Genomic DNA, 46142 nt, shown 5'->3' with positions numbered 1-46142 from the left:
GTGGCTATTACCTGTCTTCCGCTTGCATCGGTCTTCAACGCCCTGTTGTCGGTGCCGTCATTACCATAGACTACTATATTGTCCTGGGTGTTTGATAAATTCCTTATATCCAGATCTGTTGCTGTCACTTCAATCGAGGTTCCCACATCGGTGGTGATAATCTGTCTGCCGCTGGTATCAAGCTTTAAGGTTCGTACTGTTGTCCCGTCAAAACCGTATTGCAACGATTTCAGGTTATCTGGAGTGTCCTGGAATACTGGTATTCCCGCCAAAAAAATCAACTCCTTTACAGTTTTATGTTAACATAATATGCCAAAGTCAATACCAGGGTGACAAAATCTGCAAGGAGTCGGCCTGTCTGAAATCAGGTGATCCGTTTCTTATAAAACTCCATATTCCGGCCTGCCAGCTTCTCCTCCCATATCATTTGCAGCAGGGCCAGTTCCTCGGAATAGTCGCTTTTTTCTTCGTCTTTTTCATCATATTGCAGTTGTTCCAATATTTCAATTTCGAAGCTGCCTGCACCGTATTCATTCCATTCCTTTTGCAGCTCCTTATTGGGATGCCTGCCTCCGTCCAGCCTCACATATGCACCGTTCATTACGCCTCTGAGATCCGGTGTGGATTGTATATAACACTTGTTGTTCACCTTTGACCGTATGATAAATACGCCCATCGGATGCTTTGCCTGCATGTATTGCTGCTGGAGCTCTTTTTTTCTGGCCTTATCCATATTAATAACCCATCTCCTTTAAAATTCTTGAAAGGGAACACAGCCGTTCGCCAATCATCTCATCATCATCACTCAAAGCCTGACTGAACAGCTTGATATCCTCGTCGATCCTTTCATTTTCAGTACAAACAGACACCGTCATGGCATCTCCCTGCATGCCCACCCTGTCAACTACCGGCTTTTCCGGATCATAGAGCTTTGGATATCTATAGGAGTCCTCCCTGAAGTAAAGTTTGGTCCTTGCTACCAGAATGGCCAGGTCCAGAACGCGGTGCAAAGGGAGTTCCTCCGACTGCCTGGACCATTTTTCCCCGGTATATCTCCATACCTTTGCTGAAATATCAACCTTTCCCCGGTCATTCCATTGAGCCAGACCAAGCGAAAGACCTTTTGCATCGGTTTTATAGGCATATCTTCCATCCACATTTTCATAGTTTTCAGACACTATTACAGGCTTATGTTTTAAAGTTGTAGGTATTTTCATAACATCTCCCATTCCAAGGGTGAATCAGTTCATTCAAACTTAACCCCTTATCATAATATTTTTATTTCCCTGCTCAATCCTCTTACTAGTTTAGTAATTTAGTAAATTACTATCTATATAATAAATCATTTGTTCTTTATAGTCAACAGATTGAAAATATAACCAAAAACTATTCTGCTTGAACCATATCATTTATGATGTTATAATAAAAACAATTTGATACTGTTGGTTTTCGGTTGGGCAAAATGTTTTTGCTTTCAAGATGACTAAAGGCTTCTGGGGTGGGAAGTCCGTTTTATAACGGGCTTTCCACCCTTTTTTGCTGGAAAAATCTGAATTTGGGAGGTGTAGTTATGGACAATATGAAAAGGTACTTATTTTTTATTTTAGGATACCTGGCAATTGCATTAATAATAATTTTCATAGTTGCAAATGTTATGAAATAGAAGTTCTTGTTATGCAATAATCATATACACAAATGAACTGTTTGGAAATACTTTTCGGAGGTCGGTTAATTGATTACAGGATTAATTATAGTATTGGTACTTATTTTGGTACTGCCCTTTGCTTTTCGGAAGATTGAGCATAACCTTGAATATTTTCTTCTGGTTATGGGGCTGTCGGCAGCAATTATATCAGGATCACTATCACTGGAACTGGCAGAACATATATTTATGAATTATCTTTTATATTTCATAACTGTCGCCGTACTCATAGCAGGCTTGATATTCAGGATCTCAGTAAAAAAAATAAATGAATTTGTAATTTTTGCCACAACCAGAATACCTTTACCACTATTCATTTTTTTATTGATACTTGTTTTAGGTTTATTATCAAGCTTTATTACCGCTATCATTGCCGCATTGATTCTGGTGGAAATTGTTCATGCCCTGCCTGTGAAACATGGCCGTAAGGTACTTCTGACCATTGTAGCCTGTTTTTCAATAGGCCTGGGGGCTGCCTTAACCCCCATAGGCGAACCTCTGTCAACAATTGTGGTCTCGGCATTAAAGGCCGATTTCTTCTACCTTACCCGGAATATAGGAATATATGTGATACCCGGAGTAATAGCCCTGGCACTTTTGGGAGCTTTTATTGCCGGACGGAAAGAAGCGGCTTCCGCAGTCAATGAAGAAGATGTAACCATTGGTATTGAAGAGGAGAATTTAGTTCAGGCTGAGAGTCTTAAAGATGTTTTTGTCCGGGCCCTTAAAATATTTCTGTTCGTAATTGCACTGGAGCTGCTGGGTTCAGGCTTTAAGCCCCTTATAAACACATATATCATACAGCTTGACAGCCGTATTCTATACTGGATCAATATGTCTTCGGCCGTCCTGGATAACGCCACCATGGCTGCGGCAGAAATAAGTCCGGCCATGAGCCTCAAGCAGATACAGGCAATCCTGATGGGACTTCTTTTAAGCGGCGGCATGCTGATACCCGGAAACATTCCAAACATCATTTCAGCAGGCAAGCTTGGCATAAAGAGCAGGGAATGGGCTAAAACAGGACTTCCCATTGGATTATCCCTGCTTATCATCTATTTCGGGATAATCTTTCTGATATAAACCCCGAGGATCAACAGCAGTCCGATATCATACTCCTGTTTTCCTCTCAATTATACAGATCGGCGGCAAGCCTCCTTATCTCAGCAGGATCGGTTATTTCATACCCACTGGCCAGCTTTCTGATAACCCCTTTGCCGCAAAGGCTGTTAAGAGCCCTGTGCAAATGCCTGTAGCTGGTCCCAAGGAGCTCGGACAGCTCGGACAGGTTTTCATTAAAGGTTAACAGCCTTGAACCGTTTTTGCCTGAAACCTCGCTTGCCGCCAGGATGTAGCTTGCCAATCTGTTTTCAAGGGAATAAAGTAAATTTATGGCACTGTTTTTTGCACACCTGTTAAGCTTTTGCCCCAGAGAGCTGCAAATAAACCTCAGAAATTTGGAATCGTTCAAAAGGTGGATTGTCACATTTTCCCTGGATATGCCAATGCAGTAGCTGTCTTCAATTGCCTGGACATTGGTGGTGGCGGTTATGCCTTCAAAAATTTCAATATCCCCAAGCACCCTTGATTCGGGATAAAAACACAGCAGCAGGGACTTTCCGTTGCTGACCGTAGTAAAAACCTTGGCTTTGCCCTCTACTATAAAAAGCAGATATTCAATGGGCTCCCCCTCCTTGAACATATATTCATTTTTTCTATAGAAAAGGAGCTCCATGTGAGATTTCATATCTTTGGTAAAAACCTCATCAATATGATATTTGTTTATATACCTGTCAATCAAAAGCTTATCGGATATCTTTCTCATAACCCTTCATCCTTTTAAAAACAAAAATATTAAAATCTACATATTTACTATGACATATGTCATACCAATATTCAACCTGGGCATGTTAAATTTAGTGTGTATTTAAATAAAATGCGGTGATGGATTTGTCACATTTGTAATCCGTCATCAAATAGAATAAGCCCTGGGAGGTTCAGAAGTTAAAATGTATAATTCGGTTTCTTTATTTATCGGTGTACTGATTTCAGTGATGATAATGATTAACGGAACCCTGTCGGCTGCTTCGGGCAACTATACTGCGGTGGTTATCATTCATCTGGTGGGGCTGCTTGGAATAATTATTGCAATGCTGCCTGGTAAGGCTTTCCGCTTTAAACTGAAAGGGATACCGTTATATTTATATAGCGCGGGAACCATTGGAATATTTACGGTTTTATTCAACAATATGGGTTACGCGGCCCTCGGGGTCTCTTTGCCGCTGGCCCTGGGTTTGTTCGGTCAGCTGTTGGCCTCTCTTGTAATAGACCATTTCGGATTGTTCCAGATGAAAAAAATAAGGTTTGAAAAAAAGAAATTCATGGGTTTGGCAATAATTTTTGCAGGCATCCTTGTTATGGCATTTTTATAAATGGAGGTACATCAATGTTTTATATGGTCATTTCGGTCCTGGCAGGCGTGTCCATTGTGGTGGCAAGAATTATCAATGCTGCCCTGGCTTCAAGGATCGGCACTTTACAAAGTACTTTTTTCAATTACATTACGGGCCTGACCTTTTCATTTGTGTTCCTGCTCATCAGCAGGGAGGCTGTAAACTTACAGCCGGCCAAATTCGGTACAATACCCGTATGGGCCTGTACCGGAGGACTATTAGGGGTTATAGTGATTATTTTGTCAAATTTCACCACTCCGAGAGTCCCCGCCTTTTATTTAACCCTTCTGATCTTTATCGGCCAGCTTTTTGCCGGTATATTAATAGATTATTTTATAAGCGGCGATATTTCGGCCGGCAAGATCATTGGAGGAATTTTAGTGCTGGCCGGCTTAACCTATAATCTGCTGTTGGATAGAAAGCGGGGAGACTGAGATGGTCACTTAGTATCTTCCGAAGCTTCCGCTTCCAACAGTTCCAATATTTTCACGGTGCAGCGCTTTCCGCCGCAGGGGCCGCTTCCCGCTCCTGTGGCCGCCTGTACCTCCCTCAGGGTTTTTGCTCCTGCTTTTATCGTTTTTTTGATGGCAGCTCTCGGGATTGCTTTACAAATACAAACCTTGGTAATCTTATCAAGAATTTCGGTATTTAAATTTTGATCCATCTTTCCCCTCCGTATGGTTGACCGAAACGCCAACAAATGAAATAATGCCAATATCAGTTACTGATAGTTTTGTTTATATTACACATATTATTCAATATGGGAATTGAATACAATACCTGTTTAAATTTACCCGTTGCAGTAAAAATATTAATCCTGGGAGGAACTCATGCTGCTATATGCTGTAATTGCCATCAATCTTGCGCTGGTTTTTTATTCAATTGGCGTGTGGAGTGAAAAGCTCCAGGGAACCCTGAAAAAATGGCACCTTGTAATATTCTGGACAGGACTGGCCTTTGACACCCTGGGGACAAGCCTTATGAGTGAATTGGCCCAGGGCGGCTTCAAATTTAATTTTCACGGAATAACCGGACTTCTGGCTATAATTTTGATGCTGGTGCACGCCCTGTGGGCAACCTATGTTCTGATCAGAAATGACGAACGGGCAAAGTCAAGCTTTCACAAATTCAGTATTTTCGTCTGGGTCATATGGCTGATACCTTTCATATCAGGTGCCATACTTGGAATGGCAGGCTGATCCGGCAGTATCGGCTGACAGGAAACAGAAAAATAAAAAACCGGATCCAGCTATTAAATGTCCGGTCCGGTTCCCTATTTTTGAAAAAATTATTTGTTGTTATTGCTTTGCAGCGGCATTTAATTCCTTCATCAATTCTTCCACATTAATACCGTGTGCAAGAGCTCCCTGTTCTATATTTTCAAATCGTGCAGCCATGCATCCAAAGCAGTGCATGCCGTGATTTAATAATACGTCGGCAGTTTCGGGGTATTTTTCTACTATGTCGGTTATTGACCAGTCCTTTGTTATCATTTCTTCACCTCCTTCACAGGTTTGCTATAATAAATATTAGTTTTAACAATATAAAGGATATTATATCTCTAAACATTTTTTCTAAAATTAGATACCCACAGAAAGCATTGCCCAATCACAAATTTATTATTTAATTTTTAAAATTTATAATTGATGGTCACCGGTGAATTTAAGACCCATTTCAAATGCCTTTTTGCAGTCCTCGGGGAAAACCTCCTGTCTTCTCTTTGCCTTTGCCGCCTGGTCCATCCCGGAGGTTTCATATTTTGAGTAATCCTCAAACTGGTAAGTGTCAGTAACATAAAGTGTTTCACATTGGCCCAAAATCCTGTTTAATGCATTTTCTGCCACTTTCAGATGTGATTCGTAAAGTAATTTCAAACGTTCTTCGTCAACATTCATTGTATATATCAGCCCTGCAGGAACTTTTTTCCTGCGCAGACTTGTATACCCTTTATCATACTGCATGTACTGGAACATCAATCTTTCAAGGAAAGACCTGAACATGCCGGTAGTTGAACCGTAATAAATAGGGGAACCAAGAAAGACGGCATCCGCTTCCTCGATTTTAGACAGGATGGGCTTTAAATCATCCTCCAGCGCACAGCTGCCAAAGCTTTTTCCTCCCTTCAACTTACAGGCAAAACAGCTGATGCACCCCTTGTAATTGTAATCATAAAGATTTATGAGCTCAGTCTCCGCTCCTCCGGCTTTTGCGCCATCAAGGGCATTTTTAAGTATAGTAGCCGTATTCCAGCTTTTTCTGGGGCTTCCGTTGATAGCTATTACTTTCATAAAAAACTCCTTTACTCTTTATTTATATATAACTTATATATAATTTACGACATCCGGATTTCTTTCGGGAGCCGGCTGAACCCGTTTATGGGCCTTATAGCCAAAAGACACGCCGTAATACGGTTCATAGCCCTGGGGTATGCCAAGTTTCGCCACCTCATCCCCATTGGCAAAATAAAACCTCATCAGACCAAGCCAAACCGAACCGATATCCATACTCTCAGCTGCAATCAGCATATTTTCAATGGCTGCGGCACAATCTACCCTCCATGCCATTGCATCCTGTCTTGCAGATACTATGATAAGAGTGGGAGCATCGTAAGTTACTTTAAAATCAGGCTTTGATCCCATCTTTTTAATCCAGTCGGAGTCGGATTTACACATCTCTTCCCTGACATAGCTGTTTATCCTGTCAAGAAGTTCGGTATTCTGAATAACTGTAAAATGCCAGGGCTGCTGGTTATGTGCCGTTGGGGCATATATTCCAGCCTCGATTATTTTCTCCAAACTTTCCTGACTGATTTGCTCAGGTTTATATTTTCTTACACTTCTCCTGCTCTTTATAATTTCCAGGACATCCCTCATAAAAGCTTCTCCTAGCTTTGCATTTTGCATAATTTGTATAAACATGGTTTACAATCTGCCGGTAAATAACTATACTTTATAAAAGTACATAATTTTGACCGGCATGTTAAAAATATATGATATACATTGTTCGATAGTTCAACAATCATTGAACTATTCCAATATATCATATTGTATGTTATAATTCAATAGAATTATGTATAAAATCGACAAATCGGCTGCCCGAGACAGCGTTCGAAGGGAGGTAGAATATTGAGAGAATTATTTCACCCAAATATAGATCAGATATGCTTATCAACTGTTTTAAATGCTTTAGGAGATCCAATTCGCCTTCAGATAATTAAAAACCTTGCACACAAAAATGAAACCACCTGCGGCTACTGCAATATTGATCTTCCCAAATCCGCCCTGTCACACCATTTTAAAGTTCTCAGGGAATCAGGGCTTATTAATGTGCGGATAGAAGGTAAACAGAGGTTTCTGTCAATAAGATATACCGAACTGGAACAAAAGTTTCCGGGGCTGCTGGACTCGGTAATAAAAAGCATGTAGTACAATATTCTGCATATTGTGCTAGTACCGGGCAACCGCCGCATTCCCCCAAGACGTATGCTTTGGTCCGCAACAGCGTACAGCAAAACAGTTATGGTATTCATTCACTTCCCTACCCGCCATAAGGCCGGTAAAGGAGGTTAATTGTCCATCATTATTACTATGGTCCGGATAATTTCCTGTTTCATAATCCCGTAGTTCATAAACTCATGTTTATGGTAAACAATTTCATGACAAAAATTTTCTATCAGCCCCATTGCTATGTGAACTTTTTCCTGGGCATTGGTGGGCGTAATGCCGCGCTGTGACATGAGCTCCACGATAGTGCCGGTCGTTGTCATCTCAAATTCATAGAAGTATGCCCTGACATCCTCATCGGTATGGGACATGGCCAGCATTTCCTCATGGGCTTCCTTTGACAGGGTATGGGAATTCACAAAAATATCAATTAACTGATCAAGTGTAGCCGTCAGGTCAAGAGGCTCCTTTAATTCCTGAAGGTTCTTATAAAGCTGGCCGGTCATTCCCTCGGCATAAAATCTCACTGCCGCAATAAAAATATCTTTTTTGTCCTGGAAATAATTGTATACGATTCCAGTCGAAACCCCTGCCTCCTTTGCAATCTCAGCGGTATTTGTATTATAATAACCCTTCTCGCAAAAAAGCTTAAAGCCGGCTTCTACGATCTTTTTCTTTTTTTCAATGGAACGCTTTTGTTTTGGTTCCCTGATATCGGAACTGCCCATGCTTGTCTTTCATCTCCGTTTCATCAAATCATACACTTAATTATATTTTATAAAAATCTGTTATGCAACTTCTAAACCTGAAATTAGTTTCACATTTCATTATTTATATATTCCAGTCCATATACAAAACCTGAAATAAATTTCATATTTTATTGACTTGTAAATCCTAAAATAATATACTAAATATGAAATATATTTCAGGTTTATTTAAATATTAATTAAAATACATACTTTATTACATTTGTTGATTAGCTTTTAGGGGGTATTATGAATTCACTTGTTCAATTTAAAAATGTTGTTAAAGAATATGACATGGGCTCAAAGAAACTGCTTGCCGCAGATAATGTGACCTTTTCCATCAATGAAGGGGAGTTTGTTGTAATACTTGGACCCAGCGGGGCGGGTAAATCGACTGTGTTGAATCTTTTGGGAGGAATGGATTTTGCCACCTCGGGAGAAATAATTATCAACGGCCGGAATATTGCCGGATTTGACGAAAGGCAGCTAACAAACTACCGTGCCGAAAACGTGGGCTTCGTATTTCAGTTTTACAACCTCATACCTACTTTGACAGCACTTGAAAATGTATCACTTATAAGACATGTGGTAAAATCGCCGCTGGACGCCTCAGAGGTTTTAACCTCCGTCGGGCTGGAGGAACACCTGAGAAAATTTCCTACACAGCTTTCGGGCGGCGAGCAGCAGAGAGTGTCCATAGCCAGAGCCGTCTGCAAAAACCCTACCATGCTGCTGTGCGACGAACCCACCGGTGCCCTGGACAGCGAAACAGGCATCGTCATATTGTCCCTGCTCCAGAAGATGAGCCGGGAGCGGAACAAAACCGTTATCATAGTGACGCATAATGCGGCTCTGGCCCAGGCAGCCGACAGGGTGATCCGGCTGAAAAACGGCAAAGTGAGGGATATTACGGTAAATGAAGCTCCCCTTGCTGTAAGTGAGGTGAACTGGTGATGCTGATCAAAAAAATGCTGAGAGACATGAAGCACAACAAGACCCAGTTTATCTCCATATTCCTGATGGCCTTTCTCGGAGTTTTCATTTACGCCGGTGTAGGCGGAGAATGGTACGGTTTGCAGCAAACCTCCAACAAATATTATCAGGACACCAATCTTGCAGATGTATGGATTTACGGTAATAATTTTTCAGAGGAGGAGGTTGAAGCCGTCTCAAAGGTGGACGGAGTATCACAGGTACAGAGGCGGCTGTCTCTGGAAGCCGTGGCCGTTCTTGACAACAGTCCCTCCGTAACGCTGCACTTTATTGAAAAAAATAACATATCAAAAACCTATAGAGTCACCGGCGAGGATTTCTCGGCCCAAAAGGACGGAATATGGCTGGACGACCAGTTTGCAGGAGCCAGACACCTGAAGACAGGTGATACTGTTACTGTTACGGCTTTTGGCGTAAAGCTTGAGAAAAAAATACTGGGGACGGTACTCAGCCCGGAATATGTATATTCCACAGGAGGCAATGACATTGTCCCCAACCACGCAAACTACGGTTTTGCATATCTGCCGGTCTCAGCCTTTCCGAAACAAATGAAAATGGTCTATACCGAACTTCTGATCACCACCGGTAAAACTCCCGATGCTTTACTGGAGGACAGAATAAACTCCGCTCTCAACGGACATTACAGTGTATACCTGGACAGGGACAACTTCGGGAGCTGTTCCATGTTCTATAATGAAATACAGCAGCACAAGGCAATGGGTTCGGTATTTCCGGTAGTGTTCCTTGCAATAGCCCTCCTCACCATCCTGACAACCATGACCAGAATGGTAAATAACCAGAGGACACAGATAGGTACCCTGAAAGCTCTTGGTTTCCAGAAGAGGACTATTCTCTTGCACTATATTTCCTACGGCTTCTGGCTTTCCCTTGCAGGGGCGGTAACAGGTGCCATAATGGGGCCTCTGACCCTTCCCAGGCTTTTTTACGGTACGATGCAGATCACTTATACCCTTCCCGAATGGAAGCCCTCCATGTCTCCCCTGTTTTTTACAATGGCCCTGGTCACAGTACTGCTCTGCACTCTGACAACGTATTGGGCCTGCCGCAGTAATTTAAGGGATACCCCTTCCCAGACGCTCAGGCCCAAAGCACCGAAGGCCATGAAACAGGGAGCTTATGAAAATACTGCCTTCTGGGCCGGACTGGGCTTTAATGCCCAGTGGAATCTCAGAGATATCCTCAGAAGCAAGCTCCGCTCAATCATGGCTGTGGTTGGCGTCCTGGGCTGCACCGCCCTCATGGTATGCGCCTTCGGCCTGCAGGACACCCTGTCTGACGTCGTTCACTGGCAGTACAGTGACCTGTACCGCTTTTCCACCAAGCTCTCCCTCTCAGAGGGCATATCCGAAGGCACTGCGGCCTCCGTCCTGAAGGAAACCGGCGGTCAGGCGCTTATGGAAGGATCAGTTGAAGTAAAGGCAAACGGTATAAAGAAGTCCGGGGAAATTATGGTGACAGACCGGGTTTCCCTTATCAAATACACCGACGCCGGACGGAAATTTATGGAATTGCCTTCAGACAGGATATCAATAAGTTATAAAATGTCGGAGCTGCTGGGAGTAAAAGCAGGAGACAGGGTATCCTGGCACATTTACGGTCAGGAAAAATGGGTCACCGGTGAAATAGGAGCGGTTTACCGTTCTCCAGTATCCCAGGGAATCACTCTGACCAGAGAGCTGTTGGAGAAATCGGGGTTTGCTTTTACCCCCACTGCCGTAATAACAGGCCGGAATGTGGGCACCCTTCCGGAGGGTGTCGAAAGCAAATGGTCAAAGAGCGATCTGACCAAAAGCTATGAAACTATGGCAAAAGCCATGAATATCATGGTGTATATTCTCATCACCGGAGCAGTTTTATTGGCCGTGGTAGTGCTTTACAACCTGGGGGTCCTGTCTTTTACAGAGAGGTTGAGAGAGCTTGCCACACTGAAAGTTATCGGCTTTCAGTCCAAAAAGATCCGTCACCTGCTTTTGACCCAGAATATCTGGCTTACGGTAACAGGTATTGTTCCGGGGTTTTTCCTGGGAAAATGGCTTATACTCCTAATGCTTTCATTTATGGGCGACAGCTTCGACATGATGTGCATAATAACCGGATTTAATATTATTACAAGTACAATAATTACATTTGTACTCTCTGTATTGGTCAGCTTTGTGTTTTCCGGAAAAATAAAGCGGATTGATATGGTCAGCTCACTTAAGGGTGTTGAATAACCTTACTTTTTACATTTATTAAACACTGATACGCTGTGCCAGATGGTTATACCCGCAAATATGACAACTGTAATAATCATCGTTGCCCAGAACCAGTTGTGTATTACCTGTGAAACCGGCATCTTCATCATATCCGCAATTTTACTGAAGAAATCCCGGTTAAACAGCTGCCTGTCATTAAACATCACAATTACCAGGAAGCTGCCTGCAATACCTTGAACCGTCTCAGCCACAGCCAGCGGAACAGTCCATCTTCTCTGAACGAACTTCCAGACGGCCACACACAACTGTACCAGAGCCAGCAGTAAAACCGCGGGGATATATACATGGAGCCTGTCTGTGTTGAACAGCGGGATAGCTTCCGTTTTAGCCGGGTCATTGATGTATACCGCAATGAGCTGGGGCTTTAAATACAGCAAGGCGGTAAAAAGTATGGTAAAGAACATTGCTACAATAATTTCACCCCTGGATATTACAGCTTTTTTTGAGACCGGAGCGGTTGGCAGCTCATCAAGCGACCACTTCTTTTTGGCAAAGGGCAGTTCGTTTTGGCTGACTCCGCTTCTCTCCATTATTGCAAACACGACAGTAACCCATAAAGCGGCCTGCAAACCTCCTGAGAGAGCTGCCTCAATCGAATCGGTAAATAATTTCTTCCATAACTCCACCTGGTCAAAGTCAACCGTTCCCTTAAACACCCAGTCCAGTACCGTAATCCACAGAACTACAGCCACCACAATACTCACAACGGTCTTGAGCACTGAAAAATAGCTGTCGTAAAGTGCAGGGCCAATCAGGTATCTCTTGGTGGGATTGTATTCCTGTGCCAGCCTTGCAGGATTCCCTAACCTTTCCAGAACCTCTCTTATCTCACTCTCCGCTGCATTTTCGGGCAGCATATCTTCGATATTGGACCTGAGTTCCTCTGCAACATCGTAGCGTATATCTTCCGGCAGCTTTTCGGTAACAGCCAATATATACCTTTCTATAAGACTCATAACTCATCCTCCTTTAACAAAACCTCAAGCTGTTGAGACAAAGTTCTCCACTCTTTTTTTAATTTTTCATAAACTTCTTTTCCCATATCACTTATCACATAAAATTTTCTGGGACGGCTTTCGCTTGTATCCCATTGGCTTGACAAAAGATTTTGTTTCTCCAGCCTCCTCAGCAGGGGGTAAAGAGTACCTGCTTCAACAGGAGTATTCTTTTCCTCCAGCTTCTGGGCCAGAGAATAACCGTATTCGGGGTTATTGAGCTGGCTTAAGACCGACAGCACCAGCGTACCTCTTTTCAGTTCTATGATAAGCGAGTTTATCAATTCATCCATACTTTCCATGTGATCACCTCACTATCAGTATACTGTACGTCATACACTATTGTCAATATCATAATATTATTTTTTTTGATATGATGTGTTATATATTCTATTAAAATATTTTAACTCAAATACTCATATACACTGGTAAAAAATAAGGGGGGCAGCTGATTTCCCAGCTGCCCCCCTTATTTTTTATATATGATATCCCACAATATCCCATAACAACTGCCTATCTGGCTGCCTGTTTTCTTTTTTGGAGCAATATTGCTGTTCCGCCCAGAACTACTGCCACTGCCGCAGAACCAAGTGTTACGATAAGTGCAGTGTTTGTTTCGGCCGGTTCATTTACTGCACCGGCTGTTGTATACAGTTCCGCTTCATTCGGTGCAGCGGCATTCTTATATGCCACAGCGTCACCGGCTGCGTCCCGGGCCGCCTCATTTTTTACCTCGCTGCCAACATTCCCTGCCGCATAAGGCTCGGTGCTCATTCCGGAGGCGCCTGCCGAATTTCCCTGTACTGCCTGGTCGGGTGCAGCCTGGGGCATTTCCATTGCAGCTATCATCTGTCCCTCTACAACCTTTACCCCGTCCCTGCCGAATATGCCATAGAGGTATTGAGCATTGTCATTGTTCATAGGCATTATGCCTATTTCCACATAACTCTCGAAAGGAGCGGTGTAGGTTACGGTTATCCCTTTTTTCTCTATTTCTTTTATGTGCTCTTTAAATAAGTAGGTATCTATTTCTTTCTGCTTTTTCAATATGTCCTCACTTATGATTACAGGACTGGATACCGGCTGATCCGGATCGACCGAAATCATGGTCGTTCCCACGCTGCCTCCTCCATCCGCAGCTCCTGGCTGACCTCCAGCCTTTACTGCCGCATTTGCGGCTGCCGCTGAAAATAAGGATAAACACATACTTAATACAAATACCTTTGCAAATTTTGATCTTATCATAACTATCCCTCCGTAATTTCTACAATTTTGAATTTAACATTATGCATTAGTCCAAGTGTCCGACTATTTCCAACCCTCGCTATCTCATAGACTTTGCCAGGTTTACTGCCACTTCTTCACTGATTTGTCCCTTTACCGAATAATGGCATTCATTCCTGAACCAATGAAGCTCTGTGCGCTGCTGTTCCGTTGGCCCTTCGGTTTTAATTTTCTCAGTTTTTACATATCCCGGAATACCATTTATATCAACAGTTTTAAAACCCGGGTAATCATTCCTTGTCTTTATTTTTTCCTCTGTGACCAGGAACGAAGCATTATCTGATGAGTATTTGAATACTACCCTATCCGCTTTTTGCCGTTCTGTTTCCACCCCGGCTATGGAATTAAGCACAAAACCCTCCGGGGTATAGCCGGGTATCAGCAGGTTGTCTCCAAAGGCTTTCCTGGCCTCTTCGGCCGATTCATACCCGACCTGCTCCCCTGCCTGGGCCGATTTTAAAACGTCCCCCGCGTTAACCTGGGGCTGTTTCTCCTCCCCCGGTGCGGCTTCCATCACAAAAGAAACTTCCGAACTTCTTTCCGGCACTGTGCTGCTGCTCCAGGGAAACCGGCCCATAGCTGCCATTGTTGCTATAAGGAGGACAACACAGGCTGCCGGAGCCAAAACACCCATAACCGGCTTATAATTTTTTCTTTTGCATCTCTTGAGAGTTTTCTCCTTAAGTTCCGGAGTCATGACAATATCCTTCATGATCCGGTCTGAAATACTTCTAAAGTCCTTAATATCATCCACCTGACACAATACCTCCTCCCAATTTGCCTTTTAAGATTTCCCGTCCTCTGTGAAGCCGGCTTCTAACGGTCCCCTCTGCTATTTTTAAGATTTTACTTATCTCTGCCGTATCAAAATCATGATAATAATAAAGTAGAATTACCTCCTTATAGTTTTGGGGAAGGGAGGTTACCTCAGCAAACAGACGTCTGTTTTCATCTTCCTTGATAATTTTGCCTTCTACGTCGGACAAACCATTTTGTGCTCCTATTTTGTCAGTAAGCAAAACTCTTTTAATCCAGGAACTTCTCAATATATCCTTGCAGACATTGATTGTAATTCTTATAATCCAGGTTTTTTCACTGCTGTCGCCCCTGAAGCTGCCGTATTTTTTGTAAATCTTGCAGAATACCTCCTGAAAGGCGTCCTCAGCTTTTTGCAAGTCCTTCAGATACATGTACGAAGTTCTGAGTACATCGTTTCCGAAGCTGTTCATCAATCTTTCGATTTCCGCATCAATATCCGGTTTACCCTGATCCATGCCATTGTCCTTTGGTACCGAAAGGAAATACATGTACTGCCTCCTTCCTTGGTAGCTTTCACTTATTAGACGCACCATACCTTTTGTCCGCTCCGGATACCGGAATATTTTTTAAGAAAAATACCTGCCGGACAAAAAAGACCCGGTCATAACTTTTGAATTATGCACGGGTCTTATACAAAAAACAGTATACTTTTACTTTTCTATGTGTTCCAGTGGTTTATTCTGCAATATTTTTTCAACTTGTACTGGTTAATTTATTTTACAGCGTACCAGGGAATAATTTGTTACAGTATAGTAATCTTTTGTGAGGAAAACTTTTCCGGCAATTTATTCCCTGTCATCTTTATTCTCATCCTTCCCGTCATGCTCCTTTTGCTTCTTCCTTTCTATATCTTCGGTCAATTCCTTCGAAAACTCGGTAGATAGACGTGTTTTCAGCTCTTTCTCTTCATGGGCTTCAATAAACAGCCCGTTTCGGCGCCGGACAAAAACTATTTTTACGGATATATATATCAGGACATAGGATACAATCATTATAATTCCTGCTATCAGTCCGGAGGCCTGCCCCGGGATAAACGGCATACTGAAAATAATGACTATGAGACTTATGAGTGCAATCCACGAAGTCGCAGGATATCCCGGCATCTGACACTTGCCGTCCGGCGGGCAGCCCTGCCTTTTCCGCAGCCTTATATGCGTTGCCATGATAACTGCATAGGTAAACAGAAGAGCAAAACCGCCCGAGCTCACAAGAAACAAATACACTCTTGGAAGCAGCATACCCACACCCAGCCCGGCAAGCATGGCAAAGCCTGAAAACAGGATTCCGCGGTATGGGACATCTCTTTCATCCTTGAGCCAGCCGGGCGCATGCCCCTCCTTTGCCAGGGAACGCATCATCCGCCCCAGGCCGAACATTGCAGCCAGCATTGTAGAGAGTATTGCCGTTATCAAAACAAAATTGATGGCGGTTCCGGCCCAGCCCATCCCCCACCTGTTCAGCGCCGCCACCATGGGGCTGACATTCTCATTCAGTGCTGCCGTAGGTACAAGAGGGAGCAGCACTGCAACTGAAACAATATAAAATACAACCAGACTTATGACTGTATAACTGATTGCTTTTGGAACTGTTTTTCTTGGATTGTCGGCCTCAGAGGCGGCCAGACCGATGATTTCAAAACCCGCATACGAAAATATCACTATAAGCATGCTTCCGGCTATTCCCCGTATTCCGCCCGGCATCAACGGCTCCCTGGTTATTTCTCCCGCTCCGATGGAGGCTGTTCCGGGAATCAGGCCTGCAATCAATAATAATGCAAGGAGTATAAATGCCGCTATTGCAAAAATTTTTACGGCTGCAAGTCCGCTTTCCAATTTGCTGAGCTTATCGGCTCCCAGCATGTTAAGCAGTGTGACCCCGATTATTATGCTGCTGCCAAGGATTGAAATCGATACATTGGGCACCCATTCGCGAATGAGAATTGATACTGCTGTGGCCTCGCTGGACATGGCAAGCACCATCCCCGTCCAATACACCCATCCCACCGTAAAACCGGCGGCCGGGCCGAAAGCCTGGGCGGCAAAGGTCCTGAAGGAACCTGAATCAGGGTTGGCCACAGTCAGCTCGGAAAAAGCAAACAATATGATATAGACCAAAGCCCCGCCCAAAATATAAGATATGATGATAGACGGCCCTGCGGCTTCAATTGCTACAGATGAACCAAGAAAAAAAGAACCTCCTATAACCGTTCCCAGCGCCATCATAGTGAGATGCAGGGGTGACAGCCCTTTTTTTGTCTTTTCCATAATTTTTCTCCGTTTTCACCGCAAAGGCGGTATTGAAATAATAGTATAAAAATATTATTCCTAAAATCATGAAAAAGATTCTAGTGGTCTGCAGCATCTAAAACGTCACCGGCTGTTGTGCTGTTCCATTATCATTCCTGAAATCCTTCCATAATTGAGAGTCTCAATCCTGGATGCCGGAATGTTGGCTCTGATGATTCCGTTGCTGCTTTTCTTCAGATATGTATAAATTATATGGGCTTCATCGATTTCTTCCTGGCTCAAGGTGCTTTCAAGCCCCTTGTGATTCTTAAAGCAGGCCGCCGAGAGTTTTTTCAGCTTTTCCTCCAGTACCGCAGTACTGCACTCCGCCAGGAGGATTACCTCTTTCTGCAGCAGCCGGTTTCCTTTGATGAAAAACAGTTTAACAGCATTATCCCCATATTTCTCGGCAGCGATAATGTTTCTCCCATATGCCGAAATCTTTATTATCTTTTGTTTGTACAATACGTGTCTGATGCCTTTCAGCTGCTCTCTGCAGGCTGCGGCCTTTTCAAACTCAAGCCTTTCTGCAGCAGTCAGCATTTTTGATTTCAAAAGTCTTACCGGCTCCTGGTCCTTTCCCTGAAGCAGGCTGACAATTTTCCCGATCTGTCGGGCGTACTGTTCCTGTACATCCTTTCCGGTACAGGGGCCGGAGCAGGTTCCAAGCTGCAGGTTAAGGCAGCCTGACGGAGTGTTTCTGACCGACCTGCCGTTGCATTTCCGTATTCCGAAGTGGTCCTTTAAAAAAAGCACTGCATTTTCAACTGAGCTCTGACTGGTAAAGGGTCCAAAATACAAAGCTCCATCCCCTTTCTTCCCTGTCACGATTTCAGGAATGGGATATGCCTTGCTTATGTCAAGCTTTATGTATTTATAATTCAGATAGTTCTTTAACAGTTTGTTATAGGGAGGCCTCAGCTCCTTGATGGTTTTGCACTCCAGAAGAAAGGCCTCAAGCTCGGTGTCAACGGTAATATACTCGAAATTATCTATCTGCTGGATCATCTCTGCTATTCTCTGTGAATGGCTTTTACTGTTCTGAAAATATTGAGAAACCCTGGCTTTCAGATTCTTTGCCTTGCCCACGTAAATTACCATGCCCTGTGAATTTTTCATCAGGTAAATACCCGGTTGTTTCGGAAGTGTTTTTACAGCTTCTTTCAGCTCCATAATTTTTCCTTGTAAAAATCAGATTTTGAACCTTAACAGCTTTATTATATCATACTGAATAACTGTATTTGATACTGTTAATCAAACATGCTATAATCAATTTACCAAAGTCAATTACGTTTTAAAGTCTTCGCCTTCCAGGCGAATTAAGCTTTCAACCGGTAGTAATTGACCTTAGGAAAAAATAATTTTCAAAAAGTATACTTTGAGCTTAAGGAGCTTAATATGATAGGCACAGAGCAAATTACCATTCCCCGGTATTTAAAAATAGCGGTCGATATTTCGGCCCGCATAGCGTCAGGTGACATACAGCAGGGAGAGAAGCTGAAAGGCAGGTCTGTTTTATCGACCGAATACAATGTGTCGCCTGAAACCATAAGAAGAGCCATGTCCATACTGTCCGACAAAAAAGTTGTTGAAATAGCTCTGGGCAGCGGTATAGTGGTGTCCTCCAAAGAGAACGCCATACAATTCCTGAAAAATTTCAAGGATGATGAAAGTGTTGCGGAACTGAGAATGAAATTGTCTCAGATGCTTGACAGGCGCAGGTCCATGGATGAGGAAATCTCCTCCCTTACAAAACAAATCATAGACCTGTACAAATACAAGCGGTCAGATTTGATAACCCCTGTAGAAATCCCGCTTCCAAGCAGCTCTCCCGTTATCGGCAAAAGTATCGGTGCACTGGAAGTCTGGCATAATACCGGAGCGACCATAATAGGCGTTATCCAGGAAAAAAGCATTATCATATCACCCGGCCCCTATTATGAATTTGTTCAAAGCGATAAGATTCTGATAGTTGGCGATGAAAATGTAATAGAACGATTTAATGCCTTTATAAATGGGATCAACTGAAAATATTTAAATAACCAAACAGTGAAAACATCCCATTATTTCCGGGCTGCTTTTCACAGGCAATGCAGACGCTCCAGCGGCTTCCGGCATTGTCTTTTTTATTTTCCCTTTTTATAAAACTTGACAGATGGCCGGCATTAGAATAAAATAGCGAGTGACAACTTAATTATATTGATAAGTTGTCTGTAACAAATTTACAATCAAATATTCTTTATAAGGTATCATCACTTAAAATAACACGGATAAAAACTAATTTAATATTCACTTTTTACTTAATGATTTAAACCGGAAAACTTGAATTGGAACAGATTTTATGGTCAAAGCAACAACCTCCAACTTGTACTGGAATTGTCGGGCATCTTATTTGTATATTATGTATAGTAATAGTGTTTATAACTTTGTCAAAAGGAGGACCTTATGGTTAATTTAATAAATGTATTAAAAAAATACAGCAATAATACAGTAGTAAATTCCATAAATCTTGAAATACAGGATGGGCAATTTGTCGTTCTCATCGGCACATCGGGATGCGGTAAAACCACTACCTTAAAAATGATCAACAGGCTTATAGAACCCACATCGGGGCAGATATTTGTAAACGGCAGCAACATAGAAGAAATGAATCCGGTGGAGCTAAGAAGGAATATAGGTTATGTAATTCAACAAATCGGCCTGTTTCCCAATATGACCATCCTTGATAATGTGGAAGTCGTACCCAAACTGCTTAAGTGGCCGAAGGAAAAAAGCCGCAAGCGGGCACTTGAATTAATGGAGATGGTCGACCTCAAGCCCGAAATTTATGCCGGCAAATACCCCTCTCAGCTGTCGGGCGGGCAGCAGCAAAGGATCGGTGTACTCCGGGCACTTGCGGCCGAACCCTCCCTGATTTTAATGGATGAACCCTTTGGTGCACTTGACCCCATCACAAGGGATAGCTTGCAGGATGAAGTAAAAAAGCTTCATAAAACCCTTAATAAAACTTTTGTTTTTGTGACCCATGATATGTCGGAAGCGGTAAAAATGGCTGATGTGATAGTCTTTATGGACAAGGGGAATATCGTTCAGGTGGCTCCCCCCGAAGAGATTTTGAAAAATCCTGCAAACGACTTTGTCAGGAGCTTTATCGGAATGCACAATGTACCCGAAAACAGTGAAATGACAGTAATGGAAATCATGAAAACCAATCCTGTCACTGTCACTAAAAACAAGCGCACCCTGGAATGCGTTTCCCTGATGAACAGCAAGGGTATCGACAGTCTGATTGTGACCGACCAAAATGGGATTTACGAAGGTGTTCTGACGGCAGAAGCCATCGTCAAGTGCGGAAAAGCGGGAGATACGGTGGAAAGACTGGTAGATGCCGGTGTCGGTACGGTTTTATATTCCGACAGTGCCAAAGACGCCTTTGATACACTTCTGGGCACCAAATCGGGCTATCTTGTTGTAGTTGATAATTCCAACAAAGTAATAGGCATTGTCACACGTTCCGGAATGATAAAATCCATGGCCCGGGCTTTATGGGGAGGCGATGGCAGATGAGTTTTGCAGAATACCTAAGGCAGAATGGCAATGATGTATTGGAGGCACTGAAGATGCACGTACAGCTGTCCTCCCTGTCCATCCTGATAGCTGTTTTAATTGCAATACCAACAGGTATTATTCTCACAAGGCATGACAGAGCGGCAAAGGCGGTACTCGCAGTCGCCGGCATCATTCAGACCATTCCGGGCCTTGTAATGCTGGGTATGGGACTCATGTTATTCGGGCTGGGGAGCAAGCCGGCGGTCATTGTTCTGGTGGCCTATGCCATACTCCCTATTATTCAGAATACTTATACCGGAATCAAGGAGATCGACATTCTGTATATAGAAGCGGCACGGGGCATAGGCATGTCACAAAGCCAGATCCTTTTCAAGGTCGAGATACCTCTGGGCTTGCCTGCCATAGTGGCCGGAATCCGGCTTTCGGTTGTATATATCATCAGTTGGGCCACACTGGCCGCACTGATCGGTGCAGGAGGTCTTGGAGATCTCATCTGGACCGGTCTGTCCAGTTATGACACAAATATGATACTTGCAGGAGCAATTCCGGCATCAATTTTATCAATCATAGCAGGCCTTGTTATAGATCTGATTCACAGGGCGGTAACTCCAAAGCCTATGAGAATAAAGGGGGATGCTTAGTTATGTCGGATTTATTTACTGCCATACTTGAACACTTGTTTATCACAGCGGCAGGAGTTGCACTGGCCACAGCAGCCGGACTGCTTATTGGCATATTCATTTCCAAAAAAACCGGAATAGCAAACCTGGTTTTAACTGTGGCCGATATCATTCAGACCATACCGACACTTGCCCTGCTTGCACTGCTGATGGTTATTTTCGGATTGGGAAATACAACGGTGATCATAGGACTATGCCTGTATTCCCTTTTACCTGTTATAAGAAATACATTTACAGGCATTACCGGCATCTCACCCTCAATAAGAGAAGCTTCCAGAGGCATGGGCATGTCCCAGCTTCAGTCCCTGGTAATGGTTGAAATTCCGCTGGCCATACCAATGATTCTCTCAGGTATCCGGATAGCTTTTGTAACTGCACTGGGTACAGCCGTCATAGGAGTGCTGATCGGTTCTGGAGGGCTGGGGTACGTCATATACAGCGGAATCCAGTCTCAGGACTGGAGCATGATAATTAAGGGCACAATACCCGTAGTTCTATTATCGCTGCTTGCGCAATTTTTATTTAATAAATTTCAAAGGGTAAAAAAAGGAGGTAACTAAATGTATAAGAGGTTAATAGCACTTGCAACTGCCATAGTCCTGGCCGCAGCCGTATTTACGGGCTGCGGCTCGGGCAAAAAGGTGGTCATAGGCTCAAAGGACTTTACCGAAAATAAGATTCTCGCTGAAATAATGGCCCAGCTTATTGAGAGCAATACCGATATCAAAGTGGAAAGAAAGATCAATATGGGAGGTACCTTTGTTTGCTTCGAGGCCATGAAAAAAGGTCAGATAGATATTTATCCCGAATATACGGGTACGGGGCTGACAGCTCAGCTTAAGCTTCCTGTGGAAACGGATTCCGATAAGGTTTATGACACCGTGAGCACTGAGTTTTCAAAGCAGTTTCATATAAAATGGCTCAAACCCGTGGGTTTCAACAATACTTACGCATTAGCCGTCCCCCAGGAGCTGGCCGAGAAAAATAAAATTGAATCCATCAGTGATCTTAAGAATATCTCCGGGGATTTGGTTTTTGGTGCCGAGCATGAATTCTTTAACCGCGAAGACGGCTTTGACGGACTTGTTAAAATCTATGACCTGACTTTTAAGAGTACGGCAAAAATGGACGTTTCTCTGAAATACCAGGCTGTCGGCCAGGGAAAAATGGACGTGACAGATGCCTTTACCACCGACGGTCAGCTAAAAGCCTTGAATTTAAAGGTTCTGAAGGACGATAAAAACTTTTTCCCTCCGTACTATGCAGCACCCATAGTCAGAGAAGACATTCTTGAAAGTTATCCCCAACTGGAGGAAGTTTTAAACAAACTTGCCGGCAAAATTGATGATGCTGCAATGCAAAGTCTGAATTATAAAGTGGACAATGAAAAACAGTCCATTGAAAAAGTTGCCAAAGACTTTCTAAATCAATTACAATAGGCTGAAAGCGAAAGTTTCAACCGCAATTGACTTTATGATAGTGGAATCAAATGACATACAACCTAAAATCCTAAAATTGGGAAAGCCGCTCACCGCTTAATGTGGTAAGCGGTTTTTCTTTTCAATAAATTCAATAATCAACTAAATCCAAATATTACATTTACCTTTTTCTGAATTTTTAAGACTTTTTACAGAATAATAAAGGTGTTGAGGATATAAAAAATTTTGCAATTTGTCGGAGGAATATATGACAGTAGCATCACAGGTAAAGCAAACCCTGGCAGGAATGAAAGGTGTTCAGGGCTCACTGAGGGTATATTCGGCCCAAACCCGGGACGAAGAATCCAGGAAAGCCTTTAACGAGGCTCTCACGGTCACCAAAGAGGTAATAATTGATCTGGAGGACAGAATCCGTGAACTTGAGTTTGAAGAACCCCAGTATAAGAAATAACAGATTTTAAAATTACGGCTCATGGAGGTTAAATATGCAGATGTGGCTTGAAATATTATTGCGAACAATATCTATGTTTATCCTGACACTTGTATTGGTAAGATTGATGGGAAAACGGAATATCTCCCGTATGACACCGTTCAATCTGGTAAGCTACGTAGTAATCGCGATAATAGCAGCCTTAATCTCTGTGAATGTAATCACCAATATTGCTTTTGGAGTCATTTCACTGGCAGTTTGGGCTCTGGTGCCGGTTGTACTTGACCTGTTGTCTTTAAAGAGCAAATGGCTGCATGATTTAATTTCAGGCAGGGAAACAGTACTTATAAAGCATGGCAAGATCATGGAGGACAACCTTCATCAGCTGAAGCTCACCGGGGAGGAACTGCTGAGGGAACTGCGGCATAAGGATATCTTCAGTTTTTCCGATGTGGAATTTGCAGTTATGGAAACAACCGGTGAAATAAATGTCTTTCCCAAGTCCGACAAAAAGCCTGTAACCGCCCATGACCTTAACAGGAAGGTCTCTCCGCTGACCGAACCGCAAACTGTTATTCTCGACGGAAATATTTTAAATGAACCTTTGGCGTCCCTTGGCTTAAACAGGGAATGGCTCAGATTGCAGCTTGAAAATACGGGAGTATCTCTTGACAATGTTTTCATCGGCCAGGTGGATTCCTTCGGCGATCTGTACCTGGATCTGTTTGATGACTCAATAGTGCTTCCCCAGCCCAGGGTAAGGGAAATGATTTACGCAAATATTGAAAAGTGCCATGCGAGCCTTATGACTTTTGCATTGGAAACAAAAAACAAGGACGCCAAATCCATGTATATACGAAATGCCAAAAAACTGCGCCAGCTGCTGGAAAAATTGGAACCGTACCTGTTGCGCTAAAACGGATACGGCCAATTAACCTCCTTTATTCGCCGTATAGCGGATGAGGAGCGAAGAGATTTCATTACAGTTTTGTGGCCGCTCTTGCGGCTCAAAGCCATAATATGGCTTAAGGAGGTTGATATGTCAAACAAAAAGAGGAAGAACTTAAGTCCCGTACAACAGCAATATCAAGATTTCGCAAAAGCAAGAGAACCCAAAATACCAATATACAAAAACTGCCTGAAGGCGTTTCTGGTAGGTGGGATTATCTGTACCATAGGACAGTGCCTGAACTGGTTCTTTATGACCTTCTTCAATTTTAATGAAAAGACTGCAGGCAATCCGACAGTAGCGGTTTTGATTTTTATATCGATTTTACTTACAGGTCTGGGAGTTTATGACCACATCTCCCAGTGGGCCGGTGCAGGAACCGCCGTTCCGGTTACAGGCTTTGCAAATACCATTGCTTCGGCTGCCATAGAGCATAAAAGCGAAGGCTTTGTACTGGGCGTTGGCGGAAATATGTTCAAAATTGCAGGACCTGTCATAGTATACGGAGTATTTTCAGCCTTTGTGGTAGCTATGGTAAACGTAATTATTAAATGGTTAGGTGGGATGTAAATGCTTAAAGGACATCAAACCTGGGTTTTTGAATCAAATCCGGTCATATTGGCATCAGCTGCCGTAGGAGGTCCCTTTGAAGCCCAGGGGGCCCTGGCAAAAGACTTTGATATACTTCATGACGACCTGTGTCTTGGTCAGGAGAGCTTTGAAAAAGCAGAAAAAAAGCTCATGGAGCAGGCTTGTGAAACAGCCATAAAAAAAGCCGGATTAAAGAAAGAGGATGTCCAGTTTTTTATGGGCGGAGATTTGATAAATCAAATAATATCCAGCAGTTTTACGGCACGCACGCTGGGAATTCCTTTTCTGGGCCTTTACGGTGCGTGCTCCAGTTCCATGGAGGGCCTTGCCCTGGCTTCAATGATGGTGGACAGCAAGTTTGCACTGAATGCCCTGGCGGCAACCTCCAGCCACAATGCGGCCTCTGAAAAGCAATACAGATACCCTACCGAATACGGCGCCCAAAAACCTCCATATGCACAATGGACTGTTACAGGAGCAGGTGCGGCAGTTGTCTCACAAAAAGGCAAAGGACCCCATGTAAAAGCTGCTACCATAGGCCGGGTGGTTGATATGGGCCTCTCCGACCCCTTCAATATGGGAGCGGCAATGGCACCGGCAGCAGTGGATACCATTGAAGCACATTTCAGGGATCTGGACATTGATGCCTCACATTATGATTTGATTGCCACAGGTGATCTGGGCAGGGTGGGCCATGAAATAGCGGCCGACCTTCTGAAAAAACACGGAATCCACATTCCTGAGAAGAAGTTCACAGACTGCGGTATCCTCATATACAAGGAGGACCAGCCGGTTTTTTCAGGCGGCAGCGGATGTGCCTGTGCCGCCACCACCACTTACGGACACTTTATGAGCCGGATGAAAAGGGGCGAACTGAAAAAAATACTGGTTGTTGCCACCGGGGCTCTGCTCTCCCCCATGTCCTACCAACAGAAGGAAACAATACCCTGTATTGCCCACGGGGTAGCCATTGAGATGCACTAGTTATACAGCCAACTATAAGGAGATTGATGAGCTTGGAAAAATTTATCTGGTCATTTATTATCGGAGGATTGATATGCGTAATAGGACAAATCCTGATGGACGGGTTTAAACTGACCCCGGCACATACAATGTGTACCCTTGTTGTATCAGGAGCCATATTGGGCGGACTTGGCTGGTATGATCCGCTTGTCAAATTTGCCGGCGCAGGAGCGACGGTTCCCATATGCAGTTTCGGCAACCAGCTTGTAAAAGGCGCACTGCAGGAAGCCGAGACTACAGGAATTATCGGGGTATTGACAGGAATTTTCGAAGTAACCAGTGCGGGTATATCCGCTGCTATCATATTCGGATTTCTGGCAGCATTAATATTCAGACCTAAAGGTTAGCTTGAACAACTTCGCTGATGGCCGTTTGTTTTCCAAACTAACCTGTGAATTTATGTCCGTCTGTTGAAGGGAGGTGATCCGTATGACTGTAGGAACTCAAATGTTAAAAGCAATAGCTACGGTAGAAAGTGCATCTGCAACAATGAAAAGTTTTGCACTGGAAACCGAGGACGAGCAAGCCAAGAAAACTTTTCAGCAGCTTGCCTGCACTTTTGACGACGCACTTCAAACCCTGAAAGGAAGAGAGGAATATATCCAACAGCAGGAACCCCAGTACAAACAGCAGTAAGATCAGAGCCTGCACCTGTGCAGACCCTGAAAGGGCTGTTGTACAAACATGGTTGCTTCAATATATTCCATCCTGACAGTGCGCGAGTACAACTTCAATAAATGGCAATAGCTCTATAAAAGTACAAGCCTGAATTTGCAGGTGAAACACAAGTAGTTTTTGCTGGCAAACCGGCAGGATGCCGGTTTGAGCAGCAACCCGAAACAGGATGTTGAGTGTTCTGCGACAGCAAAAACACTTGTGTTGAACCGCATCAAATTCAAGCTTGTACTTTGTGAGCATTCCATTTATTGAAGGTTAGTACGGGAGCACTATTACATAGCCTCCATATAGGTTTCATTTGTTTCATTTTTTAAGAGTCTCTTTTTTCAAATGCACAAAAGTGTCTGCGATACGATATCTGAGAATATTTCCATTCCCTCTGTTTGTGCAACATGAATCACCCCGGAAAACTGCCCGCTTTGAGGTAAAAGCTCTATCATCAGGTTTTCCCTGCCAAGTATTTTTTCAGGGTTAAAAATAACATCCTTATTTCCGTCAAATAAAGCCACATAAAAAATGCCCGCTTCCACAAGGTCCTGGAAAAAGTGACTTCCATATGACAGTTCTGGCATCAGCCCTGCCTGTTTGGCAGCCACTTCACATATGACCGACATATTGCACAGCTCTGTAAAATGCACGGGTACTCCGAGAGAAGGTGTTGTGCTTCCCCATCTCCCCGGGCCCATCAGCATCACATTTCTGCCTGCAAGTTCCCTGTTCAGCTGCCCCACCTGCCTGGCAATGGAATATTTGTCCTGCTCATTTAATTCAAGATATTCCCGGGCTTTGATAAAAACAACGTAATCGATGGGCAGCCTTACATTACCGCCCATAAAATTCCCCCTGCTGTAAAACAGGCAAGCCCTTTCATCCTCCAGTTCCGGTATGTCAACTGATTTTCCCAGGCCTCTGGTCTGCAGCGGACGACACTGCAGAAGATTTATCTTGAACCGGTTATCCTTTGTAAAATTTGCAGTGTATTCAATGTCTACCGGATAATCGTAAACCTTGGACAGCAAAGCCAGCATATCCTTCATTACGGAATGGAATTCCGACCGGGCAAATAATTTTTTGTAGTCTAAAATATGCTGTAATTTTGTATGGGTGTATCCCAGTTCCCGAAGACGTGCGGCATTTTGATAGTCAGGACTTGCAAAAAGCTCCCTGTCCACCTTTATATTTCCGGACAGTATATCCTCCAGCGTTTTTACAACAAGCACATTTTCCTTAAGTGACAGAACGTCAACACTGTGCTGTGAGAATTTTTTTTGATCTTCAATATTCATGGGAGGAAGGCGCTGCGGGTTGTCAAGACACACAATCCTGGGATAATCCCCTTCAGTCCTGTCCACCGCCCTGGTTCCGAGACCGAATACCAGCCGCAGCATGCCGGCATCCATATCTATATTTTGATCCCATACATACAGATTCGAAGAGTTCCCCACTCCGGCAATATGCGGAAAGAAGTTCTCACCGTATTGGTCACCCGAAACGCGCTGAACCAGTATGGCCATCTGTTCATCGCGTTCGGACAGTCCCCTGTTCATTCTATAGGCAAGGGCATCCTCATTCATTGTACTGGCATAAACTGTGCGGATAGCCTCTTCAAAAGCTTCGTAACGCTCCTCCGGAGTACCCTGATTTACACAGAATACACTTTCATATTTACCCGCAAAGGCATTTCCGAAATTATCCTCCAGCAGCGAACTGGAACGTACTATAATTGGTGATTGTCCAAAGTACTCCAGCATTTGAATAAACTGCTCCTGAATGTTTTTAGGGAATTTTCCGCGGAGCAGTTTGTCTTTCAGTTCGGGGGCGTACTTGTAATAGCCTTCTCCGGCTTTTTGTTTTGTTCGCAGTCTCCACCAGCCATTTTGCACAATATAGGTGTAAAATACATCCGAGCCTATATAATAGGAATCGTGAGGTTCCACATAGGCAGTAAACCTGCCGTTTCCTTCCTTTTCGAGAATTTTTCTCGCTAAAAGCATACCCACACTTTTTCCGCCTATAAAGCCCGTACCTACTTCTCTGGAGGCAATTAAAAGTATATCCTGCAAAGTAAAATATCTGTTGCACAAATCGAACATTCTTGATTCATTGCCGATAAGCATAAACATAAGGAGCTTTTTAGCCTCCTCCTGCTCCTGGTGCGGCTGTTTAAGCACATCCTTCGCCCTGTTGAAAATGATATTCCAATGATCCGGCCTGTCCTCTCCACGGTTGATGCTCGAAAACAGTTCGGCGGCTTCAGTACTGGCGGTGATGCTCACAGCTTCCTGACCTGCTATCAGGTGAGGGAAAAACATGGTTGGAGAGTAGCGCTGCCACACCTTCAGCGGGTGGATATAGAATTTATTGTTTACCTGATATAAGTCCAGCAGGAGCTGGGTTGTTTCCCGGATACCGGCAATAGTACTGTAGGTATGGTAATTTCGCATAATTGCAAAATAGGCCACCGTATCCAGTTCATATAAATAAGGGCAGGTCACCTTGAAAAAATTGCCTATCATCAAATCCGAATACCAGTGTTTTAAAAGGTCGGTAAGGCAGTCAAAAACATAAAATACCTTTTTCCCCTCGTTCCTGATGAGGTTATGTACTTCGGTTGCAAAACTTTCAAAGCCTTTGCTTGAGTCAATAAAATAAATCTTTACCCCTGAACTCTCCTCAAACAATTGTTCATGGGTGCCGAAGCGGATGTAAACCAGCCTTCTGTTATCCGACCGGGCTTGAGCAGCAAATGGATCGACAAGTTTCTTATAGTCTGATACCGAGTCTACCTGCCATACAACATTATCACCCAATCTAAGATGGTCAATTATCTGGTCGAATCCTTTCAGTCCCGTACCTACCCTGTCATTAATACCCATATTAACCTCCATGAGCCGCATAGCGGCCACAAAACTGTAATGAAAACCTATATCCTTTATCGCAATGTGGCGAATAAAGGAGGTTAATTGGCCATGTTATTGTCTTAACTTGCCCGGATTTTCAATTACTTTTACTTCATCCTTAATTCCAACAATAATTCTGTCACACATATTTAAAAACAAACCTGTTTCCAGTACACCCGGTATGGCTTTTAATTGCTCCGAAACATATTTAATATCAAAACCCTTTCCAATGTGCAAATCCACAATATAATTATGGTTATCCGTCAGGAAAGGACCATCTGATTTTAACCTTAAAACAGGACTTAACGAAAGTAACTCCAATTTTCTTAAAATATGATTATAACCATATGTAAGTATCTCTACAGGCAGCGGAAATGTTCCTATAGCATCAACTACTTTACTTGAGTCCATAATCCAAATAACCCTGTCTGCAAGAGCTGCGACCATTTTTTCTCTGAATAAAGCCCCTCCTCCGCCTTTTATCGCATTAAATCCGCCGTCTATTTCATCGACTCCATCAATAGCCAAATCTATTCTTTCAACTTCATCAATAGACACCAGGGGAATATTAAATCCGGAAGCAATATTGGCTGTGCTTAGTGAGGTAGCAACGGCTTTAATATTTAATCCATGCTTGACAAGTTCCCCCACTCTTTCAATTACATAGTATGCAGTTGAACCAGTGCCCAGACCGACTGTCATATTATCTTCAATGTATTCGGCAGCCTTGATTGCTGCATTTTTCTTTTCTGTCATGAAAAACCTCCCAACATAGTATGCTTGAGAATGGCTGTATGCTATAAGCTCCTTAATGCATCTATGGGATTGAGCCTGCTTGCCTTTCTGGCCGGCATATACCCGAAAACTATACCTACCGCACCTGAGAAGCCGACTGCAAGCAGTATGGTATATGCCGATATCGAAAATATTATTCCTATGACCACAGCCGTAATATAAGCCAGTAAGCCACCTGCTATCAAACCGATCAGGCCTCCCATAAGAGAAAGAAAAATGGATTCAATTAAAAATTGCAGCTGAATCCTGTTGGGTGTTGCCCCCAGGGCTTTCCTGAGACCTATTTCGGTAGTTCTTTCCGTTATGGATACCAGCATCATGTTCATGATTCCAATCCCCCCCACAACAAGGGATATGGCTGCAATCCCCGCCAGCAGCATGGACATGATGGACATCATCTCCTGAAAGGATTCTATCATATCTCCCATGTTGAATACTGTGTAGGCATCCTCCCTGTAATTGAAGGCCTGACTCAGTACGCCTTTTATGTCTATTACCGTCTTATCGGCCATATTTGTATCCTTCAGATAAACATCCAGACTTGATATGCTTTTTATTCCCAGGCTTCTCAGAGCAGTGGTATATGGGATAATAACAGTCTCATTACTGGAATTCATGCTGAAACCGCTCGAGGAAGCGAGAGTTCCTATAACCTTATAAGCCGTGCCGTTTACAATCAGCTCTTTTCCGATGGGATTCACCCCATAAAATAAATCTCTGACTATATCACTTCCTACCACGGCCACCCGGTTTTTACTCTCAATGTCCAGGGGGGTGATTGCTCTTCCTGACTTTAACAAGCTTGCATCGGTTTTAAAAAACACCTCATTCTTTCCCTGGACGGCAACTTTTTCTTTTATGTCTCCATTATATACTATTGAGGTTCTTAGAGCTATTGTGGGAGATACACCGCTGATATTGCCCAATTGCGAAATTGTTTCCATATCGTCACCGGTGAGGCCTGACTTCAGGGGAGTCCCGGTTATGTTGACCATTATTTTGTTTACTCCAAGCGAATTCACTTCACTGCTGATACTTGCGGTTGCCCCCTGCACTATTGTAATAAGTGCAATAATGGATGCCACACCGATAACAATACCAAGCATTGTCAGAATTGATCTGAGTTTGTTTTTGATTATATTTTCCCAGGACATTCTAATGCTTTCCCAGAGCATATTAGCCTCCATGAGCCGCATTGCGGCCACAAAATGTAATGAAATTTGTTTATTCCCTACTTGCCAGCTGCTGTGTCTGCCTCGGTAAGATACCCGTCCAGAATATTGACGACTCTTTTGGCACGCTGTGCTATGCCGGTATCATGAGTGATCATTATTATTGTCTTTCCGTCCCTGTTTATCTCTTCAAACAACTCCATAACCTGGACACCGGTTTTTTGATCAAGAGCCCCAGTGGGCTCATCGGCCAGAAGTATGGTGGGTTGGGTAACAAGTGCCCTGGCAATGGCAACACGCTGCTGCTGTCCCCCCGAAAGCTGGTTTGGCAGATTTCCCATTTTATCACCCAGACCCACCCGGACAAGTATGTCTTCTGACAGCTTTTGCCTCCGGGAGCGGGACAGTCCGGAATAAATCAGCGGCAGCTCAACGTTTTGAAGTGCCGTCATTCTGGGCAGCAGATGAAAGCTTTGAAATACAAAACCTATCTCCTTGTTTCTGACCTTTGCCAGTTCAATTTCATTCAGCTGATTTATGTCGTTTCCCGAGAGATGATAGGTTCCTGAGGTAGGCACATCCAAACACCCTATAATATTCATCATGGTGGATTTTCCCGAACCCGATGGCCCCAGTATGGACAGGAATTCTCCCGGCTCTACCGACATATTTACATTATGGAGTACTTCAAGCTCCTCCGATCCCATAATGTAGCTTTTACAAATATTTTTCATACTGAGTATTTCAGCCATTATCGGAGCCTCCGCCGGCCGCGCCGTTTGTTCTTTGGCCTCCCAGCCTCATGCCCGGGATTTTATCCGGATTGGTATAAAGAACTGTCTCCCCATTGGCAACTCCCTTTTTTACTTCAACTATGGTTCCATTATTAATTCCTGTCTCTATATCGGTTCTTACCGGCCTTCCACTTGGATCCTCCTTCAACACATAAGGAGTATTATTGTCATCAAACCGGACAACCGACATGGGAATTGTCACCACTTCCTTGACAGTATTGTCCGCAAGTCTGACCTCGGCCGACATACCTGCCTTCAGCGCCGTATCCTCACCCAAATCTATGACAGCGGTAAAATAGGTCACCCCGTTTGCTACGACACCCTCCTTTGATATACTGCCGATTTTGCCTTTGATCTCTTTATTTAAAGCACCTATTTTTACTGCGGCTTCCTTACCTTCCTTAAGGGATCCTATATCATATTCGTCAACCTTTACACTTATTTTCAGATCGCTGTAGTCTACCACTTCCATCAGCTTGGCACCGGCCATAACCATTGCATTCTCCTCAACACTTATACCGGAGACTTCGCCGTCAATATCCGCCGTAAGCTTGCCGCCTATTGAAGTTTCAGCCAGAATATCACCTTTTTTCACCTTATCCCCATCTTTGACACGTAAATCAGTGATCTGCATAACCATGTCGGCTATTATGATCTGCCGGTGCCTGACCTCAATATTGCCTGTAAATGAGTGGTAGGTTGTTATATCACTTGATTCCGCCTTTACTCTCTCATATACCTCTGAATCCCTTTTTAATAAGAAAAAGGTTACGGTACCTGCCAGCAAAAGCACTATAATAACAAAGGCAATCCATTTTCCGGGCCGGGACTTCTTTTTGGGCAGCATTGCAAGTTTTCCTCCTGTAAACAATTTGTTTTTATGTAAAATCTATTAGCTGCATTGGTGCTCAGCATTTTTATAAATAATAAAGAGCATCAGCAACCATTATGGTAAGATGCTCTTAGTTATTTATAATTTCTAAAATACCGATAAAATATACAAGAATTATATAAAACAATTTTTAGCCTTTGTGCACTTACTGCTGCTCAATCAGCAATTCACAGTAAAGTAAAACCTGACCCCGTCAGGTATGTTTTCCACCCCGTAGTCACTGCCGTGCAGCTCCAGGATATTTTTTACAATGGACAGCCCCAGGCCGGTTCCTCCCGCTTTTCTTCCTCTTGACTTCTCAGCTCTGTAAAACCTTTCCCAGATTTTTTGAATATCCTCTTCTGCTATTTGTTCTCCGCTGTTTTCAATAATTACCCGGAGCCTGTCATCTCTTTTTTCAGTTAAAACTCTTATTTCCCCATTGGTTCCGGTGTGTCTGACGGCATTGCTCAACATATTTGTTACAACCTGTTCCATCCTTCTTCTGTCTGCCCTAACCCGGATGTCCCTGTCTTCATGCCGGAAAATCAAGGATATATTCTTTTCTGCCATATTTTTATCCAGCCTGCTCCCAATCTCATCAATAAGCTGGGCCATGACAAAATTCTCAATATTCAGATCATAAGCTTTGGATTCAAGCCTTGCAAGGTCCAACAGATCCATGACCAGTTCATCCATTTTTTCTACTTCATCCAGTATTACATCTATATAATGTTCCTTTTTCTCTTCCGCAATATTATCCTTGAAGCCCTCTGCGAAACCTTTTATAATGCCCAGCGGAGTTTTGAATTCGTGTGAAACACTTGAAACGAACTCCTTTCTCATGTTTTCCAGGCTTCTCTCTTTTTCAATATCAAGCTTAAGCTGCTCATTTGCAGATTTTAAATCTTCCAGACTCAGGCTGAGATTTCTCGAAAGCCGGTTCAGACTCAAGGCCAGATTCCCAAGTTCATCCTTTGACTTCACACGGCATTCCTCCGAAAAATCCAGATCTGCCATCTTGCTTGCAACAGTATTCATTTTAAGCAGCGGCTTTGAAATGCTCCGTGAAAAAACAAAGGCCATAACCAGCATAAGTAATATAACTACTGCAAATACATATCCGTAATAGGACTTCATGGCTTCGACCGCTTCATCCACAGGCTGCAATGAGGAAATGGCAAACACATATTCCAAAACCTGATTATTTTTTATGACGGGTTTTACATATGCAATATTATCCATGCCGTTATTGGTGTCAGTGTAATGAAAACTGGTTGTTTTACCCGGTTCCATACTGATTTTCCTAACCATCAGCAATTGGTTCCAATAATCTATTGAGGACCATAGCAGTCCATTGTTGTAACTGGCCATTTGCTGGATTTGATCCGGCAGATTCAGTGCGGTAATTTTCCCCCTGACTTTGTCAGGGTTGATTGCCTCCACCTCTATGTTTTTAACAGCAGCTGCAACACCTGCCGATGCTTCGGCAGGTGTTGCCAAAGTACCTGCTTCAGTAAATTTTTCAGTCCTTAGTACTCTATTCTCCACAGCTATGGAATCACTGCTCAGGGTCACCGCACTGGCCGCTATAAGCCTGATATTGGAGTTCTCCCAGGATTTGCCGTCCTTTTTAATGCCTGAAACAGATAATAACTTATCGTTGTTAAAATACCCGTCCACCTCTATCTCCGAGCCAACAGCCAGCTCCAGTTTCTGAAAATCCTCCAGAAATGCGATGTTATCCAGGGGAATGCTCAAATTTTTGTTATCGGAAGTCTCCAGTGAAATAGAAAAGGACGGCATATACTTTGCCCTTCCGTCCTTGTCCAGAATAGCCAGCCGGGCATTATTTCTTCCGGTGAATTCATTGATTTTCTGAGTTATTGCCTTACTGTCCCAATTTTCATTCACATATGTATTGCCAAAGCTGTCCAGAGCTTTTTCCAGACTTGAACTCTTCATATGCAAATAAATTTTCCCAAAGAATAACGACTGCCCGGCTATAAATACTCCAAAGCAAACTGTCATAAAAAGTACTGTAATAAAAAATAGTTTTAACACGATGCTTCTTTTCATAGTCTGTTCACCTCAAATTTGTAGCCCATACCAATAACCGTTGAAATACAGCAAGCCTTATTGGTCAGCTTGCTTCTTAATTTTTTGACATGTGTGTCGACAGTCCGCAGATCTCCAAAGTAGTCGAAGCCCCACACCCTTGAAAGTATTACCTCCCGGCTGAGTACGATATCCCTGTTTTCCATAAAGCACAGCAAAAGCTCATATTCCTTGTATGTAAGCTCTATCACTTCATCGTCGATTCTGACAGTACGGGATAATTTATTTACCTCTATACCGTTCAGGCATAATACTCCGTCATTTTTTCCCAGCGTTCCCTCGGCTCTTTTCAACAGTGTTTTTGATTTTGCAACAAGTACCCTGGGACTGAAAGGCTTAGTTACATAATCATCCGCACCCAGTTCATAACCCATCAGTTTATCTTCTTCATCAGCCCGGGCAGTGAGCATGATAATAGGCACATCCGACACTTTTCTGAGTCTTTTGCATACCGACCACCCGTCTATTTCAGGTATCATGATATCCAGAATTATCAGGTCGATCTTATTTACTTCATAAACTTCCAGAGCCTTTTTTCCATCCTCGGTCTGAAGCAGGGTAAAGCCTTCCTTTATAAAATAATCGGCAACGATTTCTCTTATTCTTTCGTCGTCTTCGACCAGGAGTATTTTTTTGTCCATATAAAAATTCCTCACAAATGTAATATATGAATAAACATTGATTTTAACTTCGATTTCGGATGCCAGGCACTTTCCCGTAATAAATAGCTGCCGCCTCACCGGGAACAACTTTAAAGACCCGTGCTTCAATAGTGCGCAAGAACATATCCACCAATGAGAAGCCTGATTAGAAGAGCTTCTCATTGGTGGATAGCGTCGGGAGCACTATTGATTTGCACATATGAGTTAAAGTTGTTCCTTATGATGGCCTGTGCAACCAGATTTTAACCGGGAAAGTACCCGGAAGAGCTTGGTAAATAAATTAGCACAACGCACTGATTTATTCGGCCAACTTAACAGTCTTTCCGTTTGCGGTGATCTCATGGGCTATGAAAACAAGCTTTGCCTCCTTAAGTTCACCCAGTTCCGCTTTTGTACCCGCTTTCAAATCTGTTTCGGAATTAATTATCTTAACAGCTGCTATTGAAGCACTTCCTGTAATTTTTCCAGTTTTTTCAACCGGCTGCCTTTTTACCGATACCTCTGTTCCGTTCTCAATTTCAAGCCCTTTGAACTCATCCATGCTGCCGAATGCCGCCAGCGGAACAGTGTAAACTTTTCCGTCCCCTGTTTTGACAGACATTTCGGATTCATTTATACTTTCCACAGTACCTGAGATTTCCGCAGGCATAATGCTTATTATGCTATAAGCAGCTGCGGCAGTTTTTATATCCAGCTTTACTGTCTTTCCGTTGGCCGATACCTCCGACGGCATAAATACTTTTACACCGTCCACAGGCTCTAATTTCTTTATTTCCGCTTGAGAACCTTCGGCACTGCCCTCAGAGAAAACAATTACATTTCCCGCCTCAAGCTCCTGGCTTACTGCCAGGGACGGCAAAGTCTTGACAGCATTGCCGTCTTTATCCTTCACCTCAGCACTTTCATCCGCCTTGTCTCCCTTTATGGTTAAGGCCGGCCCTGCAGCTGCAGTAAGCATAATTGTTTTGCCCAGTCCCGCCTGCATACTTTTCAGAGAAACCTCCACACCCTTTGCAAGGCCGAGAGCATCAAAGCCCTCCTGTTTCGACAGCAGTCCCAGCGGTACCATATAGGTTTCTCCGTCCTGGGCCTTTACCTTCATATCAGTCTGGGTAATTTCCTCAATCACCCCTGAGATTTCAACCGGTGCAAGCTCCTCCGGTCCGGATGCGGTCATGGCTTTAAACGCCTGAACTCCAGTACCTCCGGCCGTAATTTCCCGGTCTGCAGGCATTGCCTGTGCTATGGCTGTTGAAGATGTTAATGACAATGCAGCCACAAGTGATAAAACTATTGTTTTTTTCATACCTTACTACCTCCGTAAAAAATTAATTTTAAGTTTATAGGCAGATTATATTGGTATGATGTGTACTCGGTGTGTACTCAAAATAAACATTAAGTGAACAATCTTTTAATTGCCGGCCTTTAAAACTGAAAGGTTGGTCTTTTCACTGGCTAAAACCATTATTGCCAGGAGAGCCATAAGATAAAACGGGTACAGCGCAAAGGAAAAAACCTGTGCCAGTAATCCGAACAAGGGCGGCATTAAAGTAGAACCTATATAGGCAAAGGCCATCTGCATTCCCATGAAGGCCTGTGACAATTCTTTTCCAAAGCGGTTGGGAGTTTCGTGCAGAATACAGGGAAAAATAGGAGCACAGCCCACTCCAATAAGAAGGAAGCCAGTGATCAGCAGTGTATTCCCCAATGGAAGCAGGATGCATGCCAGTCCGGCAACGATAATACCCTCTCCCAATCTGATTAAAGTTTTATTACTCAGTTTCATTGTTACAAAACCCGATAAAAACCTTCCGACAGTTATTCCAAAGTAGTACAGTGAAATGAGCTTTGCTGCGGTATCGGGTGATATTCCCCTATTGCCCACCAGGTAGCTGCTCCCCCAAAGTCCCGCAGCAGCCTCCAATGCGCAGTAGCTAAAAAATGTAATGAAGGCAGGCTTTGCTCCCGGGATCCGCAGCATACCCCCAAACCTTCGTGATTCCCCGGCCGTCCCATCGCTTTTTATCTCACTGCCGACTTTTTTCCACAAGGGCAGTGAAATAAAAAGTATTATAACCAAGCAGGCCTGTATTACACCAATTGTCCTGTAACCCATTTTCCAGCCCCCGGCCCCGGTGAGGAAAAAAGACATTATAACGGGACCGGCAGTAGCTCCCACTCCCCAGAAGCAGTGAAGCCAGCTCATGTGACTGGCCTTGTAATGCAATGCCACGAAATTATTGAGTGCGGCATCCACGGAGCCGGCCCCCAGGCCCAGAGGCACTGCTAAAAAGCACAGCCATACAAAGCCTGGTGACAATGAGAAACCAAGCAGGGCAACTGCAGTCATTGTAACACTGACCACTGTGACAGCAGCAGTGCCGAATCTTCTTATGACCTTTTCACTTAAGAAGCTTGAGACAATTGTTCCGGCGGTTATGATAAATGAAAGTATCCCCGCATAGGACACAGGCAGAGCCATATCGGTCCTCATCGCAGGCCACGCCGAGCCCAGCAGCGAGTCGGGCAGACCCAGACTGATAAATGACAGATAAATTATTAAAAGCAGCAATGTGATCATATTAACTCCATCCGATTAAAATCATTTAATTTAATCTGTTGTGCTGATTAATTCAAATTTTGCTTTACCTGTATAATGCTTTATACCAACTGGTACTTCGCACTAACTTCATAAAATAAGGACGCACCCAAAACAATTACAAACATTGTCTCGACTCATTTAAAGCGGTTTTGCCGTCGTCGACAATTTATTGTAATTGTTTTTAACCGTGCATCTTATTTCATGAAGTTGTCCTCGCATACCAGTTGATTAAGATTCAATTATCGGTAAATCAAAATAAAAAATTTCAATCAGCACAACAAGTCAATTTACTAACGCTTTTAATATAATAACACTTTTAATGGCCACACATCCACTCCCCAATAATTACTGAAGTACCTGACTCGGTAAATTGGAGCAAAATGCCCTCACTTTACCTAGAAAAAATAACAATTTAATGATATAATTTAAACATTCTATATAACGAAAGAAGATATCATGGAAAACAGTTTTAATAATTTAGGAATTATACCACCAATATTAAAGGCTCTGGACGAAATGGGCTTTCAAACACCTACCGAGGTGCAGAGCAGGGGCATACCCCATATTTTAAACAAAGAAGACCTCATAGTGATGTCAAAGACCGGCAGCGGAAAGACAGCCGTATTCGGTGTTTCAATGCTTCAGCTGACCGATCCGGCCGCTGCGGTGCCGCAAGGCTTGATTCTCGCACCGGTACGCGAGCTTGCTGTCCAGGTGGACAGCGATATAAAAAAGATGGCAAAGCATCTTTCTCATAAAACTACCGCAGTATACGGCCAGCATAATATGACCACCGAAGTGCAGGCTCTGAAAAAAGGTGTTACAATAGTGACGGGAACACCGGGCAGAGTTTTCGACCATATTCAGCAGGGAAACCTGATTACAAAGAACATCCGCTTCCTCGTACTGGATGAAGCCGACAGAATGCTGGATATGGGATTTCTTGACCAGGTAAAAAGAATAATAAGATCCATCCCGAAGGATAGGGTAACCCTCCTGTTTTCAGCTACAATGCCTCCCGAAATACACAGGATTTGCAGCGAATATATGAAGAATCCAGTCACCATAGAGATTGAATCCCAGACCAAAACCGTGGATTCAATCCAACAGGAATATTACAGGGTACTGCCAAATGAAAAACGTACACAGCTCAACAGACTGCTTTTGGTTGAACAGCCTGAAAGCTGTATGATTTTTTGCAATACAAGAATAGCTGTCGACCATGTCCAGGGCTTTTTAACAAAGCAGGGCTATGCCTCGGAAGCACTGCACGGAGATATTCCCCAGGGGAAAAGAACAAAAACCATCCAGCAGTTCAAGCAAGGTGAATTTCACATACTTGTTGCAACTGATGTTGCTGCAAGAGGTATCCATATTGACAATCTTTCACTGGTAATCAATTATGATGTTCCTGTTGAAAAAGACAGCTATGTACACAGGATCGGCCGTACAGGGAGAGCCGGCAACGGCGGAAAAGCCGTTTCAATGGTCACGAGTGACGATATAATGACACTTTATGAAATAGAGGAACATATCGGCGCCATGATACCTGAAGCCGACCTGCCTTCAGAGGAACTGCTCAACCGGCGCAAAGCCGAGGCGGCAGACTGGCTGGCGGCCAATGCTCTAAAGGAAAAGCCGGCTAAAACGCCCCGTTTGTCCGCCGGAACAGCAGACAAGGGTTCCCGCAGGAGCTCCGGCCAGAGCAGGTCCCCAAAAACAGGTGAAAGGCAGAAGAGCCCGGCTGAAGGTAAACCCCGCAACAACCAAAAAGTGCGTGAAAATAACATCTCCCGCACCAAATCCAAAGATAGCGGAGAAGAAAAGTCACCGGCCAGACATAACAATCCTGCATCAGCTGCTGCTCCCAACAGGCAGAAGATACGCACCGGTCCTGATGCCCGCACCGTTAAAAAGGAAACCGGCAAAGAAGGTTTGGGAGAGGTGAAAGCTAAACCGTCAAATCATAAATCCGGCGTCGAACGGAAGCCTAATTCCGGAAGAGACCGCTTTGACCGCAGGGATTACGTCCGGAGTGCAGGTACTGAAAACGGACAAGCTGTCGGCAAAAATACAGCCGCAGCACCTGCGGCAGTGACTGCAGCCAAAAAGAAACCTTTTCTCAAACGTTTGCTGGCAAGCATACTCGGAAAGTAAACAAACGCCCTTGTTCCGTGATAAATCGGTACAGGGCGTTTAATTTTTTCCCGGCTTGCCTATAATTTTTCAAACTCCATTTTATGAATATTTTCTTTTCCCAGAAGTGCGAAATATATATCGTGTATGACAGTACCTATATTTTCGTTAATAAACTTTTGGGGAAGCTTGCGGGGAAGCACCATCAAATGCATGGGAACGTTCCAGATAGAATATTTTATGTCCGGAACCATGTTGAAACCCGCTCTTCTATAAAATTTCATCCTCTTTTCACGCACGGATATATCCTTCTCATTGAGAGCCTCTTCTACTGTTTCAACCTCCACTATAATACCGTCGGCATTTGAATAGAGCTCCTTTATCTTTTCAAGGAAAGCCGTACCGATTCCGGTTCCCCTGAATTCCTCATACACTGCAAAAAAGCTGATAAGAACAAAGTTATTTTCAGTTCCCCCGGCACATATGGCATAGGCACAATCCCTGCCGTCCTTTACAAAGACCAGACCCTTCTGAATATTATTTTCCAGCTGCACATACAGCTTATCATAAGGCGGGTATTCCCCTTCGGCAAAATCCAGCGTCATACGTTTATAAAAGCCTTTCAGCTCTGTCAAATGCATGTTTCTGATAGCAGCTTCCATTTTTACAATTACCTCTTCTTTCAATTTCATGTTATCTCAATATTAAAGCTCTATTTTTCAAATATGTCAAGGTTGACAGGGATTTGTAATGTCAATAAATACTGCCTTTATCCTTTTTCATAAGCATATTCATTACAACTGCAATCAATGCCGCCATTACCCACAACGCCAGTATAATGAATTTAAGGGTTGTTGACAGGCATGCGAGCTCAGCAAGCAGGTATAACCTCATTGGGTAATGGGTCAATATGGTAATTATCAGTATATTCTCCATTATATCAAAAAATCCTCGCAAATAGGACAGGCTCACCGCATATCGCCATTTACCGTTTATCAACCCCTTGCCTAAGAATATTTTCATAAGCTCAGCCTGAGTCAGTGCAAAACCGGCAATGAAAATAAAGTCATACAATAAGGATCTGAGATAAAATAATCTCCCTTCACTGCCCAGCCGTCCAATGATATGATAAAGCCTGTCAGGATCACAGCCGAACTGCATTTCCGGCAATCCTGCTCCCCCGCTGTACGTTTTGAAACCAGCTTCACCTATATTGAAAAAATCCATGCCAAACAGTGTAAATACACAAACAGTAAATACAGCGATCCTATATATTAATAATTTTTTATTTTTAAATTTCATATAAATACCCCATCATCTAGCCATTGCCTCACATTTTCCCGTTGCTGACATATTCGTTGAAAAATGGCGGAACCCTGTTTGCAGCTGATTCGCCGGAGGTTTTTTCACAAGCTTGATTGAGGATTTTATTGATATCGTATCCTCCTGTTACAGGGATAAAAGTCAGCCTTTTAAAACTCAGCGCCTTCTGAGGACATGAATATACACATCTCAGGCAACAATTACAGGACAGCTTGAATCTGACATCATGTTTTTTTTCATATATATTGCCGGCTGGACAGTTATCTACACACAACCCGCAATGTGTGCATGCTTCACTTACTTTCAAATCCTTTCCCATAAATCTGAAAAGCACTGAAAATACAGGTGCGGCAAGTCCTATACCGAGTTTAAGTCCGAGTCCGGTTTTAAGAACTCTCTTCTGACCGTTTATTACCTCTCCGCACATTGCAGCAACCTTTTTTTGTGTTGCCAGGTAAAGCTGCCTCACAACTGAAGTGTCAAATTTATTAATCCAGTTGCTGCCTATGGAAAACATTCTTTCATGAAAAACCTCATAGCCTTTACGGGTCAGCTTTCTTCTAACAGGATTTGACGCATTGTAATTAACCGGCCCCACTCCGCCTGCAGTACGGAAAATAAACACTCTGGAATTCTCAGCTTCAGGCACTTTGCGTAAAAACTTATGCATGATATTCGGAACACTGTAACCTGTTACCTGACAACCGATCCCGATAAGGCCGTATCTGCCGGGATCAAACTTACAGCTGCCTTTCAATACATCTTCAATTCTTATCAAATCAACCTCATAACCGTTTTTTATGAATTCCTCCCGTATCATTCCGGCAACAAGCTTTGTATTCCCGGTACCTGAAAAATAAAATATCCCGACTGGCTTCATAATTATCACCTCTTTAGCGTTTCCAGCATCAAATCAATTGAATAGGCACTGAAATCCTCAATATCCAGTAAAAAATGTTTTGTAAAGCTCTCACCGGTTGCAGACAGTTGATTCATAAAGCCTGTCAGCATAAAAACCAGGCTGAAGGCGGCTTTGTCAGAGTCCAATCCGGGTTTGATACTTCCGTCGGCCTTGCCTTCATCAATTACTCCGGCTACAGATTTAAACATTAAATTGTTAAACTCAGCAAGCTCATATTTCTTCTTGCTTCCGGCATCAGCTTTCTTTTTAACATGGCCCCAATAGCTGAAGGTACGGAAGGTGTCGGGATTTTCCTTAAAAAACCGGTAGTAACCCCTGCAGGTCTGCTCTATCCGTGTAAACCCGCATTGTTTGTCGTCAACGGCTTGAGCCAGATATGCAAATAGTTTTTTAAAGCCTTTAAGTACAACTGCAAAGTATAAATCCTCCTTGTTTTCAAAATACTGATACAAAGTTCTTTTTGTAAACTGGGCAGCCCTGGCTATTTCATCCATGGAAGCAGCCTCAAAGCCCTTTTCCAGAAACACCTTTTCGGCTGCCGATACTATCTCTTCCTCTCTTAACAGTTTCTCTCTGTCTCTCCTGGTCCTATTCTCCATTGGTAATCCCCTCCATGAGATTTTTATTCGAATAATAAATGTACTTTTGTTAAAGTAACACCAATTACATATTTACGTTTGCTTATCTGCCGTACCAAACTTTATGCAGTATATACCGCATGTACATATGATTTACTCATAGTATATGAAGTATACCGTTAGTATAGCACGCTATAATATATAGTATACTAATGGTATACTTACATGTCAATACAGCCAATATAAATATGCAAAAAAATAATCTCCGGGCAGTATGATATATAATCCATCGCCTGGAGATTATTTCTTTGCCGTATATTGCACCCTCATCAGGTGTACCGGTTTAAAACCTGAACCTCTCTTGCATTACAGCAGGCTTTTATGTCTTCGGTGGTTTTTTCGAACATAGCTTTGTAAAACCCGTCACATTCAATAACGACCTTTTCCATTCCGGCCTTCATGGACAATGAGTTTTCCGATTTATACCTTCTGGTGTCGGATATTATGGACTTTAATTTTTCTCCAAAACCTATTGTCTCTTTATCAATAGAACCCGCCTTTTCCCAGCACAGCCTGTGAACGGATATACAGCCCTCTCTTTGTCTGAAAAACTCCTGATAGAGATATTCGGTAATATGCGGAACATATATTGCATACGATTTCAGGACATTCAACATGCTGAAATAAAGTGCGGCCTGTGCCGAACGTCTCTCCTGATACCCGTGCTTGCCAGGCTGATACAAACGCTCCTTGACAATTTCCAGGTAGTAATCGCAAAAGTTCTTCCAGAAGAATTCATCCATTTCATGCCTGGCCAGACCTATTTCATAGCGGTCAAGCTGCTTTTCCGCCTCTGAAACCATTTGCCTGCAGCTTTCAACTATCCATCTGTCCACAGGCAGCAGTGTGATTTCAGTACCGGGTTCAAAATCCTGCAGATGTGAGGCTGCAAATTTTGTTGCATTCCAGAGTTTTGTAATAAACCTTTTAGCAATAGCCAATTCATCGCTTGCAAAGAAGGTGTCAGTACCCAATCTGGCGTTTGCAGCCCAATACCTTATGACATCGGCAGAATGGGTTTCAATCAGCTGAGCCGGAGAAAGCCCGGAGTTATTTTTGGATTTGCTGATTTTTTCTCCCTTCTTTGCAAGCACATAACCGCAGATCATAATATCCTTCCAGGGTATTTCCCCTGTATGGTACAGGCTTTTAACAATTGTGTAGAACGCCCAGGTACGGATTATCTCATGAGCCTGTGTCCTCATACTCATTGGCAAAAGCCTGCCGGACATGTCATCCTTCTCACCCCATTTTGCATTGATCTGCGGGGACAATGACGAGGTGGCCCAGGTATCAAATACCGAGCTCTCGGGAATAAAATCCTTACATCCGCAGGAGCAGGCCCTTTCAGGGGCTGTTTCGGCAGGATTCACCGGCAGCTGTTCTTCACCTGCAGTTACAGGCTCACCGCAGTTTTTACAATACCATACCGGTATGGGAACCCCGAAATAGCGCTGCCGGGAAATACACCAGTCCCATTTTAAATTTTCAACCCACAGAATGTACCTGTTCTTCATATGGGCGGGGTACCAGTTGATCCTGTCAGCTGCTTTTAGAAGCTCATCCCTGTTTGAAAGGATATCTATATACCACTGTCTCGAAGGTATGATCTCAATTTCCCTGCCGCACCGCTCGTGAACCGCAACAGTATGGGATATATTCTGTGACCCGGTTAAAAGCCTCCGGTCGGCAAGCTGCCGGATAATCAGTTTTCTGGCCTCCATTATCTCCAATCCTCCGATAATGGGAACAGTTTCACTTATATTGCCCTCTGGCTCTATAACCCTTCTGAAAGGCAGCTTGTGCTTCTCATGCCACTCCACATCAGTACTGTCACCAAAAGTAGCACACATGACCACCCCTGTGCCTTTATCCTGATCGACCTTTTCATCTGCCAGTACGGGAATGGAATGGCCATATAATGGAACCTGTGCATTTTTTCCGAGATACTTATTATATCTTTCATCCCGGGGATTTACAAAAAGACAAACACAGCCATAAAGCAATTCAGGTCTGGTTGTGGCCACTGTCAGCCTTTCTTCTCCGACTGCAAACGGGATAAAATTAAAGGCGGTATCCTTCTCAAGGGTGTCCAGCTCTGCCTGGGCTATTGAGGTCCGGCATCCGGCACACCACAGAACGGGAGCTTCCTTCATATATGCCTTTCCTTCCTTAAACAATCTGATAAAGGATTTCTGGGATATTCTCCGCACCATTGGATTAATGGTTTCATACTGGAGAGACCAGTCTACCGAGAAACCCAGGCTTTCCCACAGCTCCCTGAATTCCTTTTCATATTTTCCGGCAGTGGCTGCACATTTTTTTATAAATTCACCTTCCGGAAGGTCCCGGGCCATAATGCCTCCCTCCCTTTCTACAAGCCGCTCAGTGGGCAATCCGTTGTCATCAAAGCCAAAAGGATAATATACGTTATATCCCTGCATTCTTTTGAATCTTGCAATCATTTCGGCCTGCGCATAGGAAAAAATGTGCCCTATGTGCAGACTTCCGCTGACAGTTGGCGGGGGTGTGTCGATAGAATAAACCTCCCGCCGGCTTTCCCTGTCAAAAGCATAAATATTGTTCTCCTTCCAGAATTTCTGCATTTCACTTTCAGTCTGCCTGAAATCATAATTTTTTTCCATAACAGTCCTCCTCCACTGCTTCGGATTTTCACGAAACACAACAAAAAATCCGCCCTGGGCTTTAATTTCTTAAAGCTTAGGGCGGATTACATACGTCCGCGGTACCACCTAAATTCAGATAAACTATCTGCACTCTGTCAATACGGGATAATCACAAACCTGTTAACTTATCCGATATCGCTTTCCCCGTAACGGTGGAAATCTCCGT

Annotated in this window: 48 protein-coding genes, 1 pseudogene and 2 other annotated features (1 of these 51 cut by a window edge); of the genes and pseudogenes, 19 read left to right on the top strand and 30 right to left on the bottom strand. The window is 43.4% G+C overall.

Going from position 1 to position 46142, the window contains the following annotated elements:
- The 3 genes and pseudogenes from T344_RS0122870 to T344_RS0122860 form a co-directional block, all read right to left on the bottom strand.
- A pseudogene (locus T344_RS0122870) lies at positions 1 to 272 on the bottom strand (hypothetical protein); the annotation flags it as partial.
- A 92-nt stretch (positions 273 to 364) separates the two neighbouring features.
- The gene (locus T344_RS0122865) at positions 365 to 733 is read right to left on the bottom strand and encodes a GIY-YIG nuclease family protein (protein ID WP_027630631.1); all 369 of its coding nucleotides are present in this window, start codon (positions 731 to 733) and stop codon (positions 365 to 367) included.
- 1 nt (position 734) lies between these two features.
- Positions 735 to 1217 (bottom strand): DUF6530 family protein, encoded by a 483-nt coding sequence (locus T344_RS0122860; RefSeq protein WP_027630630.1) that lies wholly within the window; start codon positions 1215 to 1217, stop codon positions 735 to 737.
- A 234-nt stretch (positions 1218 to 1451) separates the two neighbouring features.
- Positions 1452 to 1508 (top strand) — a sequence feature (sodium ion sensor (DUF1646 type); this cis-regulatory element may regulate processes involved in with the transportation of sodium ions).
- Between the two features lie 224 nt (positions 1509 to 1732).
- Between T344_RS0122860 and T344_RS0122850 the strand changes: the two genes are divergently transcribed.
- Positions 1733 to 2785, top strand: coding sequence for an SLC13 family permease (locus T344_RS0122850; protein ID WP_027630629.1), 1053 nt, complete (start codon positions 1733 to 1735; stop codon positions 2783 to 2785).
- Between the two features lie 46 nt (positions 2786 to 2831).
- On the opposite strand, the gene T344_RS0122845 is transcribed toward T344_RS0122850, so the two are convergent.
- Complete coding sequence (locus T344_RS0122845) at positions 2832 to 3527, bottom strand: cyclic nucleotide-binding domain-containing protein (RefSeq protein ID WP_027630628.1); 696 nt, start codon at positions 3525 to 3527, stop codon at positions 2832 to 2834.
- Between the two features lie 184 nt (positions 3528 to 3711).
- Between T344_RS0122845 and T344_RS0122840 the strand changes: the two genes are divergently transcribed.
- Positions 3712 to 4134, top strand: a complete 423-nt coding sequence (locus tag T344_RS0122840; RefSeq protein WP_027630627.1) for a DMT family transporter — start codon at positions 3712 to 3714, stop codon at positions 4132 to 4134.
- A 14-nt stretch (positions 4135 to 4148) separates the two neighbouring features.
- On the top strand, positions 4149 to 4589 hold the full coding sequence (locus T344_RS0122835) for a DMT family transporter (RefSeq protein ID WP_027630626.1): 441 nt from the start codon (positions 4149 to 4151) through the stop codon (positions 4587 to 4589).
- A gap of 5 nt (positions 4590 to 4594) precedes the next feature.
- On the opposite strand, the gene T344_RS0122830 is transcribed toward T344_RS0122835, so the two are convergent.
- Positions 4595 to 4819, bottom strand: coding sequence for a (2Fe-2S)-binding protein (locus T344_RS0122830; RefSeq protein WP_027630625.1), 225 nt, complete (start codon positions 4817 to 4819; stop codon positions 4595 to 4597).
- A 166-nt stretch (positions 4820 to 4985) separates the two neighbouring features.
- Here T344_RS0122830 and T344_RS0122825 point away from each other — a divergent pair, with 166 nt between their 5' ends.
- Positions 4986 to 5354, top strand: coding sequence for an HsmA family protein (locus tag T344_RS0122825; protein WP_027630624.1), 369 nt, complete (start codon positions 4986 to 4988; stop codon positions 5352 to 5354).
- 99 nt (positions 5355 to 5453) lie between these two features.
- Here T344_RS0122825 and T344_RS0122820 read toward each other — a convergent pair whose 3' ends face one another.
- From T344_RS0122820 to T344_RS0122810, 3 genes are all read right to left on the bottom strand, one after another.
- On the bottom strand, positions 5454 to 5648 hold the full coding sequence (locus T344_RS0122820; RefSeq protein ID WP_004630634.1) for a DUF1858 domain-containing protein: 195 nt from the start codon (positions 5646 to 5648) through the stop codon (positions 5454 to 5456).
- A gap of 144 nt (positions 5649 to 5792) precedes the next feature.
- The gene (locus T344_RS0122815) at positions 5793 to 6443 is read right to left on the bottom strand and encodes a flavodoxin family protein (RefSeq protein ID WP_027630623.1); all 651 of its coding nucleotides are present in this window, start codon (positions 6441 to 6443) and stop codon (positions 5793 to 5795) included.
- A 33-nt stretch (positions 6444 to 6476) separates the two neighbouring features.
- A complete protein-coding gene (locus tag T344_RS0122810) occupies positions 6477 to 7028 on the bottom strand; it encodes a nitroreductase family protein (RefSeq protein WP_027630622.1) in 552 nt (183 codons plus the stop codon).
- Positions 7029 to 7280: 252 nt separating this feature from the next.
- Between T344_RS0122810 and T344_RS0122805 the strand changes: the two genes are divergently transcribed.
- Positions 7281 to 7580, top strand: coding sequence for an ArsR/SmtB family transcription factor (locus T344_RS0122805; RefSeq protein WP_004630600.1), 300 nt, complete (start codon positions 7281 to 7283; stop codon positions 7578 to 7580).
- Between the two features lie 140 nt (positions 7581 to 7720).
- Here the strand turns inward: T344_RS0122805 and T344_RS0122800 are convergent, their stop codons facing one another.
- Entirely contained in the window at positions 7721 to 8326 is a 606-nt protein-coding gene (locus T344_RS0122800; RefSeq protein ID WP_027630621.1) for a TetR/AcrR family transcriptional regulator, read from the bottom strand.
- Positions 8327 to 8593: 267 nt separating this feature from the next.
- On the opposite strand from T344_RS0122800, the gene T344_RS0122795 reads away from it, so the two are divergent.
- Positions 8594 to 9298: an ABC transporter ATP-binding protein gene (locus T344_RS0122795; protein ID WP_027630620.1), complete on the top strand. Its 705-nt coding sequence runs from the start codon at positions 8594 to 8596 to the stop codon at positions 9296 to 9298.
- On the top strand, positions 9298 to 11571 hold the full coding sequence (locus tag T344_RS0122790) for an ABC transporter permease (RefSeq protein WP_027630619.1): 2274 nt from the start codon (positions 9298 to 9300) through the stop codon (positions 11569 to 11571). Before T344_RS0122795 ends, T344_RS0122790 begins: the two co-directional genes overlap by 1 nt.
- Before the next feature lie 2 nt (positions 11572 to 11573).
- Here T344_RS0122790 and T344_RS0122785 read toward each other — a convergent pair whose 3' ends face one another.
- From T344_RS0122785 to T344_RS29105, 7 genes are all read right to left on the bottom strand, one after another.
- The gene (locus tag T344_RS0122785) at positions 11574 to 12569 is read right to left on the bottom strand and encodes an HAAS signaling domain-containing protein (RefSeq protein ID WP_027630618.1); all 996 of its coding nucleotides are present in this window, start codon (positions 12567 to 12569) and stop codon (positions 11574 to 11576) included.
- On the bottom strand, positions 12566 to 12910 hold the full coding sequence (locus T344_RS0122780) for a PadR family transcriptional regulator (protein ID WP_034862831.1): 345 nt from the start codon (positions 12908 to 12910) through the stop codon (positions 12566 to 12568). The genes T344_RS0122785 and T344_RS0122780 overlap by 4 nt, the downstream gene beginning before the upstream one ends.
- A 211-nt stretch (positions 12911 to 13121) precedes the next feature.
- A complete protein-coding gene (locus T344_RS30070) occupies positions 13122 to 13853 on the bottom strand; it encodes a hypothetical protein (RefSeq protein WP_027630616.1) in 732 nt (243 codons plus the stop codon).
- 79 nt (positions 13854 to 13932) lie between these two features.
- The gene (locus T344_RS0122770) at positions 13933 to 14646 is read right to left on the bottom strand and encodes a DUF4367 domain-containing protein (protein WP_027630615.1); all 714 of its coding nucleotides are present in this window, start codon (positions 14644 to 14646) and stop codon (positions 13933 to 13935) included.
- Positions 14639 to 15199 (bottom strand): sigma-70 family RNA polymerase sigma factor, encoded by a 561-nt coding sequence (locus tag T344_RS0122765; RefSeq protein ID WP_207641869.1) that lies wholly within the window; start codon positions 15197 to 15199, stop codon positions 14639 to 14641. Before T344_RS0122765 ends, T344_RS0122770 begins: the two co-directional genes overlap by 8 nt.
- 297 nt (positions 15200 to 15496) lie before the next feature.
- Positions 15497 to 16975 carry an amino acid permease gene (locus T344_RS0122760; RefSeq protein WP_034862827.1) on the bottom strand — a complete coding sequence of 493 codons (1479 nt, stop codon included), beginning with the start codon at positions 16973 to 16975 and terminating at the stop codon, positions 15497 to 15499.
- A gap of 105 nt (positions 16976 to 17080) precedes the next feature.
- On the bottom strand, positions 17081 to 18169 hold the full coding sequence (locus T344_RS29105) for a GIY-YIG nuclease family protein (protein WP_051572191.1): 1089 nt from the start codon (positions 18167 to 18169) through the stop codon (positions 17081 to 17083).
- A gap of 225 nt (positions 18170 to 18394) precedes the next feature.
- Between T344_RS29105 and T344_RS0122750 the strand changes: the two genes are divergently transcribed.
- The 11 genes from T344_RS0122750 (at position 18395) to T344_RS0122700 (ending at position 26314) form a co-directional block, all read left to right on the top strand.
- Positions 18395 to 19024 (top strand): GntR family transcriptional regulator, encoded by a 630-nt coding sequence (locus T344_RS0122750; RefSeq protein WP_027630612.1) that lies wholly within the window; start codon positions 18395 to 18397, stop codon positions 19022 to 19024.
- 417 nt (positions 19025 to 19441) lie between these two features.
- A complete protein-coding gene (locus tag T344_RS0122745) occupies positions 19442 to 20563 on the top strand; it encodes an ABC transporter ATP-binding protein (protein WP_027630611.1) in 1122 nt (373 codons plus the stop codon).
- Entirely contained in the window at positions 20560 to 21207 is a 648-nt protein-coding gene (locus T344_RS0122740) for an ABC transporter permease (RefSeq protein WP_027630610.1), read from the top strand. The genes T344_RS0122745 and T344_RS0122740 overlap by 4 nt, the downstream gene beginning before the upstream one ends.
- A gap of 2 nt (positions 21208 to 21209) precedes the next feature.
- The gene (locus T344_RS0122735) at positions 21210 to 21806 is read left to right on the top strand and encodes an ABC transporter permease (protein ID WP_027630609.1); all 597 of its coding nucleotides are present in this window, start codon (positions 21210 to 21212) and stop codon (positions 21804 to 21806) included.
- Positions 21807 to 22685, top strand: coding sequence for a glycine betaine ABC transporter substrate-binding protein (locus T344_RS0122730; protein WP_027630608.1), 879 nt, complete (start codon positions 21807 to 21809; stop codon positions 22683 to 22685).
- Between the two features lie 247 nt (positions 22686 to 22932).
- The gene (locus T344_RS0122725; RefSeq protein ID WP_027630607.1) at positions 22933 to 23136 is read left to right on the top strand and encodes a DUF1657 domain-containing protein; all 204 of its coding nucleotides are present in this window, start codon (positions 22933 to 22935) and stop codon (positions 23134 to 23136) included.
- A 34-nt stretch (positions 23137 to 23170) separates the two neighbouring features.
- On the top strand, positions 23171 to 24031 hold the full coding sequence (locus T344_RS0122720; protein WP_027630606.1) for a DUF421 domain-containing protein: 861 nt from the start codon (positions 23171 to 23173) through the stop codon (positions 24029 to 24031).
- Between the two features lie 123 nt (positions 24032 to 24154).
- Positions 24155 to 24634 carry a stage V sporulation protein AC gene (gene spoVAC, locus T344_RS0122715; protein ID WP_027630605.1) on the top strand — a complete coding sequence of 160 codons (480 nt, stop codon included), beginning with the start codon at positions 24155 to 24157 and terminating at the stop codon, positions 24632 to 24634.
- Positions 24635 to 25639 carry a stage V sporulation protein AD gene (gene spoVAD / locus T344_RS0122710; RefSeq protein WP_027630604.1) on the top strand — a complete coding sequence of 335 codons (1005 nt, stop codon included), beginning with the start codon at positions 24635 to 24637 and terminating at the stop codon, positions 25637 to 25639.
- 32 nt (positions 25640 to 25671) lie between these two features.
- A complete protein-coding gene (spoVAE, locus tag T344_RS0122705) occupies positions 25672 to 26025 on the top strand; it encodes a stage V sporulation protein AE (protein WP_004630613.1) in 354 nt (117 codons plus the stop codon).
- A gap of 82 nt (positions 26026 to 26107) precedes the next feature.
- Complete coding sequence (locus T344_RS0122700; RefSeq protein WP_004630586.1) at positions 26108 to 26314, top strand: DUF1657 domain-containing protein; 207 nt, start codon at positions 26108 to 26110, stop codon at positions 26312 to 26314.
- Between the two features lie 368 nt (positions 26315 to 26682).
- Here T344_RS0122700 and T344_RS0122690 read toward each other — a convergent pair whose 3' ends face one another.
- The 9 genes from T344_RS0122690 to T344_RS0122650 all read right to left on the bottom strand — a co-directional run bounded on the left by T344_RS0122690 (position 26683) and on the right by T344_RS0122650 (position 38249).
- Entirely contained in the window at positions 26683 to 29232 is a 2550-nt protein-coding gene (locus T344_RS0122690) for a PEP/pyruvate-binding domain-containing protein (protein WP_027630603.1), read from the bottom strand.
- A 96-nt stretch (positions 29233 to 29328) separates the two neighbouring features.
- Positions 29329 to 30012, bottom strand: coding sequence for a ribose-5-phosphate isomerase RpiA (gene rpiA, locus T344_RS0122685; protein WP_027630602.1), 684 nt, complete (start codon positions 30010 to 30012; stop codon positions 29329 to 29331).
- A gap of 41 nt (positions 30013 to 30053) precedes the next feature.
- Positions 30054 to 31226: an ABC transporter permease gene (locus tag T344_RS0122680; protein WP_027630601.1), complete on the bottom strand. Its 1173-nt coding sequence runs from the start codon at positions 31224 to 31226 to the stop codon at positions 30054 to 30056.
- A gap of 56 nt (positions 31227 to 31282) precedes the next feature.
- Positions 31283 to 31975, bottom strand: a complete 693-nt coding sequence (locus tag T344_RS0122675; RefSeq protein WP_027630600.1) for an ABC transporter ATP-binding protein — start codon at positions 31973 to 31975, stop codon at positions 31283 to 31285.
- Positions 31968 to 32864: an efflux RND transporter periplasmic adaptor subunit gene (locus tag T344_RS0122670; protein WP_027630599.1), complete on the bottom strand. Its 897-nt coding sequence runs from the start codon at positions 32862 to 32864 to the stop codon at positions 31968 to 31970. The genes T344_RS0122675 and T344_RS0122670 overlap by 8 nt, the downstream gene beginning before the upstream one ends.
- A gap of 204 nt (positions 32865 to 33068) precedes the next feature.
- A complete protein-coding gene (locus T344_RS29100) occupies positions 33069 to 34967 on the bottom strand; it encodes a sensor histidine kinase (protein WP_051572188.1) in 1899 nt (632 codons plus the stop codon).
- On the bottom strand, positions 34964 to 35647 hold the full coding sequence (locus T344_RS0122660; RefSeq protein WP_027630598.1) for a response regulator transcription factor: 684 nt from the start codon (positions 35645 to 35647) through the stop codon (positions 34964 to 34966). Before T344_RS0122660 ends, T344_RS29100 begins: the two co-directional genes overlap by 4 nt.
- 319 nt (positions 35648 to 35966) lie before the next feature.
- Complete coding sequence (locus tag T344_RS0122655) at positions 35967 to 36974, bottom strand: hypothetical protein (RefSeq protein WP_027630597.1); 1008 nt, start codon at positions 36972 to 36974, stop codon at positions 35967 to 35969.
- 105 nt (positions 36975 to 37079) lie between these two features.
- Positions 37080 to 38249 (bottom strand): MFS transporter, encoded by a 1170-nt coding sequence (locus T344_RS0122650; protein WP_027630596.1) that lies wholly within the window; start codon positions 38247 to 38249, stop codon positions 37080 to 37082.
- A 477-nt stretch (positions 38250 to 38726) separates the two neighbouring features.
- Between T344_RS0122650 and T344_RS0122645 the strand changes: the two genes are divergently transcribed.
- Complete coding sequence (locus T344_RS0122645; protein ID WP_027630595.1) at positions 38727 to 40427, top strand: DEAD/DEAH box helicase; 1701 nt, start codon at positions 38727 to 38729, stop codon at positions 40425 to 40427.
- A gap of 59 nt (positions 40428 to 40486) precedes the next feature.
- On the opposite strand, the gene T344_RS0122640 is transcribed toward T344_RS0122645, so the two are convergent.
- From T344_RS0122640 to T344_RS0122620, 5 genes are all read right to left on the bottom strand, one after another.
- On the bottom strand, positions 40487 to 41098 hold the full coding sequence (locus T344_RS0122640; RefSeq protein ID WP_051572186.1) for a GNAT family N-acetyltransferase: 612 nt from the start codon (positions 41096 to 41098) through the stop codon (positions 40487 to 40489).
- Between the two features lie 61 nt (positions 41099 to 41159).
- Positions 41160 to 41708 carry a hypothetical protein gene (locus tag T344_RS0122635; protein WP_027630593.1) on the bottom strand — a complete coding sequence of 183 codons (549 nt, stop codon included), beginning with the start codon at positions 41706 to 41708 and terminating at the stop codon, positions 41160 to 41162.
- A gap of 28 nt (positions 41709 to 41736) precedes the next feature.
- Positions 41737 to 42609, bottom strand: coding sequence for an EFR1 family ferrodoxin (locus T344_RS0122630; RefSeq protein ID WP_027630592.1), 873 nt, complete (start codon positions 42607 to 42609; stop codon positions 41737 to 41739).
- 5 nt (positions 42610 to 42614) lie between these two features.
- Entirely contained in the window at positions 42615 to 43250 is a 636-nt protein-coding gene (locus T344_RS29095; protein ID WP_051572184.1) for a TetR/AcrR family transcriptional regulator, read from the bottom strand.
- A 308-nt stretch (positions 43251 to 43558) separates the two neighbouring features.
- Positions 43559 to 45934 carry a valine--tRNA ligase gene (locus T344_RS0122620; protein ID WP_027630591.1) on the bottom strand — a complete coding sequence of 792 codons (2376 nt, stop codon included), beginning with the start codon at positions 45932 to 45934 and terminating at the stop codon, positions 43559 to 43561.
- A gap of 74 nt (positions 45935 to 46008) precedes the next feature.
- Positions 46009 to 46142: a binding site (T-box leader), on the bottom strand (it continues 135 nt past the right edge of the window).

This window comes from Ruminiclostridium cellobioparum DSM 1351 = ATCC 15832 (genome assembly GCF_000621505.1).
Classification (GTDB): domain Bacteria; phylum Bacillota; class Clostridia; order Acetivibrionales; family DSM-1351; genus Ruminiclostridium; species Ruminiclostridium cellobioparum.
This window is presented reverse-complemented; position numbering and strand designations above follow the sequence as displayed.

Excerpts from the sequence above, each read along its gene's own strand:
- spoVAC (WP_027630605.1), top strand. The coding sequence starts at position 24,155 with ATGTCAAACAAAAAGAGGAAGAACTTAAGTCCCGTACAACAGCAATAT.
- T344_RS0122760 (WP_034862827.1), bottom strand. The coding sequence starts at position 16,975 with ATGGAAAAGACAAAAAAAGGGCTGTCACCCCTGCATCTCACTATGATG.
- T344_RS0122745 (WP_027630611.1), top strand. The coding sequence starts at position 19,442 with ATGGTTAATTTAATAAATGTATTAAAAAAATACAGCAATAATACAGTA.
- T344_RS0122620 (WP_027630591.1), bottom strand. The coding sequence starts at position 45,934 with ATGGAAAAAAATTATGATTTCAGGCAGACTGAAAGTGAAATGCAGAAA.
- T344_RS0122720 (WP_027630606.1), top strand. The coding sequence starts at position 23,171 with ATGCAGATGTGGCTTGAAATATTATTGCGAACAATATCTATGTTTATC.
- T344_RS0122845 (WP_027630628.1), bottom strand. The coding sequence starts at position 3,527 with ATGAGAAAGATATCCGATAAGCTTTTGATTGACAGGTATATAAACAAA.
- T344_RS0122795 (WP_027630620.1), top strand. The coding sequence starts at position 8,594 with ATGAATTCACTTGTTCAATTTAAAAATGTTGTTAAAGAATATGACATG.
- T344_RS0122835 (WP_027630626.1), top strand. The coding sequence starts at position 4,149 with ATGTTTTATATGGTCATTTCGGTCCTGGCAGGCGTGTCCATTGTGGTG.
- T344_RS0122725 (WP_027630607.1), top strand. The coding sequence starts at position 22,933 with ATGACAGTAGCATCACAGGTAAAGCAAACCCTGGCAGGAATGAAAGGT.
- T344_RS0122820 (WP_004630634.1), bottom strand. The coding sequence starts at position 5,648 with ATGATAACAAAGGACTGGTCAATAACCGACATAGTAGAAAAATACCCC.
- T344_RS0122815 (WP_027630623.1), bottom strand. The coding sequence starts at position 6,443 with ATGAAAGTAATAGCTATCAACGGAAGCCCCAGAAAAAGCTGGAATACG.
- T344_RS0122730 (WP_027630608.1), top strand. The coding sequence starts at position 21,807 with ATGTATAAGAGGTTAATAGCACTTGCAACTGCCATAGTCCTGGCCGCA.
- T344_RS0122840 (WP_027630627.1), top strand. The coding sequence starts at position 3,712 with ATGTATAATTCGGTTTCTTTATTTATCGGTGTACTGATTTCAGTGATG.
- T344_RS0122810 (WP_027630622.1), bottom strand. The coding sequence starts at position 7,028 with ATGAGGGATGTCCTGGAAATTATAAAGAGCAGGAGAAGTGTAAGAAAA.
- T344_RS0122640 (WP_051572186.1), bottom strand. The coding sequence starts at position 41,098 with ATGAAATTGAAAGAAGAGGTAATTGTAAAAATGGAAGCTGCTATCAGA.
- T344_RS0122865 (WP_027630631.1), bottom strand. The coding sequence starts at position 733 with ATGGATAAGGCCAGAAAAAAAGAGCTCCAGCAGCAATACATGCAGGCA.
- T344_RS0122860 (WP_027630630.1), bottom strand. The coding sequence starts at position 1,217 with ATGAAAATACCTACAACTTTAAAACATAAGCCTGTAATAGTGTCTGAA.
- spoVAD (WP_027630604.1), top strand. The coding sequence starts at position 24,635 with ATGCTTAAAGGACATCAAACCTGGGTTTTTGAATCAAATCCGGTCATA.
- T344_RS0122670 (WP_027630599.1), bottom strand. The coding sequence starts at position 32,864 with ATGCTGCCCAAAAAGAAGTCCCGGCCCGGAAAATGGATTGCCTTTGTT.
- T344_RS0122785 (WP_027630618.1), bottom strand. The coding sequence starts at position 12,569 with ATGAGTCTTATAGAAAGGTATATATTGGCTGTTACCGAAAAGCTGCCG.
- T344_RS0122735 (WP_027630609.1), top strand. The coding sequence starts at position 21,210 with ATGTCGGATTTATTTACTGCCATACTTGAACACTTGTTTATCACAGCG.
- T344_RS0122830 (WP_027630625.1), bottom strand. The coding sequence starts at position 4,819 with ATGGATCAAAATTTAAATACCGAAATTCTTGATAAGATTACCAAGGTT.
- T344_RS0122825 (WP_027630624.1), top strand. The coding sequence starts at position 4,986 with ATGCTGCTATATGCTGTAATTGCCATCAATCTTGCGCTGGTTTTTTAT.
- T344_RS29095 (WP_051572184.1), bottom strand. The coding sequence starts at position 43,250 with ATGGAGAATAGGACCAGGAGAGACAGAGAGAAACTGTTAAGAGAGGAA.
- T344_RS0122765 (WP_207641869.1), bottom strand. The coding sequence starts at position 15,199 with ATGTATTTCCTTTCGGTACCAAAGGACAATGGCATGGATCAGGGTAAA.
- T344_RS0122690 (WP_027630603.1), bottom strand. The coding sequence starts at position 29,232 with ATGGGTATTAATGACAGGGTAGGTACGGGACTGAAAGGATTCGACCAG.
- T344_RS0122655 (WP_027630597.1), bottom strand. The coding sequence starts at position 36,974 with ATGAAAAAAACAATAGTTTTATCACTTGTGGCTGCATTGTCATTAACA.
- rpiA (WP_027630602.1), bottom strand. The coding sequence starts at position 30,012 with ATGACAGAAAAGAAAAATGCAGCAATCAAGGCTGCCGAATACATTGAA.
- T344_RS29100 (WP_051572188.1), bottom strand. The coding sequence starts at position 34,967 with ATGAAAAGAAGCATCGTGTTAAAACTATTTTTTATTACAGTACTTTTT.
- T344_RS0122675 (WP_027630600.1), bottom strand. The coding sequence starts at position 31,975 with ATGGCTGAAATACTCAGTATGAAAAATATTTGTAAAAGCTACATTATG.
- T344_RS0122750 (WP_027630612.1), top strand. The coding sequence starts at position 18,395 with ATGATAGGCACAGAGCAAATTACCATTCCCCGGTATTTAAAAATAGCG.
- T344_RS29105 (WP_051572191.1), bottom strand. The coding sequence starts at position 18,169 with ATGGAGCTGAAAGAAGCTGTAAAAACACTTCCGAAACAACCGGGTATT.
- T344_RS0122645 (WP_027630595.1), top strand. The coding sequence starts at position 38,727 with ATGGAAAACAGTTTTAATAATTTAGGAATTATACCACCAATATTAAAG.
- T344_RS0122660 (WP_027630598.1), bottom strand. The coding sequence starts at position 35,647 with ATGGACAAAAAAATACTCCTGGTCGAAGACGACGAAAGAATAAGAGAA.
- T344_RS0122635 (WP_027630593.1), bottom strand. The coding sequence starts at position 41,708 with ATGAAATTTAAAAATAAAAAATTATTAATATATAGGATCGCTGTATTT.
- T344_RS30070 (WP_027630616.1), bottom strand. The coding sequence starts at position 13,853 with ATGATAAGATCAAAATTTGCAAAGGTATTTGTATTAAGTATGTGTTTA.
- T344_RS0122680 (WP_027630601.1), bottom strand. The coding sequence starts at position 31,226 with ATGCTCTGGGAAAGCATTAGAATGTCCTGGGAAAATATAATCAAAAAC.
- T344_RS0122700 (WP_004630586.1), top strand. The coding sequence starts at position 26,108 with ATGACTGTAGGAACTCAAATGTTAAAAGCAATAGCTACGGTAGAAAGT.
- T344_RS0122790 (WP_027630619.1), top strand. The coding sequence starts at position 9,298 with ATGCTGATCAAAAAAATGCTGAGAGACATGAAGCACAACAAGACCCAG.
- T344_RS0122630 (WP_027630592.1), bottom strand. The coding sequence starts at position 42,609 with ATGAAGCCAGTCGGGATATTTTATTTTTCAGGTACCGGGAATACAAAG.
- T344_RS0122740 (WP_027630610.1), top strand. The coding sequence starts at position 20,560 with ATGAGTTTTGCAGAATACCTAAGGCAGAATGGCAATGATGTATTGGAG.
- T344_RS0122650 (WP_027630596.1), bottom strand. The coding sequence starts at position 38,249 with ATGATCACATTGCTGCTTTTAATAATTTATCTGTCATTTATCAGTCTG.
- T344_RS0122800 (WP_027630621.1), bottom strand. The coding sequence starts at position 8,326 with ATGGGCAGTTCCGATATCAGGGAACCAAAACAAAAGCGTTCCATTGAA.
- T344_RS0122780 (WP_034862831.1), bottom strand. The coding sequence starts at position 12,910 with ATGGAAAGTATGGATGAATTGATAAACTCGCTTATCATAGAACTGAAA.